Origin of the sequence: Streptomyces griseus (assembly GCF_001715295.1) — a bacterium.
GTDB lineage: Bacteria > Actinomycetota > Actinomycetes > Streptomycetales > Streptomycetaceae > Streptomyces > Streptomyces griseus_G.
In genome coordinates, this window is record NZ_MDKB01000002.1 from 59623 (window position 1) to 117293 (window position 57671).

Below are 57671 nucleotides of genomic sequence, written 5' to 3' on the forward strand. Positions count from 1 at the left end.
CCCTCTCGGGCCAGCCCAGACCGATGGCGATGGGGCCCCGCATGTCGGGCGGGGTCGCCTGGGCGAGGGTGGAGCCGTCGGTGAACTCCACCATCGAGTGGACGTACGACTGGGGGTGGACCACGACCTCGATGCGGTCGAACGGGATGTCGTAGAGGAGGTGCGCCTCGATGACCTCCAGGCCCTTGTTGACGAGCGTCGCCGAGTTGACCGTGATGACGGGGCCCATCGCCCACGTCGGGTGCGCCAGGGCCTGCTCGCGGGTCACGTCGGCCAGCTCGCTCCGGGTGCGTCCGCGGAACGGCCCGCCGGAGGCGGTCACGACGAGCTTGCGGACGTCGGCGCGGGTGCCCGCGGCCAGCGCCTGGAAGAGCGCGGCGTGTTCGGAGTCGACCGGGATGATCTGCCCCGGGGCGGCCAGGGCCTTCACCAGCGGGCCGCCGACGATCAGCGACTCCTTGTTGGCGAGGGCGAGGGTGCGGCCCGCCCTCAGCGCGGCGAGTGTCGGGGCGAGACCGATCGAGCCGGTGATGCCGTTCAGCACGGTGTGGCAGTCGCTCGCGGCGAGCTCCGCGGCGGCGTCGGGGCCGGCGAGGACGGTGGGGAGCGGCTCCCCCGCTCCGTAACGCTCGCGCAGGGCCTCGCGCAGGGCGGGTGCCTTGTCCGGGTCGGCGACCGCCACGGTCCGCACCCGCAGCCGCCGCGCCTGGTCGGCGAGGAGGCCGACCCGGCCTCCCGCGGCGGAGAGAGCGGTGACGCGGAAGCGGTCGGGGTTGCGGAGCACCAGGTCGATGGCCTGGGTGCCGATGGACCCGGTGGAGCCGAGGATCACCAGATCCCGGCGGCCTTGCGCGGCGTCGAAGACGAGATGCGGGTCGGCGAGGGGTGCGGGGCTGTCGCTCATGCGCCCCATTGTCGCCGCCCCGGCTGTGCGCGAGGACACGGCGTCCCGGACAGCGCGTACGTCAGGCCCGGCCGGCACGGAATTTCCTCCACCGGGCGGGCCGTGACCTCCCGCGCGATGCCGCCGATGTCCTCGGTGTCCGGGATCTTCCCCCGAGGTGGGCGTGGAGGGCGGCTCCGGCTCCGCTCCACGCCGGGGAGGTGACGCGGTACGCCGCCTCGCCGGCCTCGTCCGTGGAGGCGGGGCGCGGCGGACTCCCCCTCCGGGTACTCCGCCCGTGCGACGGACCGTGCGGCGGCCGGTTCCCGGCCGGGCCCCTGCCGGCCGTCGGCGGGGGACCGCAGCCCGCACCGCCCGGGAGCGCGGGCCCCTACTGCCCGGCGCTCCCGGCCGCGAACCGCCCGAACTCCCCGTGGAAGTCCGGGAACGTCTTGCGTACGCAGCCGGGGTCGTCGTAGCTCATCCCGGGCGTGCGCAGCCCCGCGACCGCGAACGACATGACGATGCGGTGGTCGCCGTGCGTGGCGATCTCGGTGGGGCGCGGGGTACCGGGGTGGATCTCGATCCAGTCGTGGCCGGTGTGCACGGTGATGCCCATGTTCCGCAGGTTCTCGGCACAGGCCTCCAGGCGGTCGCACTCCTTCACCCGGGTGTTGGCGACGTCCTCGATGCGCACCGGGGAGGAGGCGAACGGCGCGATCGCGGCGAGGGTGGGCATCGTGTCGGAGATGTCGCGCATGTTGACGGTGAGTCCCGAGAGCCTGCCGGTGGACCGCACGGTGGTGGCCGCCGCCGTGGTGCGGACCTCGGCCCCCATGCGTCCCAGCACCTCGGTGAAGCGCAGGTCGCCCTGGAGCGCGCCGGTACCGAGGCCGGGGACGGTGACCTCACGGCCGGTGAGGGCCGCGGCCGCGAAGAAGTACGAGGCGGTGGAGGCGTCGGGCTCGACGGCGTACGTGGTGGCGCGGTAGCCGGTGGGCGCGACGGTGAAGGTGTTCCCCTCCCGGACGACCTCGGCCCCGAAGCAGCGCATCATGGCGAGGGTGATCTCGATGTACGGCGCCGAGACCAGCTCGGTGACGTCGATCCGGAGCCCCTCGGCGGTGAGCGGACCGAGCATCAGCAGGGCGGTGAGGTACTGGGACGACTCCCCCGCGTCCAGGGTGAGTTCGCCGCCCTTCACACCGGACGCCTCGATGCGCAGCGGGTGGTGGCCCTCGGCTCCCTCGTGGCGCAGGTCGACGCCGAGGGTGCGCAGCGCCCCGGTGAGCGGGGCCAGGGGACGGCGGCGCATCTGCGCGGAGGCGTCGAAGCGGTAACTGCCGGTGGCCGCGGCGGCGGCGAGCGTCGGCAGGAAACGGGCGGTGGTGGCCCCGTCCCGGCAGTGGACCTCGGCCTCGGTGGCCGAGGGGCCGGAGGGGCGCCCCTCGATGTGCCAGCGGTCCGGCTCCCGTGTCACTCCGTATCCGAGGCGGGTCAGGCCTTCGGTGAACCCCTCGGTGTCGTCCGAGTGCAGGGGCCGCAGGAGGGTGGTGGTGCCGTCCGCCGCGGCGGCCAGGAACAGGGCGCGGGCGGTGACGGACTTGGAGCCGGGGATGTGGATGACGGTCACGGGCGTCCATCCTGCCGTGCCGCGGGCACGTCTGCGGGGCACGTCCAGGCAGTGGACGCGCCCCGCGGCGGCGGCGGTTCAGCGGATGGGGCGGTGGACGTTCTCCCCGGTGGCCGGTCCGGGGGTGGCGTCGGCGATCCAGGGGCCCTCGCCACTGGGGTCGAGGACGCCCTCCTCGAGCCAGGTGTAGGTGCCCGACAGGACTCCGTCGACCACACGCCGGTCGATGTCGTCGGTGTTGGACCACAGCCGGTGGAAGAGTTCCTCGACGCGGATGCGGGACTGCCGGCAGAAGACGTCGGCGAGCTGGTAGGCCTCGCGGCCGTGGTCGTCACCCGCGCGCAGGTGTTCGGCGCGGACGCAGGCCGCGCTCATGGCGAAGAGTTCGGCGCCGATGTCGACGATCCGGCCGAGGAAGCCCTGCTTGGTCTCCATGCGGCCCTGCCAGCGGGACATGGCGTAGAAGGTCGAGCGGGCCAGCTTGCGGGCCGAGCGTTCGACGTAGCGCAGATGGGTGGAGAGGTCGGGGTGCCCGGGGACGCGGAACTCGCCGTAGGAGCTGGGGATCCGTCCCGGTCCGCTGACCAGCTTCGGGAGCCACCGTGCGTAGAACCCGGCGGCGTTGGCGCCCGCCTTCGCCTTGTCGGAGAGCGGCTTGTCCGGGTCGATGATGTCCCCGGCGACCTTGAGGTGGGCGTCGACGGCCTCGCGGGCGATCAGCAGGTGCATGATCTCCGTGGAGCCCTCGAAGATCCGGTTGATCCTCATGTCGCGGAGCATCTGCTCGGCGGGGACGGCGCGTTCGCCGCGGGCGGCGAGCGAGGCGGCCGTCTCGAAGCCGCGTCCGCCGCGGATCTGGACCAGTTCGTCGGAGATCAGCCAGCCCATCTCGGAGCCGTACAGCTTGGCGAGGGCCGCCTCGATGCGGATGTCGTTGCGGTTCTCGTCGGCCATCTGCGAGGAGAGGTCGACGACCGCCTCCAGGGCGAAGGTGGTGGCGGCGATGAAGGAGATCTTCGCGCCGACCGCCTCGTGCCGGGCGACCGCCCTGCCCCACTGCTCGCGCGCCGCCGACCACTCGCGGGCGATCTTCAGTGACCACTTGCCGACGCCCACGCACATGGCGGGCAGGGAGAGGCGGCCGGTGTTGAGCGTGGTGAGGGCGATCTTGAGACCGGCGCCCTCGGGACCGATCCGGTTGGCGGCGGGCACCCGGACCCCGTGGAAGCGGGTCACGCCGTTCTCGATGCCGCGCAGGCCCATGAAGGCGTTGCGGTGCTCCACCGTGATGCCCGGCGAGTCCGCCTCGACGACGAAGGCCGTGATGCCGCCCTTGTGGCCCTCGGACTCCGGAACGCGGGCCATGACGACGAGCAGGTCGGCGACGACGCCGTTGGTGGTCCAGAGCTTCACGCCGTCCAGGACGTAGTCTCCCCCGCTGTCGGGCACGGCCGTGGTCGCCAGCCTGGCCGGGTCGGAGCCCACATCGGGTTCGGTGAGGAGGAAGGCCGAGATGTCGGTGCGGGCCAGGCGGGGCAGGAAGGCGTCCTTCTGCTCCTGGGTGCCGAACATCTTCAGCGGCTGGGGGACGCCGATGGACTGGTGGGCGGAGAGCAGCGCGCCGATCGAGGGGCTGGCGGAACCGGCCAGCGCCAGGGCCTTGTTGTAGTAGACCTGGGTCAGCCCCAGGCCCCCGTACCGGGTGTCGATCTTCATGCCGAGCGCGCCGAGCTCCTTGAGGCCGTTCACCACCTCGTCGGGGATCCTGGCCTCACGCTCGATGAGGGCGCCGTCGACCCGGGTCTCGCAGAAGTCGCGCAGCCGGGCGAGGAAGGCCTCGCCGCGCCGTACGTCGTCGGCGGCGGGCGCCGGGTGGGGGTGGATCAGGTCGAGCCGGAAGCGGCCGAGGAAGAGCTCCTTGGCGAAACTCGGCTTGCGCCAGTCCTGTTCGCGGGCGGCCTCGGCCACCTGCCGCGCTTCGCGCTCGGTGACCCTGGGGGCCTGGGGGGTGTCGGAAGGGGCGGACATGAGGCTCACCTCGCCGCGAGTCGGGGTAGGGGTCGGGCCGTACGCGTGCCGATCGGTACCACCTGTCCGTATCTACCCGATCCACGCCACCCCCACCACCCTGCGAGGGGCCCCACGGGGGGTACGGGAAGCGGCCGGAGCCCCCGCACAGCGGGCTCCGGCCGGTCCGTTCGCGGGGCGTGGCTACAGGGCCAGGCCGGTGAGGACGAGCACGCGCTCGTAGGTGTAGTCCTCCATCGCGTAGCGGACGCCCTCCCGGCCCACGCCGGACTGCTTGGCGCCGCCGTAGGGCATCTGGTCGGCGCGGTAGGAGGGGACGTCGCCGATGACCACGCCGCCGACCTCCAGGGCGCGATGGGCTCGGAACGCGGTCTGCAGGTCGTGGGTGAAGACACCGGCCTGGAGGCCGTACGGGGAGTCGTTGACGGCGGCGAACGCCTCGGCCTCGCCGTCGGTCCTCTGTACGTACATGACCGGCCCGAAGACCTCCTCGCGGGCGATCTTCGCGGTGCCGGGGAGGCCCGCGAGGACCGTCGGGGCGTAGGTGGCGCCGTCGCGCCGGCCGCCGGTGAGCAGCTCGGCGCCGCCCGCCACGGCCTCGTCGACCCAGGACTCGACGCGGCGTGCGGCGTCCTCGCTGACCAGCGGGCCGACATCGGTGGCCGCGTCGGAGGGGTCGCCCGTCACCAGGGCCTCGACCGCGGCGACGATCTTCGGGACGAGCCGGTCGTACACGGAGGCGTCGGCGATGACGCGCTGTACCGAGATGCAGGACTGGCCGCCCTGGTAGTTGGAGAAGGTCGCGATGCGGGACGCGGCCCAGTCCAGGTCCTGCTCGGAGGAGTAGTCGCCGAGGACGACGGCCGCCCCGTTGCCGCCGAGTTCCAGGGTGCAGTGCTTGCGCGGGACCGACTCCATGATCGAGTAGCCGACGGGTCCGGAACCGGTGAAGGAGATGACCGGCAGCCGCTCGTCCCGGACGAGGGCGGGCATCTTGTCGTTGGGCACGGTCAGGACGGACCAGGAGCCGGCCGGGAGGTCGGTCTCGGCCAGGAGTTCGCCGAGGACCAGGGCCGAGAGCGGGGTGGCCGGTGCGGGCTTGAGGATGATCGGCGCGCCGACGGCGATGGCCGGGGCGACCTTGTGGGCGCTCAGGTTGAGCGGGAAGTTGAAGGGCGCGATACCGAGGACGGGGCCGCGCGGGAAGCGCCGGGTCAGCCCGAGCCGGCCGGTGCCGCCGGGGTCCGTGTCCAGGCGCTGGGCGTCACCGCCGTTGAAGCGGCGGGCCTCCTCGGCGGCGAAGCGGAAGACGGAGACCGCCCGGCCGACCTCGCCGCGCGCCCACCTGATGGGCTTGCCGTTCTCGGCGGAGATCAGCTGGGCGATCTCCTCGGTGCGCTCCGAGAGCCGTCGCACGACGTGGTCGAGGGCGGCGGCGCGGACGTGCGCCGGCGTCGCGGCGAACTCCTCACGGACCGCGTACGCGGCGGCGACGGCCTCCTCGACCTGGGCGTCGGTCGGCACGGAGACGGTGCCGACGAGGCGGCCGTCCCAGGAGTTGGTGACGTCGAAGCTGTCCTCGCCGGTGGCCTGGCGGCCGGCGAGCCAGAAGGCGTGGGTGGAAGTCATGGCGGTTCCGGCCCTTCGGGTGTGAAAAAGGATCGCGGGCACCCGGCAGGTGCTCCGGGCCCCACGGTAGAGGGGCAGGGCCCGGATGACGTTTGTCCGGTGTGGAGCGGAGCCGGGGCCCCGTGCGCCGCTTTGGCGGGGCGGAGAGCGCTGCCGCCCCTCTCAGCCGCCCTCGGGGCCCGCGGAGGAGGCGGCCGTCGTCTTCAGCGCCAGCCAGAGCTCCATGCGGACGTCCGGATCGTCCAGGGAACGGCCCAGGATCTCCTCCACGCGCCGCATCCGGTACCGCAGCGTGTGGCGGTGGACGCCCAGGTCGGCGGCGGCGGCGTCCCACTGGCCGTGGCGGGAGAGCCAGGCGCGCAGGGAGGCGACCAGGTCGCCCCTGCCCTTGGCGTCGTGCTCGCTCAGCGGGCGCAGGATGCCGTCGGCGAAGGCCCGTACGGCATCGTCGGCGAGGAGAGGCAGGAGCGAGCCCGCCGCGAGTTCCTCGTGCTCGACCAGGGCCCTGCCCCGGCGGCGGGCGACCGAGAGGGCCTGTTCGGCCTGTTTGTACGCGGCGGAGACCGCGATCGGACCGGCGGGCGCGGACAGCCCGACGACCACGTCGCCGTCGTCGGCCCCGGTCTCGCGGGCCGGGCGCTCCTCCTGCGCCTGTATGTAGGCCGCGCACGCCGCGACGGCCGCGCCGCCGTCCGCGGCCAGGACCACGACACGGTCCCCCTCGGGCACCGTCAGCAGCGTCTCACCGGACCTGGCTGCGGCGGCCTCCATCGCCTCGGCGAGCGCCTGGGGCGCGGCGGGGGTGGACGGGGCGGGCGTCTCCGCGATCAGGAGCCGGAAGGGGGCGTCGAGCAGGCCGCCGTACAGGTCCCCGGCGACGGCCCTGGCGTGGTCGGACTGCCCGGCCAGCAGCATCCGCAGCACCGCGGCGCCCAGACGCTGCTCCGCGCCCTGGAGCGAGCGGGAGCGGGCCGTGGTGAGGGTCAGCAGGGCCGCCGCCGAGTGCACCGCGTAGCGCTCGGCGGTGCCGGGGGCCGACCCCGTGCCGACGGCCAGCGCGCCGCGGATCAGACGGCCGGTGCCCAGCGACTGGATCTCGACCCGGTCACTGTCGTCGGCGGTGCCGACGACGACGCTGGCCGGGGCGGGACGGTCCCGCAGGCGCTCCACGTCGGGGGTCAGGCGGGCGGCGCGGCGGGCGGCCCAGTCGGGAGCGGCGGCCACGACGGCGCCGGAGGTGTCGTACAGGGCGGCCCAGCCGTCGACGTGGGCGGCGAGCCGGGCGAGCAGTCCGGCGGGTCCGTCCCCGGCGAGCGCGGCCCGGGTCAGGTCACGCTGGGCCTCGAAGCCGGCCGTGACAGCGCGGTACTGGTCGGCGGCGATCGCCGCCGACACGGCCTTGCTGATGGCGATGAAGGGCGTGCGCCGGGGCACTTCCAGCAGCGGCAGTCCCGCCTCATCGGCGGCGTCGACCAGCGCGGCCGGGATGTCGTCGTAGGTGACGCCGACGGCGAACCCGAGCCCGGCGACCTTGGCTCCGGCCAGCCGCTGTACGTACCGGCGCATCGTCCCGGGGTCCTCGGCGTCGAGGTTGGTCGCGGTGACGAGGAGCAGCTCACCGCCGTCCATGTACGGGACGGGGTCGGCGAGCTCGCTGGCATGGGCCCAGCGCACCGGGGTGTCGAGCCGGCCCTCGCCCGCGCGAACCGTGAGCTTGAGCGCGGAGTGCTGGACGAGCGAGGCGAGGGTGAGGGGCATGGGACCGCCGGAGCTCTGGGAGTCGACTGCGCCGTCCCGTACAGACGGCCACCTCCGATTCTGCCAGGGCGGCAGGGTGCGCGAAGCCGGCGTACGCGGGTTCTCAGCCGCCCAGGTCGACCAGGAGCGGCGGTGCGTGCTCGCCGTTCACCGTCGTCAGGGACAGCACCGCGTGTCCGGCGGGCAGCTCGTAGGCGAGCGCGGAGGCGGACCAGCGCTCGCGTTCGACCCGCCGCACGGTGACGGCCTCGGTGGTCACCGCCTTGCCGGTGGCCATCCGCCGCAGCGCGTGCAGGGCGCGGGTGAGCGGCTGGTCGGCGAAGACGGTGTGCTGGGCCACCTCGCGGACGTCGACCCATTCCTTGCCCCAGGCCTCCGCGAATCGCCGGCCGTCCCAGGTGGTGATGCCGGAGAAGATCATCCCGCAGCCCACCGCGCCGAGCAGGGCGGAGTGCAGTTCCTCGGGTACGTCGTCGACGGTGCGCAGCACCAGGACGGCGCCGGCGTTGACGGACCGCAGCTGCCGCAGCCCGCGCACGGTCTGCGCGGTCAGGGTGTTCGTCGCGTCGTCCAGCACGAGGCAGGCGAAGAGCGAGCGGTCGGCGCGCGCCGCGGCCATCGCGTTGAACTGGGCGAGGACGAGTCTGGCCAGCACCCGGGACGCCCCGGCGTGGGCGCGTTCGGGAAGGTCGATGCGGACCCTGAGCGGGTGCTGTTCCAGGGAGCGCAGGGAGAAGGAGCGGGCCTGCCGGCCGGTGGCGAAGAAGCCGGCGAAGGCCGGGCGGTCCAGCAGCGCGACCCGGTCCGCGAGGACCGCGGCGACGTCGCCCGCCGTTCCCGTCTGCCGGATCCGGGCGTCCAGTTCGCGCAGCATGGCGTCGTGGCCGCCTCCCCGCAGTGCCTGCGCGAGCGAGGTGAGGGCCTCATCGCCACCGGCAAGGAGTTCGCGCAGTTCCGGTACGGCCGGGAAGTGCCCGTGGACGGCTCGGTAGGGACCGAGCACCTGGCCGAGGGCGAGCGCCGCGCGACGGCCGTCGAGGCCGGGGACGTCCCCGGCGAGCCCTTCCGCGAGGGTGGCCGCCGCCTCGTCGGGGTCCTCGGTGCCCCCGTACAGGTCGAAGTCGTGGACCGAGGAGGCGTCGCCGGGTTTCACGACGACGTCGTAGGCGTCGTCCGGGCCGAGCGGGGCCCCCGCCGCGCAGACGGCGAGGACGGCCGACCGGCCGGCCAGCGCCTGGAGTGCCAGTGTCTCGACGACGGGGCGCACCAGCCGGGTCGTCTTGCCCGCCCCGGAGGGCCCGACCGCGAGCAGGGAGGTACCGAGGACGGCCGGGTCGAGGGCGGCGCCGGAGCCCCGGCGGTCGTAGGGGTTGCGCTCGTCGTCCACGCAGCGTCCGACCCGGACCTGACCCACCAGCAGGTCGTGCCGGGCGGCCCGTACGGGGACGTCCCGGTCGCCCGAGGGGTGCAGGAAGGCGTCGTGTCCTTCCCGCACGACGGCCGCCGCGAAGGCCTCAGGGCGGCCCGGGGAGGTACGGGCGCGTGTCCAGGCGTGGTCGAGGCGGACGCAGTCGACGTCGTTCATGCGTCCGGCGCTCACGGCGGCGCCGAGGATGTCCGCCGCCTCCGTGAGCCCCGAGGCGCGGAGCTCCGGCCATTTCGCGCGGCCGGTGCCGGGGTGGGCGGGGCCCGGCGGGGAGCCCATGGGCGTCGGCGCCGTCCGGCCCGCGCGGGCCTCGCGGATCCCGGCGCGCCACCGGCCGGCCCGCGCGAAGGGCCACACGGTCCCCGCCGCGATCACGGCGTAGGCCCCGTAGGCGACCAGGGCGGCGAGGTACTTGTTGCCGCCGCCCTGCAGCCAGTCGCTCACGAGGTACATCACGGCGTCGACGAGCGGGACGTGGCCGCTCCAGACGGCCCAGAGCGCGAGGAGGGCCCCGGAGCCGGACAGGATCAGCCGCACCCGCGGCAGGTGCGGGCCGGCGTGGTGGCGGACGATTCCGGCCCAGTTGCCCAGCCGGGCGGCCCACAGCCCCACCAGGAGGACCAGCGCCTGCAGGTAGAGGATCTGCAGGGAGTTGGCGGCCGGCGGCACGTAATCGGCGCGCAGCCGGTCGAACGCCCACCAGTCCCCCGGGGTGAAGACCATGAACGGCACGTTCACGTAGGGGATCCGGAAGTCCATGAGCAGGCCCCAGAAGACCAGCCAGAGCACCAGGGTGGCCAGGGGTCCGAGCAGCGACGGATTCGGCGGCTTCCGGGGCGGCCGGGGTACGTGGGCGTACCGCCAGACGCCCGGGCCGGTGGCGGGGCGGTCGGCGTTCAGCCACTCCTCGGTGGAAGGCCCGGCGCCGGGTGCGGCGGCGGGCCTCGGCGGGACGGCCGGGCCCGAGGGAGCCGGGGGGAGGGCGGGTACCGGCGGAGCGGCGGGGGGAGGTGCCGCCGGGCGGGGCACCGCGTACCGGGGCGCATCGGGGGGACCGCCCTGCCCCGGCGGGCCGCTCGCGCCCCTCGCGTCACGCATGTCGTCGCCCTTCATGAACCGCCGCCCCCTGACCAGCCGGGTCCCGCCTTCTGCACCGGTCAATCTAGTGCCAGGAGACGGGGAGTTCAGCAAGGCGGCCGGACGGCGCGTGGCCGGTCCGCCGCCGCCCGCGCCGGACCACCTGTCCGCCGCGGACAAGGACACACGCCCACCACTCCCGATCGGAGCATGACCTCGCCCCGCACCCGCCCCTAGCCTGCACAGGAGAGAAGCGTCCGGAACACCCCCAGGAGCCCCGCATGTCCCCCATCCCGCAGGAGCGCCGCGTCGTCACCGCCATTCCCGGCCCGAAGTCGGTCGAGCTGCAGGCTCGCCGTGTCGCGGCGGTCGCCGCGGGCGTGGGATCCACCCTGCCGGTGTTCACCGCCCGGGCAGGCGGCGGAATCATCGAGGACGTGGACGGCAACCGGCTGATCGACTTCGGTTCCGGTATCGCGGTGACCTCGGTCGGCGCCTCCGCCGAGGCGGTCGTACGCCGCGCGTCCGCGCAGCTCGCCGACTTCACCCACACCTGTTTCATGGTCACGCCGTACGAGGGGTACGTCGAGGTCTGCGAGCAGCTCGCGGAGCTGACCCCGGGCGACCACGCCAAGAAGTCCGCGCTGTTCAACTCGGGCGCCGAGGCGGTCGAGAACGCCGTGAAGATCGCCCGTGCGTACACCAAGCGCACCGCTGTCGTCGTCTTCGACCACGGCTACCACGGCCGGACGAACCTCACCATGGCGCTGACCGCCAAGAACATGCCGTACAAGCAGGGGTTCGGCCCGTTCGCGCCCGAGGTCTACCGCGTCCCGGTGGCGTACGGCTACCGCTGGCCGACCGGCGCCGAGAACGCCGGCGCGGAGGCGTCCGCCCAGGCCATCGACGAGATCACCAAGCAGATCGGCGCGGAGAACGTCGCGGCGATCATCATCGAGCCGGTGCTCGGCGAGGGGGGCTTCATCGAGCCCGCCAAGGGCTTCCTGCCGGCGATCGCGCAGTTCGCGAAGGACAACGGCATCGTCTTCGTCGCGGACGAGATCCAGTCCGGCTTCTGCCGCACCGGCCAGTGGTTCGCGTGCGAGGACGAGGGCATCGTCCCGGACCTGATCACGACGGCCAAGGGCATCGCGGGCGGCCTCCCGCTCTCCGCCGTGACCGGCCGCGCCGAGATCATGGACGCCGCGCACGCCGGCGGCCTCGGCGGTACGTACGGCGGCAACCCGGTGGCCTGCGCGGGTGCGCTCGGCGCCATCGAGACGATGCGCGAGCTGGACCTGAACGCCAGGGCCCGGCGCATCGAGGAGATCATGAAGGGCCGCCTCGCCGAGATGCGGGCGAAGCTCCCGAACGGCGACATCATCGGTGACATCCGCGGCCGGGGCGCCATGATCGCGATCGAGCTGGTGAAGTCCGGCACGAAGGACCCCGACGCCGCCGCCGCCGGGACGCTCGCCAAGGCCTGCCACGCCGAGGGGCTGCTGGTGCTGACCTGCGGCACGTACGGCAACGTCCTGCGTTTCCTGCCGCCGCTGGTCATCGGCGAGGACCTGCTCGGCGAGGGCCTCGACATCCTCGAGCAGGCGTTCGCCCGGCTCTGATCCGTACGAACCGTCCGGGACGGCCCCAGGCGTTTTCGGGGGCAATGACCGGTGTCCGGGTGAGGGCCTGTGAAGAAGGTGTGCGGGGGCGATGGCGGGTTACCTTTGCCGCTGTCGGTCCACCTTCCCCTGACGTACGGTCTTCCCAGATGAGAGAAACACCCCGCCCGCAGGAGACTGCGGGCGATACCGGGCCGGAGCTCCCCCGGCACCGTCCCGGTCGTGCCCTGGCGCACACCACCGGAGCTTCGGGCTCCGGGTCTCCTCACCGATCGGACGGCCGCCCGCCCCACACCCCCCGGGGCGCGCGGCACACCGGTCCGACCGGCCACCCCGGAACACTCCCCCCTGTTCCCCGGTGGCCGGTTCTTCTCGTTTCCCAGGTCTCCGCGCTCCTCGCCGTCCTCGCCGTACTGACCTGGCAGGTGCTGGCCGACGGCCCGCTGCTCGGACCCGACGAGCGGCTGGGCCTGTCCCTGGCCGGCCACGGTCCCGCCCGGCTCGCCGACCTCTTCGCCGATCTCGGCAATCCACAGGTCGCCGGCGGGGTCCTGGCGTGCGCGGTCGCCCTCGCCTGGTTCCGTGGCGCCCGCCGCCCGGCGGCGGGCGCCGTCCTGGCCATGGCGGCCGTGCCCGCGCTGGTCGTGCCCCTCAAGTGGTGGACGGATCGCCAGGGCCCGCTGACGGAGGCGACCGGCTACTACCCCTCGGGCCACACGACCACGGCGGCGGTGGCGTACGGGGCGGCGGCACTGCTGCTGGCGCCGTACCTGGAACGGCCGTGGGTGACGCCCGTCGCCGCCGCCTCACTGACGGCGGCGACGAGCGTCGGTCTGGTGCTGCGCGGTTACCACTGGCCGCTGGACGTGGTGGCCGGCTGGTGCCTGGGCGCGGTGGTGCTGCTGGTGCTGCGGGCCGGTGCGGGGACCGGCCGCGTCCGGGGCGGTCAGCCCCCGAAGTAGGCGTCGAAGTTCCGCGAGAACTCCCAGTTGTTGTAGCGGTCCCAGTTGACGGACCAGGTCATCAGCCCGCGCAGTGCGGGCCAGGTGCCGTGCGTCCGGTAGGAGCCGCAGTCCGCGTTCCGGGTCAGGCAGTCGAGCGCCTTGGTGACCTCGGCGGGCGAGGTGTGACCGTTGCCCGCCTGGGTGGACGCCGGGAGCCCGATGGCGACCTGTTCCGGGCGCAGGGCCGGGAAGACCCTGGTCCGGTCCCCCGCGACCGGGAAGCCGGTGAGGAGCATGTCGGTCATGGCGATGTGGAAGTCGGCGCCGCCCATCGAGTGGTACTGGTCGTCCAGCCCCATGACGGGGCCCGAGTTGTAGTCCTGGACGTGCAGGAGCGTGAGGTCGTCACGCAGGGCGTGGATGACCGGGAGGTAGGCGCCCGCGCGCGGGTCCTGGCCGCCCCAGGGGCCCGAGCCGTAGTACTGGTAACCGAGTTGCACGAAGAAGGTCTCGGGCGCCATGGTGAGGACGAAGCCGGCGCCGTACCTCGCCTTGAGGGTCTTCAGCGCGGAGATCAGGTTGACCACGACGGGGGTCGTCGGGCTGCGGAAGTCGGTGTCACCGGTGTTCAGCGAGAGCGAGTGGCCCTCGAAGTCGACGTCGAGCCCGTCGAGGCCGTACGTGTCGATGATCCTGGACACCGAGGACACGAAGGCGTCGCGGGCCGCGGTGGTCGAGAGCTGCACCTGGCCGTTCTGGCCGCCGATGGAGATCAGCACCTTCTTGCCGGCGGCCTGCTTGGCCTTGATCGCGGCCTTGAACTCCGCCTCGCTCTCCACGCCCGGGCACTCCGTGACGGGGCAGAGCGAGAAGCGGATGTCCCCCGAGGTGGCGGAGGTCGGCTCCCCGAAGGCGAGGTTGACGACGTCCCAGGAGCCGGGCACGTCGGCCAGACGCGTGTAGCCGGAGCCGTTGGCGAAGCCGGCGTGCAGGTAGCCGACGAGCGCGTGGGCCGGGAGGCCGGCGTCGCCGCCTTCGCCCCCTGTGCCGCCGGCCGCCGTGGTGACGCCGACGGCGGCCGATCCGGGGGACTCCCCCGCGGCGTTCACCGCGGTGACCTGGAAGCTGTAGGTGGTCGAGGCGGCCAGCCCCGTGACGGTCGCCGAGGTGCCGGTGGTGGTGAGCACCTTCGCGCCGTCACGGTAGACCTGGTAGCCCGTGGCGCCGGACGAGGCCGTCCAGGACAGCGGGACGGAGGACGAGGTGACCGTGCCGGCCCGCAGCCCGGTGGGGGCGGCGGGGACGACGACCGGGTCACCGGCCGGGCCGGTGAGGGTGAGGTCGTCGGCGTAGTAGGCGGGGGTGCCGTACCAGCCGTGGGTGTAGACGGTCACCGAGGTGGTCGCGGGGCCGGTCGTGAAGGTGGTGCGGAGCTGGGTGTACGAAGGGGCGGAGGGGGTCCAGGTGGAGACGTCGGTGGTGCCGGTGCCGGACGCCCCGAGGTAGACGTAACTACCCTGCACCCACGCGGCGAGCGTGTACGTGGACCCGGGCCTCACCGCGACGGTCCTGGAGCACAGGGCGTTGTCGCTGCCGGCCGGGGTCGCCTTCAGAGCCGAGATGCCGCTGTGCACGGGGCTTCCGACGGCGGCGCCGCTGCCGCCCGTGCAGCTCCAGCCGTCCAGACCCGCCTCGAAGCCGCCGTTGCGCACCAGGTCGGCGTCGGCCGCGCCGGCGGACGACGCCGGGACGACCAGGCCGACGGCGGCGAGGAGAGCCGCCGGCAGGACGGCCGGAAGCCCGGCGAATCGGGCGCGTGATCCGGTGCGTTCCACAACAGCCTCCGTACGGGGGGAAGGGAGCGAGAAGTGAGCGGGTCGCGCACAACATGGTCCAGACCAATGCGCTTGTCAAGACCTCTGGCAGCACCTCATCCCTCCTCACCCCCACCGCCGTGGGCTCCCCGCACGGCCGCGGCCTCGTGCATCGCCAGCTCCAGGACGGCCGCGTCGGTGAGCGTCCCCGAGCCGTCCGGCGGGATCAGCCACCGCACCCCGCCGACTGTGCGGCGCGGGTGGGGAACCATGATCCAGGCGCCCTGACCCGCGCCGCGGACCCCGGTGCCGAGCCAGTGGGCGGCCGTACCCGGAGGTACGAAGAAGCCCATGCGGTCCTCGCCGAAGCCGGCGAGGACCGGGCCCGGCCGGTCCAGCAGGCGGGTGAGCACGTCGAGCGTCGGACGGCCCAGCTCCCCCGGAACGATCAGTACGTCCCAGCGCCTTCCCGCCGGCAGCAGTGCGATGCCCTGCGGGTCGCGCTCCCACTCCCACCGGCAGACCTCCGGATCCGGTGCCGCCGTTGCCAGCCATCGGACCGCTGCTCCCGCCTCCGCGCCGGTCATGACCGCCTCCTCTTCCCGTGGGCACCGGCGGATTCTGCCGGTGCGTGCACGGGAGAGAGGGGGCCGGACCCGGATCATGACGCGGGTCCGGCCTCCCCCCGCTGTGAGCTGGGTCACGCGGCGTAGCGGTCAGCTGTCGAAGCCCAGCCCCATCCGGTCCATGGTCCGCAGCCACAGATTGCGGTGCCCGCCGTTGCTGTCGGCCCGCGCGAGGGACCTCTTGGTGAGTTCGATGCCGGCCCAGGCGAACGGCTCGGGCGGAAAGGGCATCGGCCGGGAGCGGACCATGTCGAGCGTGGTCCGCTCGGTCTCCCGGCCCGCGAGGAGGTCGAGCATCACCTCCGCCCCGAAACGCGTGGCTCCGACGCCCAGGCCCGTGTAGCCGGCAGCATAGGCGACCCGCCCGCGGCGGGCCGTCCCGAAGAAGGCGGAGAAGCGCGAGCAGGTGTCGATCGCACCGCCCCAGGCATGGGTGAACCGCACCCCGGCGAGCTGGGGGAAACACTCGAAGAACTGCCCGGCGAGGGTGAGGAACGTTTCCGGCCGCTGGTCGAGGGAGGCGTCCAGCCGGCCGCCGTACGGGTAGACGGCGTCGTATCCGCCCCACAGGATCCGGTTGTCCGCGGAGAGCCGGAAGTAGTGGAACTGATTGGCGCTGTCGCCCAGTCCCTGACGGTTGTGCCAGCCGATCGAGGCGAGCCGGGCGGCGTCCAGCGGCTCGGTCATCAGCGCGTAGTCGTACACCGGCACGGTGTACGGGCGGACGCGCTTGACCAGGGAGGGGAACACGTTCGTGCCGAGTGCCACATCGCGGGAGAACACCCTGCCGTACGGGGTGCGCACCGCCGTCGCGGATCCGGAACCGGCGATCTCCAGACCCCGGGTGTGCTCGTAGATCCGTACGCCCGCCTCCAGACAGGCCCGCTTCAGGCCCCAGGCGAGCCTGGCCGGATGCAGCATGGCGACTCCCCGCCGGTCCCACAGACCACCCAGGAACGTCGGTGAGTCGACTTCGGCCCGCACCTCGTCCCGGTCCAGGAACTCCAGCCCGGTTAGGCCGGACTCCGTGGCCCGCCGGTGCCACGCCCGCAGCTCGTCCAGTTCGTGGGGACGGGTGGCCACATCGATCTCGCCGGTGCGCTCGAAGTCGCAGTCGATGCCGTAGCGGGCGACGGCCTCCTCGATGGCGTCGAGGTTCCGCGCGCCCAGCTCCTCCAGTCTGCCGATCTCCCGCGGCCAGCGCTCCAGCCCGTTGGCGGCGCCGTGGGTCAGCGAGGCGGCGCAGAATCCGCCGTTGCGCCCGGAGGCGGCCCATCCCACCTCGTGCCCCTCGATGAGGACGACGTCGCGGCCGGGGTCCCGCTCCTTGGCGAGCAGCGCGGTCCACAGCCCGCTGTAGCCGCCGCCGACGACCAGGAGGTCGCACTGCTCGTCCCCGGTGAGGGCGGGCAGGGGGTCGGGCTTCCCCGGATCGTCGAGCCAGTAGGAGAGGGGGCGGGCGTCGGAGAGTGCGCGGGCGGCGGTACGCATGGCGTCGGGTGCCATGGTTTCCAACTCCTTCGGGGCTTGCCTATTTTCCTGTGTTCTTCCGCCGGTGGGCGACGAGCTGTCCGACGAGCACCACGGCCACGGCGATGGCGAACATGGCCGTGCCGATCACGTTGATCTGCACGGGTGTTCCGCGCTGCGCGGACCCCCAGACGAACATGGGGAAGGTCACCGTGGAGCCGGCGTTGAAATTGGTGATGATGAAATCGTCGAAGGAGAGCGCGAAGGCGAGCAGCGCTCCCGCGGCTATCCCGGGGGCGGCGATCGGCAGGGTGACGCGCAGGAACGTCTGGACGGGGCCGGCGTAGAGGTCGCGGGCCGCTTCCTCGAGCCGGGGGTCCATCGACATGACGCGTGCCTTGACGGCCGTCACCACGAAGCTGAGGCAGAACATGATGTGCGCGATCAGGACCGTCCAGAAGCCCAGCTGAGCGCCCATGTTGAGGAACAGGGTGAGCAGCGAGGCGGCCATGACGACCTCGGGCATCGCCATCGGCAGGAAGATCAGCGAGTTGACCGCACCCCGCGCCCGGAAGCGGTACCGCACCAGCGCGAAGGCGATCATCGTGCCGAGCACGGTCGCGCCGAGGGTCGCCCACACGGCGATCCGCAGGGACAGCGAGAGCGAACCGCAGAGGTCGGCGACCCCGCAGGGGTCCTTCCAGGCGTCCAGCGAGAACCTCTGCCAGGCGTAGTTGAAGCGCCCGTTGGGCTTGTTGAAGGAGAACACCATCACGACGATGTTCGGAAGGATCATGTAGGCGAGGGTCAGCAGCCCCGCGATCACGACGGCGTTCCGGCGGAGCAGGCGCAGTACGGGCATCAGACCAGGTCCTCCGTACCGGAGCGGCGGATGTAGACGGTGACCGCGAACAGGACGACCGCCATGAGGATGAAGGAGAGGGCGGCGGCCGTCGGGTAGTCCAGGACCCGCAGGAACTGGGTCTGGATGACGCTGCCCACCATCTTGGTGTCGGTGGAGCCGAGCAGTTCCGCGTTGACGTAGTCACCGCTGGCGGGGATGAAGGTGAGCAGGGTGCCCGAGACCACGCCGGGCATGGACAGCGGGAACGTCACCTTGCGGAAGGTGGTGGCGGGGGTGGCGTACAGGTCGCCCGCCGCCTCGTGGAGCCGGCCGTCGATGCGCTCCAGCGAGGTGTAGAGCGGCAGGATCATGAACGGCAGGAAGTTGTAGGTGAGTCCGCACACGACGGCCATCGGGGTGGCCAGGACCCGGTCGCCCTCGGTCCAGCCGAGCCAGCTCGTGACGTCCAGGACGTGCAGCGTGTTCAGGACGTCGACGACCGTTCCGCCGTCCGCGAGGATCGTCTTCCACGCGAGGGTGCGGATCAGGAAGCTGGTGAAGAACGGCGCGATGACCAGGACCAGGACCAGGTTGCGCGCCCGGCCCGCCTTGAAGGCGATCAGATAGGCGAGCGGGTAGCCGAGCAGCAGGCACAGGACCGTGGCGGTGCCCGCGTACAGCAGGGACCTGACGAACTGCGGGTAGTAGTCGGCGAGGGCGTCCCAGTACGTCCGGAAGTGCCAGGTGACCTCGAAGCCCTTCTCCAGGGAGCCGGTCTGCACGGAGGTCGACGCCTGGTAGACCATCGGCAGCGCGAAGAAGACGAGCAGCCAGAGGATGCCGGGGAGCAGCAGCCAGTACGGTACGAGCCGCTTGCGCGTGGACGGCTTCCGGGTCTGGGGCCCGGTGGAGGCGGGGGGCGCCGGGGGCGCGTCGGTGACGCTCACGCCGGGTCCTCCACGCTCTCCACGCCCGCGGCGATGTCCTGGGCCGCGTCCAGGCCGAAGGTGTGGGCCGGGTTCCAGTGCAGGACGACCTCGGCTCCGGGCGTGAGTCCCGTACGGTGCTCGACGTTCTGCTCGTAGCACTGCAGGGCCTTGCCGGCCGGGCTCTCGACGACGTACTGCGTGGAGACGCCGATGAAGCTGGAGTCGACGATCCGTCCGGTGACGCGGTTGCGGCCGGCGGCTATCGTGCCGGCTTCGTCGGCGCGGGTGAGGGAGAGCTTCTCGGGGCGTACGCCGAGGAGCAGCCGGCCGCCGCGAGCCGTCGGCGCGGAGCACCGGCCGGCGGGCAGCCGCAAGGTCCCGCCGCCGGCCGAGACGGTGACGTCGGTGTCCGCGGAGACGACCTCCGCCTCGATGAGGTTGGAGGTGCCGAGGAAGTTGGCCACGAAGGTGGTCTGCGGGTTCTCGTACAGATCGGCGGGGGCGCCGAGCTGTTCGACCCGGCCGCCGTTCATCACCGCGACGGTGTCGGCCATGGTCATGGCCTCCTCCTGGTCGTGGGTGACGTGGATGAAGGTGATCCCGACCTCGGTCTGGATGCGCTTGAGTTCGAGCTGCATCTGGCGGCGCAGTTTGAGGTCGAGGGCGCCGAGCGGCTCGTCCAGCAGAAGCACCTGGGGGTGGTTGATGAGCGCGCGGGCCACGGCGACGCGCTGCTGCTGGCCGCCGGAGAGCTGGTGCGGCCGGCGGCGGGCGAAGTCACCGAGCTGGACGAGGTCGAGCATCTCGCCGACCTGCTTCTTCACCGACTTCACGCCCCGGCGGCGCAGTCCGAAGGCGATGTTCTCGGTGACGTCCAGGTGCGGGAAGAGGGCGTAGCTCTGGAAGACGGTGTTGACGGGCCGCCTGTACGGGGGGAGGTCCGTGATGTCGCTGCCGCCGAGCGAGACCGTGCCGGTGGTGGCGTCCTCCAGGCCGGCGATCATCCGCAGGGTGGTGGTCTTGCCGCAGCCGGACGCGCCGAGCAGGGCGAAGAAGGTGCCCTGCGGGACGGTGAGGTCGAGGGGGTGTACGGCGGTGAAGGAGCCGTACGTCTTGCTGATCCCGGTGAGTCGGACGTCGCCGCCCGCTGTCTGCTGCTGTGTCATGGGTCGCGGTCCCAGTGGTGTCGGGGGAGTTCGGGGAGGGGACGGGCCGGTCAGGCGCCGATGAGCTTGGCGAACTTCTCCTCGTACGCCGTCTCTTCCTCGGCACTGAGCGAGCGGAAGGCGTGCGACTTCGCGGCCATCGCCCTGTCCGGAAGGATCAGGGTGTTGGACGCCATGGACTCGTCGATCTTCGCGAGTTCGCCGGCGACCCCGTCGACCGGGCAGACGTAGTTGATGTAGGCGGCGAGCTGGGCGGCGACCGGGGGCTCGTAGTAGTAGTCGATGAGCTTCTCGGCGTTGGTCTTGTGCCGGGCCCTGGCCGGGACCAGCAGGTTGTCGCTGGAGGTGATGTAACCGGCGGCAGGGATGCTGAACTTGATGTCCGGGTTGTCGGCCTGGAGCTGGATGATGTCGCCGGCCCAGGCGACGCAGGCCGCGATGTCGCCCTTGCTGAGGTCGGCGGTGTAGTCGTTGCCGGTGAAGCGGCGGATCTGCTTCCTGTCGACGCCCTTCTGGATCCTGCCGATCGCGGCGTCGTAGTCGGCGTCGGTGAACGAGCCGGGGTCCTTGCCCATGTCGAGGAGTGTCATGCCGACCGAGTCGCGCATCTCGGAGAGGAAGGAGACCCTGCCCTTGAGCTTGGGGTCGTCGAGGAGCTGGGTGACGGAGTCGACCTTGCGGCCGCCGGTCGCCTTGGTGTTGTAGGCGATGACGGTCGGGATACCGGTCCAGGGGTAGGAGTAGGCGCGCCCGGGGTCCCAGTCGGGGGTGCGGAACTGGGCGGACAGGTTGGCGAAGGCGTGCGGCAGGTTGGCCGGGTCGAGCTTCTGCGCCCAGCCGAGCCGGATGATGCGGGCGGCCAGCCAGTCGGTGACGATGATGAGGTCGCGGCCGGTGTCCTGGCCTGCGGCGAGCTGCGGCTTGATCTTCCCGAAGAACTCGACGTTGTCGTTGATGTCCTCGGTGTACTTGACCGCTATCCCGGTGCGTTTCGTGAACGCCTCCAGGGTGGGACGGCTTCTCTCGTCCTCGCCGACGTCCATGTACTCGGTCCAGTTGGAGAAGTTGATCCGTTTCTCCGCGGCCGAGTGGTCGTCCGACGCCGCGGCGTCGCCCTCCCGCTTCGCGGGCGGGATGCCGCACGCGCTCAGCGTGCCGAGGCCGCCGAGTGCGAGCGCTCCCATGCCGGACGCGCGGAGGAGTGAGCGGCGGGTGAGTGCGCCCCTGCCGCCGGTCGTGCTTCGCCTCATGGCCGCGAGTTGCGGTGCGGAGAGGCGCTCGGGCTCGTACTGCTCCATACGCGTTGCCCTTCCGGGTGGGTGGGGCCGCCGGGCGGCGGCCGCTGCTATCGGTCCCCGAAGACGGTGCGGTGCCAGTCCTTCCTGGCCACCGCGGTGTTGTCGTACATGACGTGCTTCACCTGCGTGTACTCCTCGAAGGAGTACGCCGACATGTCCTTGCCGAACCCGCTGGCCCGGAATCCGCCGTGCGGCATCTCGCTGATGATCGGGATGTGGTCGTTGATCCACACGCAGCCGGCCGCGATCTCCCGCGTGGCGCGGTTCGCCCGGTACAGGTCGCGGCTCCAGGCGGAGGCGGCGAGTCCGTAGGGGGTGTCGTTGGCGAGGCGGATGCCCTCGTCGTCGGTGTCGAAGGGCAGCACCACCAGGACGGGACCGAAGATCTCCGCGCTCACGATCTCGCTGTCCTGGGCCGCGCCCGTGATGAGGGTCGGCCGGTAGTAGGCGCCGGCCGCGAGTGCCCCGCCCGGCGCCTCGCCGCCGGTGACGACCGTGGCGTGGGCGCGGGCCCGCTCGACGAAACCGGCGACGCGGTCACGGTGCGGGTGGCTGATCAGCGGGCCGAGGTCGGTCGACGGGTCGAGGGGGTCGCCCAGGCGGACGGTCTCCATCAGGGCGGCGACACCGGCCACGAACGCGTCGTACAGCGGGCGCTGGACGTAGGCCCGGGTGGCGGCCGTGCAGTCCTGACCGGTGTTGATGAGCGCTCCGGCGACCGCTCCGTTGACCGCGGCTTCGAGGTCGGCGTCGTCGAACACGAGGAAGGGGGCCTTGCCGCCGAGTTCCAGGTGGAGGCGCTTGACGGTGGAGGTGGCGATCTCGGCGACGCGCCTGCCCACGGCGGTGGAGCCGGTGAAGGAGGTCATCACGACGTCGGGGTGGCCGACGAGGTGTTCGCCGGCGTCCTTCCCGGCGCCGGAGACGATGTTGATCACCCCGTCCGGTATGCCCGCCAGGGTGGCGGCCCGCGCGAACATCAGCGAGGTGAGCGGGGTGATCTCCGCGGGCTTCAGCACCACGGTGTTGCCCGCCGCGACGGCGGGGAGGATCTTCCACGCGGCCATCTGCAGCGGGTAGTTCCAGGGAGCGACGGAGCCGACGACGCCGATGGCCTCGCGGCGTACGTAGGAGGTGTGGTCGCCGCTGTACTCGGCGGCCGACCTGCCTTCCAGGTGACGGGCCGCGCCCGCGAAGAACGCGGCGTTGTCGACCGTGCCCGGCACGTCGAACTCGGTGGCGAGCTTGACGGGTTTGCCGCACTGGAGCGTCTCGGCGTACGCCAGGTCGTCCGCCTGCTCGGCGAGGACGGCGGCGAAGCGGTGCAGCAGCGCCGACCGTTCGGCCGGGGTGGCGCTCGACCAGCCGGGGAACGCGTCGCGGGCGGCGAGGACGGCGGCGTCGACATCGGCCGTGCCCGCGAGTTCGTAGCGGTACACCGTCCGTCCGGTGGCCGGATTCACCACCTCCTGGTGGCGCCCCGAGGTGCCGGGGCGCAGCCGTCCGCCGATGTACTGCGCGCCCTCGGCGAAGCGGTCCTGCACGTCGAAACCGTTGCCCATCACGCTCTCCTCCGCCGCCCCCTGACCAGGGGTGGCGTAGCTCTGTCTCGAATTGATTGCCGATCCTGACAGAGAGGCCTGTCCGCAACAAGTGATTCCGTTGTTGCCTTTTGGTTACGCGACGGAATCTGTCGACCATGTGTCGTGTGGCTACGGAAAACCCGGTACGGACTGTCCGTGGCGGATGCCAGACTCGGCTGTCATGGGGACGGAACTCAGGGATGCTCTCGTGGCGCGGACGGCACGCGGCGAGAAGGTGAAGTACCTGCCGTTCTGGGGGCACCGCCCCCGGGCGGACGGCAGGATCTCGGAGAGCTGCCTCAGCCAGTGGTGGCCCTCGCCGTTCACGGTCGGCGAGATCACCTACGCCTCCGCCGAGCACTGGATGATGGCCGGCAAGGCACGGCTCTTCGGCGACGCGGAGGCCGCGGAGCGGGCCGTTGCGGCGAGCAGTCCGGCGGCGGCCAAGAAGGTGGGACGGCTCGTCCGGGGCTTCGACGAGGACGTGTGGGTGCGGGAGCGGTACGCCCTGGTGGTGGCGGGCAGCGTCCACAAGTTCGGCCAGGACCCGGCGCTGCGCGCCTACCTGGCCGGCACGGGGGAGCGGGTGCTCGTCGAGGCGAGCCCGCTGGACCGGATCTGGGGCATCGGGCTCGGCAGGGACGATCCACGGACGGCGGACCCGGCCGCCTGGCGGGGGCTGAACCTGCTGGGCTTCGCGCTCATGGAGGCGCGGGCACGGCTGCGCGCAGTCTGAGGCGGCCCGGGGCGGGGGCGGGTCCCCCGCCCCGGGCGGTGTCCTCGGAGCGGGTCAGCGCGTGGCGCCGACGACCAGGGACGTGGCGTACGGGTCCTCGTAGTCGTACTCGTAGTCGCTGCCGCTCTCGTCGTTGGCGATCGCCCAGATGAGGAAGCCGAGGAAGATCGCGCTGATCACGATCGACACCGAGCCGAGGATGATGCCGGCGAGCGCCATGCCCCCGTTGGTCGCCTCGCCCCGCTTGGCGCGGCCGCGGCCGATGATGCCGAAGATCAGCGCGAGGATGCCGAGGATGATCCCGAAGCCCCACATGCAGAAGCCGACGACCGCGATGATGCCGAGCACCATGGCGGCGACGCCGAGGCCGTTGGCGGGCGCGGGCCCCCAGGCCGGCTGGCCGCCGTAGCCGGGGTAGCCCGGGTAGCCGCTGTAGGGGGCCGCGGCCGGTACGGGCGCGGCCGGGTAACCGTACTGGCCCCCGGGCACCCCGGGTCCGTTCGGGGCGACGGGCGGCGCGGGGACGGGCGGCGCGGAAGCGGTCGGCTGCGGCGGGCCGAAGCCTCCGGCCGCCCCGGGTATCGGCCCGGTGCCCGGGTCCGCGCCCGGCATGGACGTGACCGTCGGCTGGTCGTGCACGGCCGGCGGACGGGCGTCGGACGGCGACTTGCCGAGGTCCACCCTGCTGTCCGGTGGCGCCCACGGATCGCGCGGCGCGGCCCCGCCTCCTGGCTGCTCTGTGCTGTCTGACATGGGCCTCCCCCATCGTGGTTCCGCCATGCTACGGCCCGGCGTCGGGCGGCGGAGTCACCCCTACGATGATCGGTGCAGCCGGGCCGCCCGGCCGAGATACGAGATGCGGGAGAATCCGATGAACGCTCTGCACCCCTTCGTCGCGGGGCTGCCCAAGGCCGAGCTCCATGTCCACCACGTCGGTTCCGCCTCCCCACGCATCGTCGCCGAACTGGCGGCCCACCACCCCGACTCCAAGGTCCCCACGGACCCGGAGGCCCTGACGGACTTCTTCACCTTCACCGACTTCGGGCACTTCATCGACGTCTACCTCTCGGTGGTGGACCTGATCCGCACCCCCGAGGACGTCCGGCTGCTGACCTTCGAGATCGCCCGGGACATGGCCCGGCAGAACATCCGGTACGCGGAGCTGACGGTCACCCCGTTCAGCTCGACCCGCAGGGGGATCCCGGAGCAGGGCTTCATGGAGGCCATCGAGGACGCCCGCACGTCCGCCGAGGCCGAACTCGGCGTCGTCCTGCGCTGGTGCTTCGACATCCCGGGCGAGGCCGGTCTGGAGGCCGCCGAGGAGACCACCCGCCTCGCGGTGGACCTGCGGCCCGAGGGACTCGTCTCCTTCGGTCTCGGCGGGCCCGAGATCGGGGTGGACCGGCCGCAGTTCAAGCCGTACTTCGACCGGGCCATCGCCGAGGGCCTGCACTCCGTCCCGCACGCCGGTGAGACCACCGGCCCGCAGACCGTCTGGGACGCGCTGACCGCGCTGCGCGCCGAGCGCATCGGCCACGGCACCAGCTCGGCCCAGGACCCCAGGCTGCTGGCACACCTCGCCGAGCACCGCATCGCGCTGGAGGTCTGTCCCACGTCGAACATCGCGACCCGGGCCGTCACCGACCTGGATCTGCACCCGGTGAAGGAGATGGCCGAGGCCGGCGTCCTCGTCACGATCAACAGCGACGACCCGCCTATGTTCGGGACCGACCTGAACAACGAGTACGTGGTCGCGGCGCGGCTCCTCGGCCTCGACGAGCGCGGCGTCGCCGGCCTCGCGAAGAACGCCGTGGAGGCGTCGTTCCTCGACCCCGCCGGAAAGCGGGCCCTGGCAGCCGAGATCGACACGTACACGACGAACTGGCTGGAGGGACCCGGCCGATGACCCCGGCTGGCCACAATGGCCCCATGGACAACACCGTGACCGTCGTGGCCCACCGCGGCGACCCCTACCGCGCCCGCGAGAACACACTCCCCTCGATCCGGTCCGCCGTCCGGCAGGGTGCGGACGCGGTGGAGATCGACGTCCGCGTGACCCGCGACGGGATCCCCGTACTCCTCCACGACTCGACCCTGGAGCGCCTGTGGGGGCACGAGGTCCGTCTGGACCGGCTCGGCCACCGTGAACTGACCGAGATGACCCGGGGCGGCGTGCCCACACTGCGCGACGCGCTGATGGCGACGGAGGGCCATCGGATCATGGTCGACCTGCCCGGCTCCACGGACGCGTCGGTACGCCGGATCGTCGGCGTGGTGCAGGAGTGCGGGGCGGCCGGGAGGGTGTACTACTGCGCCGACACCCAGGCCATGCTCCGGGTGCGTGCCGCCGACCCGGCCGCCGAGATCGCCCTGACCTGGACGACCCTCGCCCCTCCGCGCCCGGTGCTCCTCGCGGCCGTGCGGCCGCGCTGGCTGAACTACCGGTTCGGGCTGGTGGGCCGTGAACTGACGGACCGGGTCCACCGCGACGGGCTGCTGGTCTCCGCCTGGACCGCCGACACCAAGCGCACGATGCGCCGGCTGCTGGCGTACGGGGTCGACTCGATCACCACCAACCGCGTCGACGCCCTGCGTTCGGTGCTCGACCGGGGCTCGCGGACCCGCGGTTCCCGGCCGGCGAAGCCCGGTCCGTCCGCGATGCCTCTCCCGGCGTACGGAGAGCAGACGTGACCGAGCCCGGCCGCCCCCGCGTGCGGTCGGACATCGCCCACGACGTGCGGGTGGGGCACCGCTGACCGCGCGGCGATGACGAGTAGGCCGTGGACCGAGCGGCCGGGGCGGGCGTCGTGCCCCGCCCCGCCGCCGTCGCGCGCAGCTACCGGCAGCCCGGTGGCCGCGCCGCTCCGGCGCGGTGGGACGCACCCCCTGACGCCGGCACCCGGGATTGCGGAGGGGTGCCCGGGGGCGCCCGGACCTCAGGCCGCGGGGACGGGTTCCGGCGGGCCGGCCGGCACCCCCTCCAGCGACTCCAGGCGCTTGCTCATGCGCCGCACGACGAGCAGCGGGATGACGCCGAAGACGCCGAACGACATGTCGATGACGGACCACCAGACGGGGATACCCCGGATCGGCCCGCAGATCAGGGCCAGCGGGATGATGCCGGCGCAGGCGATCATGCCGAACTCGACGACCCAGATGTTGCGGACCGGGTCGCGGTAGGGCCCGTAGAAGGCGACCGCGATGACCAGGTGGGCGAAGGCCAGCCAGTCGGTGCCGTACAGCAGGAAGGGGTACCGGGCGTCGGCCTCGTCGAGGCCGGTGCGGACCCGGGTGATCCACTCCGCGAGGGCGGGGAGGTGCTCGGGCACGGGAGAGGCGGAGGAGTTCAGCAGGTCCTCGGCCCAGTGGAGTTCGTGGACCAGCGGGAAGGCGGTCAGCCCGCTCAGGACCAGGCAGACGATGAAGACGGCCAGCCACACGCGTATGCGCCTCAGAAGGGCGCGTCGCTCGCTCATGCCCGCAGCGTACGCCTCACCTGAACGCGTTCAACTACGGGGGGCGCGGCGGGCGTTCGGCCTTCGTCCCGGACCGGGCGAACGGCGGCACCCGCGGCACCGCCACTCCCCCGGTCCGGAGACCCGGAGAACCGCGCCGCCGGCACCCGGACACCCGAGATCCCCGCAACTCCCTTGCAAGCAGGGCGCTGCGGGGATCGCCGGGAACCGCCAGGAGCCCGGGTCCGTCGTGCGCGGCGCGGCCCGTCAGCCGTCCAGCGACGTCATGACGTGCTTGATGCGCGTGTAGTCCTCGAAGCCGTACGCGGAAAGGTCCTTGCCGTAGCCGGACTTCTTGAAACCGCCGTGCGGCATCTCGGCGACGAGCATGATGTGGGTGTTGATCCACACACAGCCGAAGTCGAGGTTCTTGGACATCCGCATCGCGCGGGCGTGGTCCTTCGTCCACACCGACGAGGCCAGCGCGTACTCGACGCCGTTGGCGTAGGCGAGCGCCTGGGCCTCGTCCGTGAAGGACTGCACGGTGATCACGGGGCCGAAGACCTCGTGCTGGATGATCTCGTCGTCCTGCCGGAGGCCGGAGACGACCGTCGGGGCGTAGAAGTACCCCTTGTCACCGACCCGGTGGCCGCCCGCCTCGACCTTGGCGTGCGCCGGGAGCCGCTCGATGAACCCGCTGACCTGGGCCAGCTGGTTGGCGTTGTTGAGCGGCCCGTAGAGCACGCCCTCCTCGTCCGGCGCACCGGTCTTCGTGTCGGCCGCCGCCTTGGCCAGGGCGGTGACGAACTCGTCGTGGATCGATTCGTGCACGAGGACGCGGGTGGCGGCCGTGCAGTCCTGACCGGCGTTGAAGTAGCCGGCGCCGGAGATACCCTCGACCGCCTTGGGGATGTCGGCGTCCTCGAAGACGACGACCGGGGCCTTGCCGCCGAGTTCCAGGTGGACGCGCTTGAGGTCCTTGGCCGCGGACCCGGCCACCTCCATGCCGGCCCGTACGGACCCGGTGATGGAGGCCATCGCCGGGATCGGGTGCTCGACCATGGCGCGGCCCGTGTCGCGGTCGCCGCAGATGACGTTGAAGACGCCCTTGGGCAGGATCTGCCCGATGATCTCCGCGATCAGCACGGTCGACGCCGGAGTGGTGTCTGACGGCTTGATGACGACGGTGTTGCCCGCGGCGAGCGCCGGGGCGAACTTCCAGACGGCCATCATCATCGGGTAGTTCCACGGGGCGACCTGGGCGCAGACGCCCACCGGCTCGCGGCGCACGATGGAGGTCAGGCCCTCCATGTACTCGCCGGCCGAGCGGCCCTCCAGCAGCCGGGCGGCCCCCGCGAAGAAGCGGATCTGGTCCACCATCGGCGGGATCTCTTCGGTGCGGGTGAGCTCCAGCGGCTTGCCGGTGTTCTCCGACTCCGCCGCGATGAGGTCCTCCGCCCGCTCCTCGAACGCGTCCGCGATCTTCAGCAGCGCCTTCTGGCGGTCGGCGGGCGTCAGGTCACGCCAGGCGGGGAACGCGGCCGCGGCGGCGTCCATGGCGGCGTCGACGTCGGCCTGCCCGGAGAGCGGCGAGGTCGCGTAGACCTCTTCCGTCACCGGGTTGACCACGTCGATGGTCCGCCCGTCCGCGGCGTCCCGGAACTCTCCGTTGATGTAGTTGCGCAGACGGCGCACCTCGGTGGTCACAACCACCCCTCCTGTCGGCTGTCCGATGGGTGAGACACCCAGCCTAGACGGTCCGGTGACGCTTTCGACATACCCGCCGCTCAGCAACTTCGGATTCAGTGAGAAAAAGACCCCTGAACAACGAATTTCATTGAATCAGGGTTGCCAGACAGACGAGTCCCGAGGCAGAGTGGGGATGTGGCCAGTCGTAGCGCAGACTCCAGGACCGGGAACGGATCGTCACCAGCGGTCGATGCCGTCTCCCTCGCGATCATCGAGCAGCTCCAGGAGGACGGACGCCGTCCGTACGCCGCGATCGGCAAGGCCGTCGGCCTCTCCGAAGCGGCTGTACGCCAGCGTGTGCAGAAGCTGCTCGACCAGGGCGTGATGCAGATCGTCGCCGTCACCGACCCGCTCACCGTGGGCCTGCGGCGCCAGGCGATGGTCGGCATCAACGTCGAGGGTGACCTCGACCCCGTGGCCGAGGCCCTGGCGGCCATGGCCGAGTGCGAGTACGTGGTGATGACCGCGGGCTCGTTCGACCTGATGGTGGAGATCGTCTGCGAGGACGACGACCACCTGCTGGAGACGATCAACAAACGCATCCGGGCCATCCCCGGAGTGCGCTCCACCGAGAGCTTCGTCTACCTCAAGCTCAAGAAGCAGACCTACATGTGGGGAACCCGATAGCCGTGAGCAAGGACCTCAGCCGAACCGCGTACGACCACCTGTGGATGCACTTCACCCGCATGTCGGACTACGAGAACGCGCCCGTTCCCACCATCGTGCGTGGCGAGGGCACCTACATCTACGACGACCAGGGCAAGCGCTACCTCGACGGCCTCTCCGGCCTGTTCGTGGTCAACGCGGGCCACGGCCGTCACGAGCTCGCCGAGACGGCGTACAAGCAGGCGCAGGAGCTGGCCTTCTTCCCGGTGTGGTCCTACGCCCACCCGAAGGCCGTCGAGCTCGCCGAGCGGCTCGCCGACTACGCCCCGGGTGACCTGAACAAGGTCTTCTTCACCACCGGCGGCGGCGAGGCCGTCGAGACGGCGTGGAAGCTGGCGAAGCAGTACTTCAAGCTCAAGGGCAAGCCGACCAAGTACAAGGTCATCTCGCGCGCGGTCGCCTACCACGGCACCCCGCAGGGCGCGCTGTCCATCACCGGTCTGCCGGGCCTCAAGGCGCCGTTCGAACCGCTGGTCCCCGGTGCGCACAAGGTGCCGAACACCAACATCTACCGCGCCCCGCTCTTCGGTGACGACCCGGAGGCCTTCGGCCGCTGGGCCGCCGACCAGATCGAGCAGGAGATCCTCTTCGAGGGCGCCGACACCGTCGCCGCGGTCTTCCTCGAGCCCGTACAGAACGCCGGCGGCTGCTTCCCGCCGCCGCCGGGGTACTTCCAGCGCGTGCGCGAGATATGCGACAGGCACGACGTACTGCTCGTCTCCGACGAGGTCATCTGCGCCTTCGGCCGTCTCGGCACGATGTTCGCCTGCGACAAGTTCGGCTACGTGCCGGACATGATCACCTGCGCCAAGGGCATGACCTCGGGCTACTCCCCCATCGGCGCCTGCATCATCTCCGACCGGCTGGCCGAGCCGTTCTACGAGGGCGGCAACACCTTCCTGCACGGTTACACCTTCGGCGGCCACCCGGTCTCCGCGGCGGTCGGCCTCGCCAACCTCGACATCTTCGAGCGCGAGGGCCTCAACCAGCACGTCCTCGACAACGAGAACGCCTTCCTCACCACGCTGCAGAAGCTGCACGACCTGCCGATCGTCGGCGACGTGCGCGGCAACGGCTTCTTCTACGGCATCGAACTGGTCAAGGACAAGGCCACCAAGGAGACGTTCACCGACGAGGAGACCGAGCGCGTCCTGTACGGCTTCCTCTCCAAGGCGCTGTACGACAACGGCCTCTACTGCCGGGCCGACGACCGCGGCGACCCGGTCGTCCAGCTCGCGCCGCCGCTGATCTCCGACCGGTCGACCTTCGACGAGATCGAGGGCATCCTGCGGACCGTCCTGACGGAGGCCTGGACGAAGCTCTGACCGGCGCTCCGGGAGACCGCCCGCACGGCTCCCGGAAGTCATTTCATACGGTCCGTCGCGGCCCGAATGCACCCGTTCGAGTGAGAAGGGGAGCGTCCGGGCCGCGTGCTGTACCGACACCCCGGTCCTACTACCTAGCGTGCCCTGTGACCCATCGGCCTTGTCTTCGTTCCCCCGTACGGGGGATGTGAGATCTGATCCGAACCGAGGTGTACGCCATGGTTGCCCCGCCGGACAACGACGTGCTCTGGGCACGTTCCCTGCAGCACTCCCACAACGGATCGCCGGGGCTCGGCGGTGTGTCCCTCGGTGTCCGCGACGGCGAGATCCTCGCCGTGACGGGACCCCGCGGGAGCGGGAAGACGACGCTCCTGCACTGCCTCTCCGGCCAGCTCGTGCCCCAGGAGGGCGAAGTCTGGTTCAACAGCGTCCCCGTGCACACCATGGGCCCGCGGATGCGCGAACAGCTGCGCCGCGACCGCTTCGGCTGGATCGCCGCCGATCCTCAGCTCGTACCGGAGCTGACCACCTGGGAGAACGCCGCCCTGCCGCTGCTGCTGCGGGGCGTATCCCACCGGGCGGCGAAGAAGGCGGCCACCGAGTGGCTGGAGCGCCTCGACATCGGGCCGCTCGCCAAGAAGCGTCCGCACGCCCTGCTGCAGGCCCAGCGCCAGCGGATCTCCGTGGCCCGCGCCCTGACCGCCTCACCGACGGTGATCTTCGCCGACGAGCCGACCGCCTCCCTGCACGTGACGGAGCGCGCGCTGCTGCTGCGCACCCTGACCACCGCGGCCCGGTCCCACGGCATCACCGTCGTACTCGCCACCCACGACGCGGAGATCGCCAAGCTCGCCGACCGCACGGTGGCCCTGCTGGACGGCCGCCGCGTCACCACCGTCGCCCTGCCCGCCGCGTCCGATACGGAAGGCCGCTCGGCGTGCTCGCTCTCCGTCTGACCCGTGGTTCCCACCCCCTGGTCCTGGTGCGGCGGCTGCTCCTCGCCTCGGCGTCGGCAGGGGTCGGCTTCCTGCTCCTGTGCACCCTCGGGTACGCGTCCGGGCATCCGGCGCACGCCTCGGACTCGGTGATGCGGCTCCTGTGGTGCGCGGTGCCGCTGGCGGCGACCGTCCAGCTCGCGGTCGCCGTCGCCCGCACGGATCCGAGCACCCGCCCGCGTCCCGGACTCTTCGCCGCCGGGCTCGGGCCGGTGCGGCTGTCCGTCCTCGCGGCCGCCTCGACCGCGGTGTCCACCACGCTCGGCTCGGTGGTGGCGCTGCTCCTCTTCCTGCACCTGCGCGGGGACCTGACCGGGCTGCCGTTCGACGGCGGCGCGGCCGAGTTCCTGGGTGCGGGGACGCCGCTGCCGCTCGCGGCGGCACTCACGCTACTGGCCCTGGTGCCGCTCGCCTCGGCCGTGGCCGGTGGACTCGCGCTGCGCTCACGGCCGGCCGCCCCGTCCGAGGCCCAGGCGGCCGAGGAGGAACTCGCCCCCGCCCCGGTGCCCAAGGGCCTGCCGTGGGGCGTCGCGCTGACGGCGGCAGGCCTGGCCGTCGAGGCGTACGCCGGCCGTGGGACGCCGGGCAGTGCCTTCCCGCTGCCCGGGCGGCTGGACTCCACCCCGGCGAGCGTGCTGGCGGGCTGGGTCCTCACCGCGATCGGCCTGGCCATGGCGGGGCCCGGCCTCACCTACCTGTGCGGACGGCTGCTGCAGGTGGTGCGCCCCGGGGCGGTACGCCTCCTGGCGGGCCGGGTGCTGATGGACGAGGCGTGCCGGATCGGGCGCCCGCTCGGCGTCGTCTGCGCGGTGGTGTCGGGCGCGATCGCGGCCACGGCCCTGTACTCGGACGGGCCGCGCCCCTTCGGTCCGCTCACCACGCTCGGCGCCGTACTCGTTCTCGGCTGCTCGACCGCGACGCTGCTGACCACGGCGCTGGAGGCGAAGCAGGCCCGGGCCCGGACGGCCGAGTCCCTGCTGCGGCTCGGCGCCCCGGCCGCCGTGCTCCGCTCCGCCGCCGCCCTGCGCGCGCTGGTACTGCTGGCCGTCTTCGCCCCGTTGACCTGGGTGATCGCGGAGCTGGCGGCACTTCCGCTGACGGGGTGACAACCCGCCGGCGGCCGGTCCGTAGCATGACGGCGTGGAGATACCGGACGAGAACACCTACGCACCCGGCGTCGAGATAGAGACGCTCGCCGCATTCGACCTGGCCGTCACCGCCGGGAGTCTCGCCGGCCACCGGCTCCAGTCCCTCGACCTGACGGACCGTGGCACCGCCCTGCTCGCGACCGACACCCGGGGCGCCGTCTTCCTCGGCTGCCGGATGGACGCCGGGGCGGAGGCCAAGGTGCGGGCGGACGGAGCCTTCGTCTTCCCGCCGGTGCCCGGTCTGCCCTTCGACCCCTACCGCGGCCTGCTGTACACCCCCGAAGCCCTGTACGAGGGACTGGACGAGGGCGGTTACGAGGCGACGCCGGACGCTCTCGCCTACCGCTGGTTCCGGCGGACCGGTACGGACGGCGACGTCTTCTCCTCGATGCTGCGGGCCCTGCACGACGACGCCGTCTCCGACGCGCTGGACGAACACCTCACCGGGGCCCGGGTGGTGGGCGTGATGGGCGGCCATGCCATGGCACGCGGTACGGAGGCCTACCGGGGCGCGGCCGTACTCGGCAGGGAACTGACCCGCCGCGGTCTGACGGTCGCGACGGGCGGGGGTCCCGGCGCGATGGAGGCCGCCAACCTCGGCGCCCACTCCGCCCCGCACTCCGACGCGATGCTGGTCAAGGCCTGCGAGATCCTGGCCGGCGTACCGTCGTTCAGCCCCTCGGTCACCGACTGGGCGCGGGCCGCCTTCGCCGTGCGGGAACGCTGGCCGGAGGGCGGTCCGTCCGTCGCGATCCCCACGTGGTTCTACGGGCACGAGCCGCCGAACGCGTTCGCCGGCCACATCGCCAAGTACTTCGCGAACGCGGTGCGCGAGGACGGGCTGCTGGCCCGCTCGACGGCGGGTGTGATCTTCCTGCCCGGTGCGGCCGGGACCGTGCAGGAGATATTCGACAACGCCACGCCGAACTACTACGAGTCGCGGTCCGCGCCCACGCCGATGGTGCTGGTGGGCCGCTCGCACTGGACGGAGAAGCTGCCGGCCTGGCCGCTGCTGAGCTCCCTGGCCGCGGGCCGTGCGATGGAGTCGCGTATCGCCCTCGTCGACACGGTGGAGGAGGCCCCGGCGGCACTCGCCCGGCTGACCGGGGGCGGGTGACCGGCTGAACGGGTGGGGCGGGGCGGCATGTCCGCGGTGCCCTCCCGAAGTGCCCGCACCACCACCGGCCCGGGGCGACGGGATGGGGGCGGGTGAACGAAGACGGGGCTGCGGGACCGCGCCCGGGCGGTGACCTGGGGTACGTACCGGGTCCGGTGGTCGCGGGCGGGGAGAACCGCCGTCACCGACCGGCCGGGGGCAGCACCACGGTCTCCGCCACGTCGAAGGTGACGCCCACCGTGGCCCCCTCGTCCGGGGTGTCCCGCAGACCGCACTCGGCCTCCAGGGCGGGTCCGTCGCCGGGGTGCAGCGCGACGGTCACGTGGTGGCCGCGGAAGGTGCGTACGCCTACGGTGCAGCGCAGTCCGTCCTCCGGGCCGCCCATCCGCACCCCGCCCGGCCGGACGAGCAGCTCGCCCGGGCCCTGGGGGGAGCCGCCGGGTACCGGTATCTTGCCCCAGGCCGTGTCGGCGGTCCGGCCGGTGACGGTCGCGTCCACCACGTTGTCGAAGCCGAGGAACCGGGCGACGAAGGCGGACGCGGGCCGCTGCCAGACCTCCAGCGGGCTCCCCGCCTGGGCGATCCGGCCGTCCCGCATGACCACCACCCGGTCGGCGAGCGCGAAGGCCTCCCCCTGGTCGTGGGTCACGGCGAGCACCGTCGTGCCCAGCCGGCCGAAGAGGGTGCGCAGTTCGACCACCAGCCGTTCGCGCAGGCTCCGGTCCAGTTGGCCCAGCGGCTCGTCCAGCATCAGCAGCTTCGGGCGGGGCGCCAGCGCCCTGGCCAGGGCGACCCGCTGCTGTTCGCCACCGGACAGGGCGGCGACGGCCCGCCGCCCTGCTCCGGGGAGGCCGACCAGGTCGAGGAGTTCGTCGGCCCTGCGGTCCCGTTCGGCGCGGGGGACTCCGTGCATCCGCAGACCGAAGGCGACGTTCGCGCCGACGTCCCGGTGCGGGAACAGCTGGTGGTCCTGGAACATCAGCCCGAGACCACGCCGGTGCACGGGCACCGGAGCCTGGTCCGCGCCGTCCAGCAGCACCCGCCCGCCGTCCAGCCCCTGCAGCCCGGCGACGGCCCGCAGCAGCGTCGACTTTCCGCTGCCGCTGGGCCCCAGCACACAGACGATCTCGTGGTCGGCGACCTCCAGGTCCACGGCGTCCAGCGCGGTACGCCCGCCGAACCTGACCGTGGCCGACTCCACTGCCAGCATCTCTAGAACTCCCCGGATCGGTCGGTGCGGATACGTTCGAGCAGGAGCAGCGACACCGCGCAGACGAGCATCAGAATGGTGCTGAGGGCCATCGCCTGCCCGTAGTTGAGCTCCCCGGACCGTCCCAGCAGCCTGGCCACCGCCACCGGGAGGGTGGGGTTGTCCGGACGCGCGATGAAGACGGTCGCCCCGAACTCGCCCAGCGAAACGGCGAACGCGAATCCCGCGGCCACCAGAAGTGCCCGGCGCACCAGCGGCAGGTCCACCTCGCGCCAGGCCCGCCACGGTGAGGCGCCGAGCACCGCTGCCGCCTCACGCAGCCGTTCGTCCACCGCGCGCAGCACGGGCAGCATGGTCCGTACGACGAACGGGACGCCGACCAGCGCCTGGGCCAGCGGTACGAGGATCCAGGACGTGCGCAGGTCGAGGGGCGGCTTGTCGAGGGTGATCAGGAAGCCGAAGCCGACGGTGACCGCCGACACCCCCAGCGGCAGCATGAGCAGCGCGTCGAAACCACGCACCAGCCGCCCTGCCCGCCGGGTGAGGGCCGCGGCGGCGAGGCCGCCGATCAGGAGGGCGACGAGGGTCGCGACCACGGCGTAGCGCAGGGAGTTGCCGAGGGCGTCGAGCGGTGGGACGAGGAAGGAGGAGCCGCCGGCGTCGGCGGACTGCAGCGCACGGTAGAAGCCGAGACCGTAACCGCCGGACGTGTCCAGCGAGCGTTCCACCAGCACACCGAGCGGCAGCAGGACGAGCAGGAGCACGGTCAGCAGGACACCGCCGAGCAGAGCCCGCTGGCCTGCCCCCCGCGGGGGCCGGGCGGTGGTCGCCGGGTCGACCAGCTTCAGGGCCGTCTCCCTGCGCCGTACGGTCCACGCGTGCAGGGCGAGGACGGAGCCGACCGCCGCGAACTGCACGAGGGTGAGCACGGCGGCCGTCGGCAGGTCGAGCAGATAGGCGGTCTGCCGGTAGATCTCCACCTCCAGCGTGGAGAAGGCAGGGCCGCCGAGGATCTGGACGACTCCGAAGGAGGTGAACGTGAAGAGGAAGACCATCAGGGCGGCGGCGGCCACGGCCGGGGCCAGCGCGGGCAGGGTCACCCGCCGCCAGGCGGCCGGACGTCCGGCGCCGAGCACCCGTGCGGCCTCCTCCTGGCGGGGGTCGAGCTGGGACCAGAGCCCGCCCACGGTCCGGACGACGACCGCGTAGTTGAAGAACACGTGGGCGAGCAGGATCGCCCAGACGGTGGTGTCGAGCCGGATGCCCCACAGCTCGTCGAGGAACCCGCCGCGCCCCAGCAGTGCCAGGAAGGCCGTGCCCACGACGACGGTCGGCAGGACGAAGGGCACGGTCACCACGGCCCGCAGCAGCTGTTTGCCGGGGAAGTCGAACCGGGCGAAGACGTAGGCCCCGGGCAGCGCGATCAGGAGGGTGAGCGCCGTCGAGGCGAGGGCCTGCCAGGTGGTGAACCGGAGGACGTCGAGGATGTCCGGCCGGGTCAGCACCTCACCGACCCGGCCGAACTGCCAGACGCCGTCCGCCTTCAGCCCCCGGCCGACGATCGCGGCGACCGGGTAGGCGAAGAACAGCGCGAAGAACGCGACGGGCAGGGCCATGAGGCCGAGCCGCACCGCGTTCCCCCTCCAGGAGGGACGCGGGACTACTTCACGACGAGCGAGGACCACGACCGGACCCACTGCTCACGGTTCTTGGCGATCTTCTGCGGGGGGACCGTCGCCGGCTTACCCACCTGCGCGCCGAACTTCGTGAAGAGTTCGGGCAGTTTCGCGTCCGCGGCGACCGGGTTGACGAACATGGTGAGCGGCATGTCCTCCTGGAACCGCTTGCTGATCAGGAAGTCCAGCAGCGCCTTGCCACCGGCCTCGTTCTTCGCGCCGTCCAGCAGACCGGCGAACTCGATCTGGCGGAAGCAGGTGCCGGTGGCGACACCGGTCGGGGCCTCGGTGGGCCGCGGTTCGGCGTACAGCACCTCGACGGGCGGGCTGGAGGCGTAGGAGACGACGAGCGGCCGGTCCGCCTTGGCCTTCCTGCCGCCCGCGGAGCCGGAGAACTCCTCGTTGTAGGCCTGCTCCCAGCCGTCGACGACCTTGACGCCGTTGTTCTTCAGCTTCTTCCAGTAGTCCTGGTAGCCGGTCTCGCCGTGGGCGGCGACGGTACCGAGGAGGAAGCCGAGGCCGGGCGAGGAGGTCGCGGCGTTCTCCGTGACGAGAAGGTTCTTGTACGCGGGCTTCAGCAGGTCGTCGAAGGTGTTCGGCGGGTCGAGCTTCCTGTCGGCGAAGTACTTCTTGTCGTAGTTCACGCAGATGTCGCCGGTGTCGACGGGCGTGACCCGGTGCTTGTCCCCGTCGAGCCGGGTGTCGGCGGCGACACGGTCGAGGCCCTTGGCCTCGTACGGTGTGAACAGGCCGTTGTCCAGGGCGCGGGAGAGCAGCGTGTTGTCGACGCCGAAGAAGACGTCGCCGCGGGGGGAACCCTTGGTCAGGATCTCCTGGTTGAGCGCGGCTCCGGCATCGCCGCTCTTCAGCACCTTGACCTTGTAACCGGTCTCCTCGGTGAACGCCTTCAGGACGGCGTCCGAGGCGTTGAACGAGTCATGGCTGACCAGGGTGACGGTCGTGGAGCCGGCCCCGGTACCACCGGAGGCCTTGCCGTCGGTGTCACCGCAGCCCGCGAGCGCCGTGACCCCCAGAGCAGCGGCGAGCACCGTCGCCGCGTACTGCGTGGTGGTGTTCATATGATTCCTCCTGGAGATGACCAGGAAGAGACGCGGCCCCGCCCGCTCCGTGAGCGGGCAGGGCGCAACAGCTTGAGTAAGGTCCGAACTTCCTACCCGGAATGACCCGGGCGAGGTTCAGAGGGTCTGCGGCCGACCTGTTCTCGGTGCCGCACTCTCAGCGCTGTGGCGCTCCCCTGTCGGAATATGAAGTTGATGTCCGGAACAGGCTACACCGGCCGGATCACGCTCCCCCGGCCGGATCACGGCCTGCGGAGCGGTTCCCGGCCTGCCGAGCGGGCCGTGCCCTGCGGACCGCCGGGTCCGGCGCGTTCCGATCGCCGGGTCCGGCGCGTTCCGGGCCTGCGGATCCCGTGCGTCCGCCCGGGCGGATCGATCCTGCGCCCCGCGACCCGCCGGCCCGTCACCGCGACCACCCGTCCGCCCGTCGGTGCAGGCCCGCGGCAGGCTCCGGCGGGCTGCTCCGCTCCGCGTCTCAGCGCTCGGCGGCCGCCAGCTGCCCGCAGGCCCCGTCGATCTCCTGGCCCCGGGTGTCGCGCACCGTGACCGGTACGCCATGAGCCGCGATGGCCTCGACGAACGCCTTCTCGTCCTCGGGCCGCGAGGCGGTCCACTTGGAGCCGGGCGTCGGGTTCAGCGGGATCAGGTTGACGTGCACCCGCTTGCCCTTGAGCAGCCGGCCGAGCCGGTCGCCCCGCCAGGCCTGGTCGTTGATGTCACGGATCAGCGCGTACTCGATGGAGATACGGCGGCCCGACTTCTCCGCGTACTCCCAGGCGGCGTCCAGGACCTCCCGGACCTTCCACCGCGTGTTCACGGGGACGAGCGTGTCGCGCAGCTCGTCGTCCGGGGCGTGCAGGGAGACGGCGAGGCGGCACTTGAAGCCCTCGTCGGCGAAGCGCAGCATGGCCGGCACCAGGCCCACCGTGGAGACGGTGATCCCCCGCTGGGAGAGTCCGAGCCCGTCCGGCTCCGGGTCGGTCAGCCGGCGGATCGCCCCGACCACCCGCTTGTAGTTCGCCAGGGGCTCACCCATGCCCATGAAGACGATGTTGGACAGCCGCGCAGGTCCGCCCGGAACCTCGCCGTCACGCAGCGCCCGCATCCCGTCGACGATCTGGTGGACGATCTCTGCGGTCGACAGATTACGGTCGAGACCCGCCTGCCCGGTCGCGCAGAACGGACAGTTCATCCCGCACCCCGCCTGGGACGAGATGCACATGGTCACCCGGTCCGGATACCGCATGAGGACGGACTCGACGAGCGTCCCGTCGTGCAGCTTCCAGAGCGTCTTGCGGGTGGTGTCGTCGTCACAGCTGATGTGGCGCACCACGGACATCAGGTCGGGGAACATCGCCTCGGCGAGCTTGTCCCGCGATCCGGCCGGGATGTTGGTCCACTCGGCGGGGTCGTGCGCGTACCGCGAGAAGTAGTGCTGCGACAGCTGCTTGGCGCGGAAGGGCTTCTCGCCGGTCGCGGCGACTGCTTCCTTGCGCTCGTCGGGCGTGAGGTCGGCGAGGTGCCGCGGCGGCCTCTTGGCTCCGCGGGGCGCGACGAAAGTGAGTTCTCCGGGCTTAGGCATGGTTCCTCCAGTGTTACAGACACGCCGTGGTGGCAGAGACCGTCACCTGCCCGGAACGCGACGGGACGTGAGCGCCCGGTCCTCACCGACCGTCCGGGGGCCGTCGCTCGGGCGCCCGCGCGACGGCCCCCGGACGGCCCCGGAGGGTTCGGCGCACCACCGGAGGACAGTGAGCGATCGCACTCATGGAATTCCGCCGCGGTCGCGGTGCCCTCGCGGGCCGTGCCCGCCGGGGCCGGAACCCTGCGCGGGGGGCTCATCTCAGCCCCGGACTGCCCGCCCGCCCCGCGAGGAGGTCAGTCGAAGCGGGCCGCGAGCAGCGCGATGTCGTCCGTCTTGCCCTTGCCGAACGTGTCGAGCAGTACGTCGCACAGGGCCTCGTTCTCGACGGGCGCCTCGGACACGGTGCCGGCCAGGGCGACCAGGCTGTCACTGAGGTCTTCGCGCGGCACCTCGATGAGGCCGTCGGTCAGCAGCAGGAGGGTGGATCCTCCGCTCACGTCGTGGCCCACCGCGGGTGGATGCGGCAGGTTGAGGCCCAGAAGCGGGCCGTGCTCCGTCAGATAGCGGGTGGAACCGTCCGGATGCCGCAGCAGGGGCGGGATGTGTCCGGCGTTCGCGACCTCGATCCGCCGCCCGCCCGGCCGCACCAGCACGAGGCATACGGTGACGGTGATCGTCGGCCGCAGGCGTACCAGCAGAGCGTCCAGCCGGTCCAGCAGGGTCCGCGGGTCGTGCCCCTCGATCGCGTAGGCGCGGAGCGCGTGCCGGACCTCTCCCATGATCATCGCGGCTTTCAGGGAGTGCCCCGCCACGTCCCCGATGGCGAGCAGGAGGCCCGCGGGTGTCTCGATGGCCTCATAGAAGTCCCCCCCGATCTCCGAGTCGTCGGCGGCGGGCTCGTAGCGCACGGCCAGATCCACCCCGGGCACCTCGGGAAGCCGGTCCGGGAGGAAGCTGCGCTGGAGGGTGAGGACGAGCGCATGCTCCTCGCTGCGCGAGCGCATTGCCTCCAGGGCCAGCGCGCAGGCCTGTGCCAGCTGTGACAGCAGCTCGCGGTCGTCGACTCCCGCCAGGGCCTCGGCGTCCACCGCGAACGCGACGGGCGGCCGTCCCTTCTTCGTCCGCGCCAGGGTCAGGGCGGCCCGGCCGGGGAACACGTCGGCCGGGCCGCCGTCCTCGTCCCCGACCATTGCCCACCAGTCAGCACCGGGCAGCAGCACCGTCCCTGTTCCCGTGCCGTCCCCGAGCACCCTGTCGGTCAGGACGTCGAGCAGCCGGGGCTCCCGCTGCAGGACGACGACCGCGGGAGCGGCCGACGCCGGAAGGCGGCCGGTCTGCGCCCGCCCCTGTACCGCCGCGAGGTGCAGGGTGCGGTTGTCCGGGCTGAGTACGACGGCGACGGCGGGTGACTGCATCAGTGTGGCCATCCCGCTCGCGGCGGCCTCGACGAACGTGCGCCCGTCCCTGGCCGCGTAGACGGCAAGGGTGCTGCTGTTCAGTGCGGACACACGGGCGGCGAGCCGCTCGGCGCGGCGGCGGGCCCGGGCGTAACGCAACGCCGCGGTGACGGTGGCCAGCAGCTCGTCCGGGGCGATCGGCTCGGTGAGGTAGGCGTCGGCACCCCTGTGGAGGCCCTGGGTACGGTCGCTCAGCTCGACGGCGGAGGCGGAGACGTGGATGACCGGGATCGAGGCGGTCCGCGGGTCGCCCTTGATCCGCTCGCACACCTCGAAGCCGCTCATGTCGGGCAACTTCACGTCGACGACCGCCAGCTCCGGCAGCTCGCCCTCCGCAGCGCCGGCGAGCAGGGCCAGGCCCTCCGCGCCGTCCGCGGCCTCCATCACCGTGTGACCCGCCCGGCGCAGCCAGCTGCCGATGATGTAGCGCTTGGTGTCGTTGTCGTCGAGCAGCAGCACCGTCGCGACGGCGCTGTCCTGACGCAGGTACGAACTCACGGATTGCCGCCTTTCCTGCCCGCCCCCGGTGTTGCGCGCTGGGTGTGCTCGGAGAATGCCGCCGTGAGCTGCGGGAGGGTCAGCGTGGACTTGCCCAGCACCGCCCGGGCGTGGGTGAGCCGGTCGTGCTCCAGGCTCTCCCGATCCGCCGAGGTGACCACGATAACGGGGACGGCGCTCAGCTCGGGGTCCCTCGCCAGTTCCGCCAGCACAGAGTAACCGTCGAGGTCGGGCATGTGCAGATCGAGGAGGACGGCGTCGGGGCGCACCTCACGTACGACGGAACTCGCCCGCCCGGCCTCGCCGACCTCGACCACCCGGTGCGCCAGCTGGTCCAGGACCGGCCGGATCGTCGCACGGAAGGCGGCGTCGTCGTCCACCGTCACCAGGACCGCGACGACCGGGGGCGCGGGCCGGTCCTCGGCGGGCCCGGCGGCGAGGACCGGTGGGCCCGCCGGCAGCCGTACGGTGACCCGCGTGCCGTTCCCGGGGGCGCTGGTCAGGGTGAGGCTGCCGCCCAGCAGCTCCGCCAGCCGACGCGCGTAGGGCAGGCCGAGGCCGGTACCGGAACGGCCACGCTGGTGGGGGCCGCGCACCTGATAGAACTCCTCGAAGATCTGCTGCTGCTCCTCCTGGGGGATGCCGATGCCCGTGTCCGACACCGTGAACACGACACCGTCCTCTTCCCCGCTGCCGGTGGTCACGTCGAGGCGCACCGTCCCGGTCTCGGTGAACTTCAGGGCGTTGGACAGCAGGTTGCGCAGGATCCGGGTGAGCATCACCTCGTCGCTGACGATCCGCAGGTCCGATTCGGCCACGACCAGTTCGGCGTCGCCGTGCAGCTCGTAGCCCCGCAGGGTGCCCCGCAGCTGGCCGAGGAGCGCGCGAAGGTCGACGGGTGCCCAGTTGGGCTCCAGTCGGCCCGATTCCGCCTTGGCGACGTCCAGGAGCTCGTCCACGAGTGACAGCAGGGTGGCGCCGGAGGCGGAGATGAGGGAGATCTGCCGGCGCTGCTCCTCGTCGAGACGGTCCGCGTCGAACTCGAGGAGCAGCCGCGCGAGGCCCACGACGGAGTTGACCGGTGTGCGCAGCTCGTGGCTGACATTGGCCCAGAACCTGGTCTTGGTCTCACTCGCCTCGCGCAACTGGCGGGATTTCTCCTCGAGCTCGGCGTAGAGGGCCACGACCCCCCGGTTGGTCTCCTCCAGTTCCTCGGAGAGTTCGGAGTAGAGCGCTACGACTCCCCGGTTGGTCTCCTCCAGTTCCTTGTTCAGCCGGCGCAGCTCCTCCCGCTGCGCCCGGGACTCCTCCAGCGCGGCGATCAGGTCGCTGGTCTGCGCCCGGGAGTCCTCGAGCACACTGGTCCCCTTGTGTGCCATCAGGACCTCACGCGTGTGCCGGAGGGCCGCGGGTGCCGGTACGTCCACGCCGAGTGGCTGCTCGATAACCAGGGTCCGCTCCGAGACAGCGTGCTGGACCGGGACGAGCCGGGCTGCCGCCTGCAACGATTCCTTACCGGGTCCCCGGCCCTGCTCCCAGCGCATGGCAACCCGAAGGAGCGGCCGTGGACCGCTGACGAGGCCGAAGGAGACCGTGGGCCCGGAGCACCCCAGGAGGTCCCGTCCGAGCTCGCTCAGCGCGGTGGCCAGACGGATCTGGTCCTGTTTCTCGACCCCGAGCGCCTCGGCCGCGGACTTCCCGCTGCGCCGCAGCACGAAGATGTCGTGTTCCGTGGCGAGCGAGAGGGACATGAGGGGGACGGCCCTGTCGGCCGCGGAATCGTTCACCAGGGGCCTTTCGCCACGACGACCCCGGCGTCGTCCCTGCGCACGCCGGCCTCGCGCAGGAGCTGGGCGGCGGCCACGAGCGGGGAGTGCGCGAGGAAACCCGGCAGCTCAGCCGCCTGCCAGCGTTCGGTGAGACCGTCCGAGTGCATGATCACCGCCCCGTGCAGGGGCAGGTCCTGGCGTACCGTCCGCAGATGCGGCATCTGGTGCCCGACGATGCCGGGCGCCGACATCAGGGAACGGCGGGTGCCGGTGCGGGGATCGACGACGAAGGTGCTGACGTTGCCCACCCCGCAGAAGTACACGCTTTCGGTCCGCGGCTCGATGCGCACCACGGCGACCGCTCCGCCGCGACCGCCGCGCAGCGCGTTGTGGACGGCGGTGAGCACCTCGGCGGGCTGCTCCGCCCTGGAGTCCCGGAATGCGGCGGCCGCGGCCTGGGCGGCGCGGCCGGCCAGCGGTCCGTGTCCCAGACCGTCGCAGAACATGACCAGGAGCGCCGGCTCGCCCGCGCCCTCCCGCTCTGCCGGACGGCTTTCCTTCACGGGACGGGGACTCCCCGCCGCCGGCCGGAAGCCGGTCAGTTCGGCCCAACCAAGAGCAGGGACGGCCTGCCGGCCGGAGGCGGCCCCGTCCTGTTGCCCGGACGGCTGCCCAGAGTCCTCCGGGCGCGTGCGGACACCGGCCGGACGGGCGGCCCAGGTGTCGCCGCACACGCTCTCCCCGGTGATCGGCCGCGTCAGGCCCTCCACGGCAGGGGCTCCGAGAGCGGCGACCCTTCGTGCCGCCTCCGCCATCCAGAAGCGCGCGGTCAGCACGGTCCCCCGGCCGGGCAGCGAGTGCAGGCCGAAGGTGTCGGCAAGGCGGGCGATGGCGCCGAGGCCGATGCCCAGCGTTCCGGCGGTGGACGTGCCGTCGGTGAGGGACGCCGCCACGTCCGTCATGCCGGGCCCCTCGTCCGTCGTGACGAACTCGAGGCCGGCGTCCTGCGGTGTCCGTACGACGCGCAGCAGGAGGGCGCCGTCCACGGCGTGCCTGCGCAGGTTGGCCGTGGCCTCGCTCACGGCCAGAGCGACCTCGGCACTCCGCTGCTCGTCGAAGCCGATGCGCCTGGCCAGCCCCACCGCGGCGACGCGGGCCGCGGCGGGGAACGATTCCTGGTCCCGCAGCCAGGCGACGTCCTCCACGTCCACGACCGGAAAGGTCAGCGAGCCCATTTCGTCACCGCTATCTGGGTACCGCTGCCGGGCTCCGTCTCCAGGACGAAGTCGTCCACCAGCCGGCGGGCACCGCTCAGACCGAGTCCCAGTCCCCCGCCGGAGGTCCATCCGTCGGTCATCGCCTGATCGATGTCGGGTATGCCGGGGCCGGAGTCCTCGAAGACGGCGGTCACACCGGTCCGGCCGTCCCGGCGTACCAGACCGACGCGCATGACTCCCCCACCGCCGTAGACCAGGGTGTTCCGGGCCAGCTCACTCGCCGCGGTGACCAGCTTGGTCTGGTCGACGAGGGAGAGCCTGCAGCGCTGGGCGAGCGCGCGCACCAGCTGACGAGCCCGGACCACGTCATCGGTCGACTCGATCGAAATGGTCTGGTGGTCGGCGTCAGGGACGGGCGGCAGCCCGCTCATCGCCGGGCCGGCCGGTCGTTGTCCGGCCGGGCCAGGATGTCCAGCCCCTTCTCCAGCGTGAGGGCTGTACGCACGCCTCCGAGCGAGAGGCCGAGCTCCACGAGGGTGATGGCGACCGCGGGCCTCATCCCGACGACGACGGTCTCGGCGTCGAGCATGCGCGAGATGGCCGCCGTGGTGGCCAGCATGCGGCCCACGAACGAGTCGACGATCTCGACGGCGGTGATGTCGATGACCACACCCCTCGCCCCGGATCCGACGATCCGGGCCGCCAGGTCCTCCTGGAGATCGAGGACGATCTGGTCCTCCAGGTCGACCTGGATGGAGACCAGGAGGACGTCACCGATCTTGAGTACGGGTACGCGTTCGGTCACGCCCGGCCGCCGGTGTCCGGGAGGTCCGCGTCGCCGCGGCGCAGCGCGTGCTTGAGCGCGTCGGCGAGCGACGCCTTGGTGACGATGTCACCGAACTGGATGCCGAGCGCGACGATGGTCTGGGCGATCTGGGGACGGATGCCGGAGATGATGCACTCGGCACCCATCAGCCTGGCGGCCACCACGGTCTTGAGCAGATGCTGGGCAACCTCCGTGTCCACTGCGGGCACCCCGGTGATGTCGATGATCGCCTGGTCCGCGTTGATGTCGACGAGGGCCTGGAGAAGCTTCTCCATCACCACCTGCGTGCGGGCCGAGTCGAGGGTGCCGACCAGGGGGACGGCGACCACGCCCTCCCACAGCTTCACCACGGGGGTGGAGAGCTCCATCAGCTGCTCGGACTGGGCGCTGATGATCTCTTCCCGCGTCCTGGCATACACCTCCAGGGTGAACAGGGCCAGGGCGTCGATGAGCTTGCCCAGCTCGAGGTAGGCGTGGATGTCCTCACCCGAGGTGTCGGCGGTCGGCGCGAGGACGTCCTTGCACGCCAGCACGCTGGTCGCGGTCTCCGTGGGGGTGAAACCCTGGCGGGCGCGACTCCGCGAAAGTTCGGCGAGAAGGGCTCGCACCTCTGCGAATTCGTCTCCCTGCCAGTCCAGCCCGCCTTCCCGGAGCCCGTCCACCAGAGCGGTGTACACCTCGTGGAGCTCACGGTCGAGTTCGGCCAACGAGACGCGCCCGCGCAGCGTGCGGGACACGGCCTCCACCCAGGCCGAGGCGAGGAGTTCCCCGCGCGCCGTCAGAAGCTCGACGAGCCTGGCCGATATGTCTTGCTCTGCCACTGCGGGCAACTCCTTCTTCCCAAGCCTGATTATGGTCTTTTCGCAGCGTATGTCATCGCCCGACGCTCAGGACGGCGCGCGAGTGCGACGCCCGTCACCACCCGTTTCGACACAAGGCAGGGACGCGACCATCACGAAAAGGCAAAGGGCGGGAGCAGAGCCGGTTGTCACGGAAAGCATGTGTACCCGATGCCCCTTCACGCGGCCTTCACACATGCTCCTCGAAGGCAGTGGGGCAGCCGCGGGACGTCAGGCCGTACGCCCCCTCGTTTCCGGAACTGGGACTGCCGGTCTCCCGCTCCGGCACCGGGTCGGCGCCCGGAAACGGCGCCGCATCGCGGCCGTACTGCCACTCACAGGCTCGTGGACCGCGCGCTCCGTCCGGCCCGACGGGGAGGCCGCAGGGCGGCGCACACCGAAGACGCCCCGCACAGCAGCAAAGCGCCCAGCGAGCACAGTGCGGAGGCATCACCCTGTATATGACTCATCCAGCCCATGTCGGCCGGATGCCCCGGCGGCGCCGTTTCATCCGTCACGCGGCCACGGGCGCACTCCGCGGGCTCTTACTCGCGTGCGGGCCCCTCACTCCCGGGAGTGAGGGGCCCGCACGCGAGTAAGCCCGTCTCAGCCGGAACCGACGAAGAGCACGAGCAGCAGCCAGACCACCGGCGCGGTCGGCAGGAGCGAGTCGAGGCGGTCCATGATGCCGCCGTGGCCGGGCAGCAGTGTGCCCATGTCCTTGATCCCGAGATCCCGCTTGATCATGGACTCGCCGAGGTCACCGAGGGTGGCGCTGGCGGCGACGGCCAGGCCCAGCAGCAGCCCCTGCCACCAGCTGCCGTCGTCGATCAGGAACTCCATGCACAGAGCACCGGCGGCCATGGCGAAGGCCACCGCGCCGAGCAGGCCCTCGCGGGTCTTGCCCGGGCTGATGCGCGGGGCGAGCTTGTGCGTCCCGAAGCGCCAGCCGACGGCGTACGCGCCGGTGTCGCTGACCACGGTGAGCAGGAGGAAGGTCAGTACCCGCCACGGGCCGTCGTCCGGGGTGAGCATCATGGCGACGAACGTCGCCAGGAACGGCACGTAGAACACGGCGAAGACACCGGCCGTGACGTCCTTGAGGTAGCCGTCGGGCGGCTCGGTCATCCGCCAGACGAGCACCGCGAGGGTCGTGAGCGCCATGGCGACCCAGGCGCCCTCCGCCTCCCGCACGTACCCGGCGACGACCATGGCGGCACCGCCGACGGCGAGCGGGACGAGGGGGACGTTGATCCCCTTGCGCTCCTTGAGACGCGAGGTGAGCTCCCAGAGGCCGACCACCACCGCCAGCGCGACCACGCCGACGAAGACGGCCTTCACGACGAACAGCGAGCCGGCGACGACCGCGCCGAGACCGACACCCACCCCTATCGCGGCACGCAGATCACGTCCCGCACGCTTCTTCGGCGGCGTGGGCGGCAGCGAGGGGCTGGACATGGGTACCTGCGGCTTCTCGTCACGGAACGGGGGGCCGCTGACGCGCGCGGCGTCCCCGTTCCGGTCGTCGCGGTCGTGAGCGTCTCTACCTGCGTCGGGAACGTCCGGCACGATGGGCATGGGCCGAGTCTGCTGGGCGCCGTGCACATCGTATGCAGGACCCGCCGGGGCGGCCCCCATCTCGGGAGCGCGCCAGGAACCGGCTCCCTGCGGGGCGCCCCAGGAAGAGTCGTTCATCAGACTTCGAGCAGCTCGGCTTCCTTGTGCTTGAGCAGCTCGTCCACCTGCGCGACGTACTTCGCGGTGGTGTCGTCGAGCTCCTTCTCCGCGCGACGGACCTCGTCCTCGCCGGACTCCTTGTCCTTGACTAGCTTGTCGAGCGACTCCTTGGCCTTGCGGCGGATGGAGCGGATCGAGATCTTGGAGTCCTCGGCCTTGGTCTTGGCGACCTTGATGTACTCCTTGCGACGGTCCTGCGTGAGCTCGGGGAACGTCACCCGGATGATATTGCCGTCGTTGCTCGGGTTGACGCCCAGGTCGGAGTCCCGGATCGCCTGCTCGATGTTGCGCAGTGCGGTCTTGTCGAACGGGGTCACCACGGCCATCCGCGGCTCGGGGACCGAGAACGAGGCGAGCTGGTTGATCGGGGTCAACGCGCCGTAGTAGTCGGCGACGATCTTGTTGAACATCGCCGGGTGCGCACGGCCCGTACGGATCGCGGCAAAGTCCTCTTTGGCGACGACGACGGCCTTCTCCATCTTCTCCTCGGCCTCGAGGAGGATTTCTTCGATCACCACGTGCTCCTGCGTGTCTTGGGTGGACCCGGCATCGTCGGGCCCTGCGGATCCTGCGTCGCGTCCTCACCTGCACGGTGTCCGACCGGCAGGCCGTTGTCCATCCTGTGGGCCGTCAGGCCCGGGTGCTCTCGTCGCTCACGAGCGTGCCGATCTTCTCACCCTTGACGGCGCGCGCGATATTGCCCTCCGCCGTCAGCTCGAATACGAGGATCGGCAGCTGGTTGTCACGGCAGAGGGTGATGGCCGTCGCGTCGGCGACCTTGAGGTCGCGGGCGATCACCTCGCCGTACTCCAGGGCGTCGAACTTCACCGCCGCGGGGTTGGTCCGGGGGTCGGAGTCGTAGACCCCGTCCACCCCGTTCTTGCCCATCAGCAGTGCCTCCGCGTCGATCTCCAGGGCGCGCTGGGCAGCGGTCGTGTCGGTGGAGAAGTACGGCATGCCCATACCGGCGCCGAAGATCACGACGCGGCCCTTCTCCAGGTGCCTGACAGCCCGGAGCGGGATGTACGGCTCCGCGACCTGGCCCATCGTGATGGCGGTCTGGACGCGGGAGTCGATGCCTTCCTTCTCCAGGAAGTCCTGCAGCGCGAGGCAGTTCATGACCGTGCCGAGCATGCCCATGTAGTCGGACCGCGCCCGGTCCATGCCCCGCTGCTGGAGCTCGGCGCCACGGAAGAAGTTACCGCCGCCGATGACGACCGCGATCTCCGCGCCGTCGCGTACGACCGCGGCGATCTCGCGGGCGATGGCGTGCACGACGTCGGGGTCGACACCGAGACCCCCGCCGCCGGCGAACGCCTCACCGGACAGCTTCAGCATGAAGCGCCCGAAAATCTTGCCGTCGTCGCGCTTGTGGTCACCCTGTGTGGCGTCCGCGCCCTTGTTCATGGAGATTCTCCTCGTGCACATACGAAGAAGGCCATTGCCGGTGGGTCTGTCGTCCCTACAGCGGCAATGGCCTCCTCGTCAGATCTGCGGTCGTACGGCGTGAGTGCGGCCGACGACTGCACCGGACCCTGTCCGGGTCCACCGTTGTTCGCGGACGGACTCAGATGCCGACCTTGATGCGCGAGAAGCGCGTCAGGCTGACACCGGCCTCGTCCAGAACCTTCTGGACCGACTTCTTGTTGTCCTTGGCGAAGGCCTGCTCGAGGACGACGACGTCCTTGAAGAAGCCGTTGACGCGACCCTCGACGATCTTGGGCAGCGCGGCCTCGGGCTTTCCCTCCTCGCGCGAGGTGGCCTCGGCGACACGACGCTCGTTCTCGACCGTCTCGGCCGGGACCTCGTCGCGGTTGAGGTACTTCGGGGCGAAGGCGGCGATGTGCTGCGCGACGTCCTTGGCGACCTCGGCGTTCTCCTTGTCCAGCTGGACGAGAACGCCGACCTGCGGCGGGAGGTCGGGCATGGTGCGGTGCATGTACGCAGCCACGTAACCGCCGGTGAACTGCGCGAAGCGGTCCAGGACGATCTTCTCACCGAGGTTGGCGTTGGCCTCGTCCACGTACGCCTGGACGGTCTTGCCGGCCTCGATCTCGGACGCGAGGAGCGTCTCGAGGTCGGCCGGGGAGGTGGCGGCGACGTGGGCGGCGAGCGTGTTGGCGACGTTCTGGAACTTCTCGCCCTTGGCGACGAAGTCCGTCTCGCACTTCAGCTCGAGCAGGACGCCGGACGTCTTGTCCTCGGAGATGAGGGAGACGACCGCACCGTTCTCGGCGGAACGGCCCTCGCGCTTGGCGACGCCCTTCTGGCCCTTGATGCGCAGCGCCTCGACGGCGCCGTCGACGTTGCCGTCGGCCTCGTCGAGCGCCTTCTTGCAGTCCATCATGCCGGCGCCGGTGAGCTCGCGGAGCTTCTTGACGTCAGCGGCGGTGTAGTTCGCCATGAGTCTGTGTTCTCTCTCGAAGTCTGAAAGATCTACGGGTGGACGGCGGGGGCGGTGCGTGCGCACCGGCCCCCGCCGTCTTAAGCCGTGACTGACGGGTGTCAGGCCTGCTCGGCGTCCGCGGCCGGAGCCTCGGCCGCGGGGGTCTCCTCGGCGGCGGGGGCCTCGGCCTGCTCGGCAGCGGCGACGGCCGGCTCGGCGTCGGCGGCCTTCTCGGTCTCGGCGGAGGACTGGGCCTCGGCGTCGTCCTTCTTCTCGCCCTCGAGCAGGTCGCGCTCCCACTCGGCGAGGGGCTCGCCGGCGGCCTTCTCGCCCGGCTTCGAGTCACCGGTGGCGGCACCGGAGCGGGCGATGAGGCCCTCGGCGACGGCGTCGGCGATCACGCGGGTGAGCAGGGTGACGGAGCGGATCGCGTCGTCGTTGCCCGGAATCTTGTAGTCGACCTCGTCGGGGTCGCAGTTGGTGTCGAGGATCGCGACGACCGGGATGTGGAGCTTGCGCGCCTCACCGACGGCGATGTGCTCCTTCTTGGTGTCGACGATCCAGACGGCGCTGGGCACCTTCTGCATCTCGCGGATACCACCGAGGGTCTTCTCCAGCTTGGCCTTCTCGCGGGAGAGGACCAGGAGCTCCTTCTTGGTGAGGCCGGAGGCGGCCACGTCCTCGAAGTCGATGAGCTCGAGCTCCTTCAGACGCTGAAGGCGCTTGTAGACGGTGGAGAAGTTGGTGAGCATGCCACCGAGCCAGCGCTGGTTGACGTACGGCATGCCGACGCGCGTCGCCTGCTCGGCGATGGCCTCCTGGGCCTGCTTCTTCGTACCCACGAACATGATGGAGCCGCCGTGGGCGACGGTCTCCTTGACGAACTCGTAGGCGCGGTCGATGTACGACAGCGACTGGAGCAGGTCGATGATGTAGATGCCGTTGCGCTCGGTGAAGATGAACCGCTTCATCTTCGGGTTCCAGCGACGGGTCTGGTGACCGAAGTGGACGCCGCTTTCCAGCAGCTCCCGCATCGTGACGACGGCCATGGCCGTACTCCTTGAGGTACTCGGTTGTCGCGACCGCAGGATTGCTGTCGCGCCTGACGCCCCGACGCGCCGTGCCACAAGGGACCGAGGAGCGCGGCCACCGTCCGCTGAGAGGGAGGTGGAGGGGCGTGCGAAGTCGACCCGGTGACCCGGATCGCCAGAAGAAGTGTACGGGACCCGCCGGGTCCCGGGTGACGACGATGTCCACAAGCTCTCGGTTGTCCACAGATCCGGGCCATGATCCCCGCGCCGACGGCCGCGGGGGCATCGTTCGGTCATGCGCCGCACATCCGGGACGCCCCGCCGCCGGCCCCGGTCCGCCGGGCCGGCCCCGCAGCCCTCACCGACGTCACTGATCCTGCTCCCGGTCCTGCTCCTGGCACTGGTGGTGGCGCTGATGCTGGCGCCAGTGGTGGCACTTGTGCCGGCCGCGTCGGCGCTGCTGCCGCCTGGGCAGTCGGCAGCCGACCGGCCCCCCGCACCACCGGCGCCTGAGTCCGTAGCCGTGCCCGTGCCCGTGCCTTTGTCCGTGCGCGTGCCCGTGCCTTTGTCCGTGCCCGTGCCCGTACGGGCACCTGTGCCTGTGCCTGGGCCTGGACCTGAACCTGGGCCGGGGCCGGGGCCTGGACCTGGACCTGGATATGCGTCCGCGTCCACGCCCGGGCCGTCTGTACCCGGCCCCCTGCCGGCCGGCGACCGGTCATGGCCGCTGGCGGGCCGGCCTCTCGTCGTACGGGGCTGGGAACCGCCCGCCGGTCCGTACGGGCCCGGCCACCGGGGGGTCGACCTCGCGGCGCCTCCGGGCACCGCCGTACTGGCCGCCGGCCCGGGCCGGGTCCTGTTCGCGGGGCAGGTCGCGGGACGCGGGGTGGTCTCGGTCGAGGTGTCCGGGAGCGGAGAGCCACCACTGCGCTTCACTTACGAGCCGGTCAGAGCCGGGGTCGCGAAGGGCGACACCGTGGCCGCAGGTCAGGTGGTGGGTGCGGTCGGCCCCGGTCCCTCCCACTGCGCCACAGGCTGTCTGCACTGGGGGCTGCGGCGTGGTGAGGTCTACCTGGACCCGCTGTCGATGCTCCCGCCGTCGATGCTGCGGCGGGGCCCTTCCCGGCTGCTGCCGGTGTTCGGCGTACCGCTGCCCGGACCCGGGCCACCCACGGCCACGCCTGCGGTCACGCCGCCCGAAGCCGGGCAGGTACGCGGGAGTCCACCGCCACCCGCACGACTCACGCGGCGGACGCCGCACTCCTACCGACCGGGCAGGCGGGCGGGCAGACGGACGGGCGAGCAGACGGACGGGCCGGCAGGACGGCCGGCCCCAGCAGCTGTACGGCGGACTCCACGGCCCGGTGGGGCACGGCCGGTCTCACCGGCCGGGTGGATCACGACGGGCGTGCAAGCCCGGCAGGTACCACTACGGCGGCTACGTACCCCGGGCGATCCGCCAGGTCGCGCCGGGACCGTCTGGTCCGCACCACGGTGCGCGGACGCTTCCCGATGGCGGGGCGACGTGGCAGCCGGACCGTACGGCAGGAGTGCCGGGCGAACCGGCTCAGCCTCGGACGCCGCGCAGGATCATCGCCACAGCCGTATCCGCGACCACATCCGGTTCCTCCGCAGCGCCCAGCTCGATCCGGCGCACCGCGGCGTCCACCGAGCCCTGCAGCAGCATGGCCGCCAGCCTGGGCTCGGCGTGGCCGAGATCGGCCAGCGCCTCGACGATCATGGCGATCAGCCCGCCGTGCGCGGCGCGGATCTTCTCCCGCGCTCCGGCGTCCAGCTCGCTCGCGGAGATGGCGACGACAGCCCGGTGCCGACGGTCACCGACGAGCTCCAGCTGCTTGCGGACGTACGCCTCGACCTTCCGCTCGGGCGCAGCCGCCCGCGCCATCGCGGCCTCGACCTCGGCGGCCCACACGGGAAAGTCGACGGCGCAGAGCTCCTCGACCACGGCCGCACGGGAGCGGAAGTATTCGTAGACGGAGGACCTGGCGAGGCCTGTGCGCTCCGCGAGGGCGGGGAAGGTCAGCGCCTCCGTGCCACCCTCGGACAGCAGGGAGCGTGCGGCGTCCAGGAGGGCGCCGCGCTGCATGGTCCGGTGCTCGGCCACGGAGGCCGCTCGAATCCTGGGCACCCCACCACTCTACGGCGGCAGGTGTTCGAAGGGGGGTGCTCGTCCGCCACCGGATGGCCGAACGCGCCCCGGGTCAGCGTCCGGCGTCGGCCAGTTTCGCCCGGAGCTGGAGCACCGACTTGGTGTGGATCTGGCTGACCCGGCTCTCGGTGACTCCGAGGACGTTGCCGATCTCGGCGAGGGTGAGCCCTTCGTAGTAGTAGAGGGTGACGACGGTCTTCTCCCGTTCGGGCAGCGTGTTGATGGCGCGGGCCAGCAGCCGTCTGAGTTCCCGTCCCTCGGCGACCTCGACGGGATCGTCGGCGGCGGTGTCCTCCAGGGTGTCCATGAGGCTCAGCCGGTCGCCGCCCTCGCCGCCGACGTGCAGCAGTTCCTCCAGCGCCACCACATTGGCGAGGGACAACTGGCTGAAAACAGCGTGCAGATCCTCCAGGGCGATACCCATCTCCGCGGCGACCTCACTCTCCGAGGGCGTGCGCCGCAGCCGTGCCTCCAGCGTGGCGTAGGCACGCTCCACGTTGCGCGCCTTCTGCCGGACGGACCGCGGGATCCAGTCCAGCGCGCGCAGTTCGTCGATCATCGCGCCGCGGATCCTCGTGATCGCGTACGTCTCGAACTTGATGGCGCGCTCGATGTCGAACTTCTCGATGGCGTCGATCAGGCCGAAGACACCCGAGGAGACGAAGTCGGCCTGCTCCACGTTGGACGGCAGCCCCACACTCACCCGGCCGGCGACGTACTTCACCAGCGGCGAGTAGTGAAGGATCAGCTGCTCCCGCAGCCGCTCGTCCCCGGTGGCCTTGTACGAACGCCATAACTCGTCGAGCGAGGAAGGGGCAGGAGGGCGCACAGTGCCACGCGCAGCCGGTGGAACTGCCGCGCGGTCAGACCCGGAGGTGTGCTGGGGCATGTGGTGCCTGAGCCGTTCTGCTGTGAAGTGCTGGGACGTGTCTCTGGGGTCGAATTCCTTGTGAGCGTAGCGTGACTGAGTTGTTGCGGTGAGCGCGGGACAAGGGATCCGTGCGGTGCGTTTCCCTCACATTTCCCGCGCTGTCGGACACGGCTGACGGCACAGGACGTGACCGCGCGCACCGGTACCGGAGGCCCGAGCGGGTACCGCCCGGGTCAAGGCATCACCTTTTCACCCGAATGCCCGAGGTCAAGTACCGCCTCGCCGCACGTCCTCCGCCCGAAGGGGTACCTGCGTCAACCGCCATCCGTCGCCCTCGCGTTCGACGAACCCCAGTGAGTGCAGTTCGTACAACCGGCCGAGGGCTTCGTCCGTCGATGTGCCGGCCGTCCGGGCGATGTCGCGACCGTTTCGGGAACCCTTCGGCGGCAGCGCATCCAGAACCTGCGCGGAGAGATCGTCCAGCAGGTCGCGGGGCAGGACGGGGCCGCGCTTCTCCGGTGCGAGATCACCGATCTCCCCCACCAGTTCGGCGATCTCGGCGGCATCGGTGACCAGAACACCTTCCCCGCGGAGCAGTTCGTGGACCCCTGAGGAGAGGCCGCTGGTCGCCGGGCCGGGTACTCCCATGGTGAAGCGGCCCAGTCGCTGGGCGTTCCTCGCGGTGACCAGCGAACCGCTGCGGTACTCCGCCTCCACCACGACGGTGCCTCGCGTCAGTGCGGCGATCACCCGGTTGCGGAGGATGAACCTGCTGCGCGTCGGGTGGTCCGCAGGCGGCAACTCACCCAGGACGATGCCTTGTTCCGCGATACGCCCGATCAGCTCGGCATGGCCTCTGGGGTAGGCGACGTCCACGCCGCAGGCGAGTACTGCCATGGTCGCCCCGCCGGCGGCCAGCGCTCCCCGATGGGCGGCGCCGTCCACTCCGAACGCCGCCCCCGAGACCACCACCCAGCCGCGCTCGGCCAGACCGGCACCGAGTGTGGCCGCCATGTGCGCCCCGTACGGAGTGCAGGCCCGTGCTCCGACGACCGCGACCGACCGCAGCGCCCAGAGGCGCAGGTCGGCCCCGCCGCGCACCCAGAGACCGATCGGCCGCGCGTCGCCCAGGTCGTCGAGCTGGCTCGGCCACTCGGCGTCGCCGGGGCAGACGAAGCGCCCGCCCACCGCGGCCACGTCCGCCAGGTCCCGCACCGGATCGGCCGTCGCCGCCCGCAGCCGGTAACCGGCCAGCCGCGGCTCGGTCATGCCCTTCAGCGTCCGCGCCGATCCGTCACCGCCCGCGAGCCGCCGTAACAGCTCCACCGGCCCGATCTCCCGGAGCCAGCGGCCCCCGCGCTCGTCCCCCGGCTCGAACACGCGGGTCAGAGCGGCACGCGCCCGCCGGTCCTCCTCGGTCCCGGCCGACGGGCCGTTCACGAGGCGCCCGCCCGCATCGGGACGCCCCGGTGCAGTCCCGTCCGCAACTCCAGGGCGACCGCGATGTCGGAGGCGTCCGGGCGGTCGGCGGCTCTCAGGTCCGCGACCGTCCACGCCACCCGAAGGACCCGGTCCAGGCCGCGGGCCGTGAGGATCCCCCGCTCCATGTCCCGTTCGGCCGCCATCAGCGCCCCGGGCGCCGCGAGCAGCCGGGTCCGCAGCTCATGGCCGGGAACCTCGCTGTTCGTGGTCCACGGGGTGCCGGCGAGCCGGTCCGCGGCCCGCGCCCTGGCCTCCAGCACCCGGGCGGCGACCACGGCCGAGGACTCGCCCCGGCCGCCTTGCCCCATCAGGTCGGCCCGGCTGACCGGCTCCACCTCGACCCGCAGATCCACCCGGTCGAGCAACGGCCCGGAGAGCCGCGCCTGGTAGCGGCGGATCGCGGACGGCGGGCACTCGCACCCCGCACCGGCCAGGGTGTGCCTGCCGCACGGGCAGGGGTTCGCGGCCAGGACCATCAGGAAGCTCGCGGGCAGCCGCACCACCCCTGCGGCCCGTGCGACCACCACGTGCCCGGATTCCAGGGGCTGGCGCAGTGCGTCCAGCGCCCTCCCCGAGAATTCGGGAGCCTCGTCCAGGAACAGCACACCTCGGTGCGCCAGCGAGACCGCGCCCGGCCGCGGCAGCCCGTTGCCCCCGCCGATGAGCGACTGCATCGTCGCCGAGTGGTGAGGTGCGCAGTAGGGCGCTCTGCCGACCAGAGGTTCACCCGGCGGAAGGATGCCCGCCACCGAGTGCACCGCCGTCACTTCGAGGGACTCCCGCTGCGTCAACGGCGGCAGGATCGCCGTGATGCGCTCGGCCAGCATCGTCTTGCCCGCCCCGGGCGGTCCGGAGAGCAACAGATGGTGCCCGCCAGCCGCCGCGACCTCCAGAGCCGTGCGGGCCCTCGCCTGGCCCGCGACATCGGCCAGGTCCGGGCGGTGCCCCGCCACCTGCCCGCCGGGCGGCGTGAGCCCCGTGCCGATACCCGCACCCGGCACCAGGAGCCCGGCGACCATGGCGTGCGACCGGCCCCGCTCCGTGGCCGGCTCGTCGGGCACCGGCTCGTCGCCGAGAACGGCGATCAGCTGACGGAGGCTGCGCACACCGAGGACCGATACACCCGGGACGAGGGCGGCCTCACCCGCGGTCTGCTCGGGGACGACGACGTGTTCGTATCCCGCCTCCGCGGCCGCGAGCACCGCAGGCAGCACCCCGCGCACCGGCCGCACCCGCCCGTCCAGGCCCAGCTCCCCGATCATCACCACGTCGGCGATGGCCGCGGGATCGATCCGCTCCGCCGCGCCGAGCACGGCGCACGCCACGGCGAGATCGAAGCCCGAACCGGCCTTGGGTACGGAGGCCGGGGACAGGCCGACGGTGAGCTTCTTCTGCGGCCACTCGGCCCCGGAATTGACGACGGCCGCCCTGACCCTGTCCCTGCTCTCCACCAGGCTCTTGTCCGGCAGGCCGACCAGCGTGAAAGCCGCCACGCCCGGCTCCAGATCGGCCTGGACCTCCACCACCACGCCCTCGACGCCCACGAGCGCCACCGAACAGGCCCGCGCGAATCCCATCAGGCCACGCCCCGCACATGCTCCGCGACAGGGCCCCCGCGCCTGGGCAGGACCACGCCGACCAGGTCGATCCGGACGCCGCCGGGCGGCGGACCGCCGTGCCGGTCGAGCCAGATCTCGGCAAGCCGGCGCAGCCGGTCCGCCTTGGCCGGGGTGACGGCTTCCATGGGCTGTTCGAAGGAAGCCGCCCTGCGGGTCTTCACCTCGCAGACGACCACCGCGTCGCCGTCCCGGGCGACGATGTCGATCTCTCCGGCGCGACAGCGCCAGTTGCGGTCCAGAACGGCCATTCCGGCATCGGTCAGCAGCCGCGCCGCCAAATCCTCGCCGTACCGCCCGA

The 57671-nt window shown here is 71.9% G+C and carries 46 protein-coding genes and 2 pseudogenes (2 of these 48 only partly in view); 11 read left to right on the forward strand and 37 right to left on the reverse strand.

The annotated features are described in order from the left end of the window. The 6 genes from dxr to BA175_RS06920 form a co-directional block, all read right to left on the reverse strand. A protein-coding gene (gene dxr, locus BA175_RS06895) for a 1-deoxy-D-xylulose-5-phosphate reductoisomerase (RefSeq protein WP_069170414.1) crosses the window boundary here: on the reverse strand, positions 1-913 show its 5' portion. Its footprint begins 350 nt before the window's first position; the window shows 913 of its 1263 coding nt (coding positions 1-913); its start codon is at positions 911-913; its stop codon lies off the left edge, out of view. A gap of 361 nt (positions 914-1274) precedes the next feature. After that, complete coding sequence (gene aroA, locus BA175_RS06900; protein WP_069170415.1) at positions 1275-2516, reverse strand: 3-phosphoshikimate 1-carboxyvinyltransferase; 1242 nt, start codon at positions 2514-2516, stop codon at positions 1275-1277. Between the two features lie 78 nt (positions 2517-2594). Then, positions 2595-4544 (reverse strand): acyl-CoA dehydrogenase family protein, encoded by a 1950-nt coding sequence (locus BA175_RS06905; RefSeq protein WP_069170416.1) that lies wholly within the window; start codon positions 4542-4544, stop codon positions 2595-2597. A 183-nt stretch (positions 4545-4727) separates the two neighbouring features. Then, positions 4728-6173 carry an aldehyde dehydrogenase family protein gene (locus BA175_RS06910; protein ID WP_069170417.1) on the reverse strand — a complete coding sequence of 482 codons (1446 nt, stop codon included), beginning with the start codon at positions 6171-6173 and terminating at the stop codon, positions 4728-4730. Between the two features lie 162 nt (positions 6174-6335). Then, positions 6336-7931: a PucR family transcriptional regulator gene (locus BA175_RS06915; protein ID WP_069170418.1), complete on the reverse strand. Its 1596-nt coding sequence runs from the start codon at positions 7929-7931 to the stop codon at positions 6336-6338. Positions 7932-8034: 103 nt separating this feature from the next. Then, positions 8035-10455 carry an ATP/GTP-binding protein gene (locus BA175_RS06920; RefSeq protein WP_079159602.1) on the reverse strand — a complete coding sequence of 807 codons (2421 nt, stop codon included), beginning with the start codon at positions 10453-10455 and terminating at the stop codon, positions 8035-8037. Between the two features lie 260 nt (positions 10456-10715). Here BA175_RS06920 and gabT point away from each other — a divergent pair, with 260 nt between their 5' ends. After that, positions 10716-12056, forward strand: coding sequence for a 4-aminobutyrate--2-oxoglutarate transaminase (gene gabT / locus BA175_RS06925; protein WP_069170419.1), 1341 nt, complete (start codon positions 10716-10718; stop codon positions 12054-12056). A gap of 425 nt (positions 12057-12481) precedes the next feature. Next, positions 12482-13018 (forward strand): phosphatase PAP2 family protein, encoded by a 537-nt coding sequence (locus BA175_RS32290; RefSeq protein ID WP_438947319.1) that lies wholly within the window; start codon positions 12482-12484, stop codon positions 13016-13018. On the opposite strand, the gene BA175_RS06935 is transcribed toward BA175_RS32290, so the two are convergent. The 8 genes from BA175_RS06935 to BA175_RS06970 form a co-directional block, all read right to left on the reverse strand. Further along, complete coding sequence (locus BA175_RS06935) at positions 13003-14835, reverse strand: chitinase (protein WP_069170420.1); 1833 nt, start codon at positions 14833-14835, stop codon at positions 13003-13005. The genes BA175_RS32290 and BA175_RS06935 overlap by 16 nt on opposite strands. 95 nt (positions 14836-14930) lie before the next feature. Beyond that, entirely contained in the window at positions 14931-15401 is a 471-nt protein-coding gene (locus tag BA175_RS06940; RefSeq protein WP_069170421.1) for a hypothetical protein, read from the reverse strand. A 129-nt stretch (positions 15402-15530) separates the two neighbouring features. After that, positions 15531-16946 carry an NAD(P)/FAD-dependent oxidoreductase gene (locus BA175_RS06945; RefSeq protein ID WP_069170422.1) on the reverse strand — a complete coding sequence of 472 codons (1416 nt, stop codon included), beginning with the start codon at positions 16944-16946 and terminating at the stop codon, positions 15531-15533. 25 nt (positions 16947-16971) lie between these two features. Then, on the reverse strand, positions 16972-17772 hold the full coding sequence (locus BA175_RS06950; protein WP_069170423.1) for an ABC transporter permease: 801 nt from the start codon (positions 17770-17772) through the stop codon (positions 16972-16974). Beyond that, positions 17772-18701 (reverse strand): ABC transporter permease, encoded by a 930-nt coding sequence (locus tag BA175_RS06955; protein WP_069170424.1) that lies wholly within the window; start codon positions 18699-18701, stop codon positions 17772-17774. The genes BA175_RS06950 and BA175_RS06955 overlap by 1 nt, the downstream gene beginning before the upstream one ends. Then, positions 18698-19849: an ABC transporter ATP-binding protein gene (locus BA175_RS06960; RefSeq protein WP_069170425.1), complete on the reverse strand. Its 1152-nt coding sequence runs from the start codon at positions 19847-19849 to the stop codon at positions 18698-18700. Before BA175_RS06960 ends, BA175_RS06955 begins: the two co-directional genes overlap by 4 nt. A 50-nt stretch (positions 19850-19899) precedes the next feature. Then, on the reverse strand, positions 19900-21147 hold the full coding sequence (locus BA175_RS06965) for a polyamine ABC transporter substrate-binding protein (RefSeq protein ID WP_069170426.1): 1248 nt from the start codon (positions 21145-21147) through the stop codon (positions 19900-19902). Positions 21148-21194: 47 nt separating this feature from the next. Then, a complete protein-coding gene (locus BA175_RS06970) occupies positions 21195-22709 on the reverse strand; it encodes a gamma-aminobutyraldehyde dehydrogenase (protein WP_069170427.1) in 1515 nt (504 codons plus the stop codon). A 202-nt stretch (positions 22710-22911) separates the two neighbouring features. Here BA175_RS06970 and BA175_RS06975 point away from each other — a divergent pair, with 202 nt between their 5' ends. Continuing rightward, positions 22912-23466, forward strand: a complete 555-nt coding sequence (locus BA175_RS06975) for an NADAR family protein (RefSeq protein ID WP_069170428.1) — start codon at positions 22912-22914, stop codon at positions 23464-23466. A 54-nt stretch (positions 23467-23520) separates the two neighbouring features. Here BA175_RS06975 and BA175_RS06980 read toward each other — a convergent pair whose 3' ends face one another. After that, positions 23521-24219, reverse strand: coding sequence for a DUF4190 domain-containing protein (locus BA175_RS06980; RefSeq protein WP_069170429.1), 699 nt, complete (start codon positions 24217-24219; stop codon positions 23521-23523). A gap of 118 nt (positions 24220-24337) precedes the next feature. Here BA175_RS06980 and BA175_RS06985 point away from each other — a divergent pair, with 118 nt between their 5' ends. Continuing rightward, on the forward strand, positions 24338-25372 hold the full coding sequence (locus tag BA175_RS06985) for an adenosine deaminase (protein WP_069170430.1): 1035 nt from the start codon (positions 24338-24340) through the stop codon (positions 25370-25372). A 23-nt stretch (positions 25373-25395) separates the two neighbouring features. Beyond that, positions 25396-26157: a glycerophosphodiester phosphodiesterase gene (locus tag BA175_RS06990; protein ID WP_079159432.1), complete on the forward strand. Its 762-nt coding sequence runs from the start codon at positions 25396-25398 to the stop codon at positions 26155-26157. A gap of 245 nt (positions 26158-26402) precedes the next feature. Here BA175_RS06990 and BA175_RS06995 read toward each other — a convergent pair whose 3' ends face one another. Both BA175_RS06995 and BA175_RS07000 read right to left on the reverse strand, forming a co-directional pair. Further along, positions 26403-26942, reverse strand: a complete 540-nt coding sequence (locus BA175_RS06995; RefSeq protein WP_175420774.1) for a hypothetical protein — start codon at positions 26940-26942, stop codon at positions 26403-26405. Positions 26943-27188: 246 nt separating this feature from the next. After that, complete coding sequence (locus BA175_RS07000) at positions 27189-28628, reverse strand: gamma-aminobutyraldehyde dehydrogenase (protein WP_069170432.1); 1440 nt, start codon at positions 28626-28628, stop codon at positions 27189-27191. A 177-nt stretch (positions 28629-28805) separates the two neighbouring features. Here BA175_RS07000 and BA175_RS07005 point away from each other — a divergent pair, with 177 nt between their 5' ends. The 5 genes and pseudogenes from BA175_RS07005 to BA175_RS07025 all read left to right on the forward strand — a co-directional run bounded on the left by BA175_RS07005 (position 28806) and on the right by BA175_RS07025 (position 33921). Further along, complete coding sequence (locus BA175_RS07005) at positions 28806-29297, forward strand: Lrp/AsnC family transcriptional regulator (RefSeq protein ID WP_069170433.1); 492 nt, start codon at positions 28806-28808, stop codon at positions 29295-29297. Further along, positions 29282-30661, forward strand: coding sequence for an aspartate aminotransferase family protein (locus BA175_RS07010; RefSeq protein WP_069170434.1), 1380 nt, complete (start codon positions 29282-29284; stop codon positions 30659-30661). Before BA175_RS07005 ends, BA175_RS07010 begins: the two co-directional genes overlap by 16 nt. Positions 30662-30963: 302 nt before the next feature. Next, a pseudogene (locus BA175_RS07015) lies at positions 30964-31617 on the forward strand (ABC transporter ATP-binding protein); the annotation flags it as partial. Beyond that, positions 31599-32762 (forward strand): hypothetical protein, encoded by a 1164-nt coding sequence (locus tag BA175_RS07020; protein ID WP_069170436.1) that lies wholly within the window; start codon positions 31599-31601, stop codon positions 32760-32762. The pseudogene BA175_RS07015 and the gene BA175_RS07020, both read left to right, overlap by 19 nt. Positions 32763-32796: 34 nt before the next feature. Then, the gene (locus BA175_RS07025) at positions 32797-33921 is read left to right on the forward strand and encodes an LOG family protein (RefSeq protein ID WP_069170437.1); all 1125 of its coding nucleotides are present in this window, start codon (positions 32797-32799) and stop codon (positions 33919-33921) included. 181 nt (positions 33922-34102) lie between these two features. On the opposite strand, the gene BA175_RS07030 is transcribed toward BA175_RS07025, so the two are convergent. The 15 genes from BA175_RS07030 to rpsB all read right to left on the reverse strand — a co-directional run bounded on the left by BA175_RS07030 (position 34103) and on the right by rpsB (position 51249). Beyond that, entirely contained in the window at positions 34103-35131 is a 1029-nt protein-coding gene (locus BA175_RS07030; RefSeq protein WP_069170438.1) for an ABC transporter ATP-binding protein, read from the reverse strand. Between the two features lie 2 nt (positions 35132-35133). Beyond that, entirely contained in the window at positions 35134-36747 is a 1614-nt protein-coding gene (locus BA175_RS07035; RefSeq protein WP_069171990.1) for an ABC transporter permease, read from the reverse strand. Positions 36748-36791: 44 nt separating this feature from the next. Further along, complete coding sequence (locus BA175_RS07040) at positions 36792-37886, reverse strand: thiamine ABC transporter substrate-binding protein (protein WP_069170439.1); 1095 nt, start codon at positions 37884-37886, stop codon at positions 36792-36794. A gap of 475 nt (positions 37887-38361) precedes the next feature. Further along, positions 38362-39468: a 23S rRNA (adenine(2503)-C(2))-methyltransferase RlmN gene (gene rlmN / locus BA175_RS07045; protein ID WP_069170440.1), complete on the reverse strand. Its 1107-nt coding sequence runs from the start codon at positions 39466-39468 to the stop codon at positions 38362-38364. A 296-nt stretch (positions 39469-39764) separates the two neighbouring features. After that, the gene (locus tag BA175_RS07050; RefSeq protein ID WP_069170441.1) at positions 39765-41426 is read right to left on the reverse strand and encodes a fused response regulator/phosphatase; all 1662 of its coding nucleotides are present in this window, start codon (positions 41424-41426) and stop codon (positions 39765-39767) included. Beyond that, complete coding sequence (locus BA175_RS07055; protein WP_069170442.1) at positions 41423-43213, reverse strand: ATP-binding response regulator; 1791 nt, start codon at positions 43211-43213, stop codon at positions 41423-41425. Before BA175_RS07055 ends, BA175_RS07050 begins: the two co-directional genes overlap by 4 nt. After that, entirely contained in the window at positions 43210-44430 is a 1221-nt protein-coding gene (locus BA175_RS07060; RefSeq protein ID WP_069170443.1) for an ATP-binding SpoIIE family protein phosphatase, read from the reverse strand. Before BA175_RS07060 ends, BA175_RS07055 begins: the two co-directional genes overlap by 4 nt. After that, a complete protein-coding gene (locus tag BA175_RS07065; RefSeq protein WP_069170444.1) occupies positions 44418-44843 on the reverse strand; it encodes an anti-sigma regulatory factor in 426 nt (141 codons plus the stop codon). Before BA175_RS07065 ends, BA175_RS07060 begins: the two co-directional genes overlap by 13 nt. After that, the gene (locus BA175_RS07070) at positions 44840-45217 is read right to left on the reverse strand and encodes an STAS domain-containing protein (protein WP_069170445.1); all 378 of its coding nucleotides are present in this window, start codon (positions 45215-45217) and stop codon (positions 44840-44842) included. Before BA175_RS07070 ends, BA175_RS07065 begins: the two co-directional genes overlap by 4 nt. Then, positions 45214-46059: an STAS domain-containing protein gene (locus BA175_RS07075; RefSeq protein WP_069170446.1), complete on the reverse strand. Its 846-nt coding sequence runs from the start codon at positions 46057-46059 to the stop codon at positions 45214-45216. The genes BA175_RS07070 and BA175_RS07075 overlap by 4 nt, the downstream gene beginning before the upstream one ends. 624 nt (positions 46060-46683) lie before the next feature. Then, complete coding sequence (locus BA175_RS07080; protein WP_069170447.1) at positions 46684-47772, reverse strand: phosphatidate cytidylyltransferase; 1089 nt, start codon at positions 47770-47772, stop codon at positions 46684-46686. Beyond that, positions 47772-48329 carry a ribosome recycling factor gene (gene frr / locus BA175_RS07085; RefSeq protein ID WP_031100531.1) on the reverse strand — a complete coding sequence of 186 codons (558 nt, stop codon included), beginning with the start codon at positions 48327-48329 and terminating at the stop codon, positions 47772-47774. Before frr ends, BA175_RS07080 begins: the two co-directional genes overlap by 1 nt. Before the next feature lie 115 nt (positions 48330-48444). After that, positions 48445-49221, reverse strand: a complete 777-nt coding sequence (gene pyrH / locus BA175_RS07090; RefSeq protein ID WP_069170448.1) for a UMP kinase — start codon at positions 49219-49221, stop codon at positions 48445-48447. A 160-nt stretch (positions 49222-49381) separates the two neighbouring features. Continuing rightward, positions 49382-50218 (reverse strand): translation elongation factor Ts, encoded by an 837-nt coding sequence (gene tsf / locus BA175_RS07095; RefSeq protein ID WP_069170449.1) that lies wholly within the window; start codon positions 50216-50218, stop codon positions 49382-49384. A 101-nt stretch (positions 50219-50319) separates the two neighbouring features. Further along, positions 50320-51249 carry a 30S ribosomal protein S2 gene (gene rpsB, locus BA175_RS07100; protein WP_069170450.1) on the reverse strand — a complete coding sequence of 310 codons (930 nt, stop codon included), beginning with the start codon at positions 51247-51249 and terminating at the stop codon, positions 50320-50322. Between the two features lie 397 nt (positions 51250-51646). Between rpsB and BA175_RS29315 the strand changes: the two are divergent. Continuing rightward, positions 51647-52387 (forward strand): annotated as a pseudogene (locus tag BA175_RS29315) (murein hydrolase activator EnvC family protein); the annotation flags it as partial. A gap of 411 nt (positions 52388-52798) precedes the next feature. Here BA175_RS29315 and BA175_RS07105 read toward each other — a convergent pair. The 5 genes from BA175_RS07105 to BA175_RS07125 all read right to left on the reverse strand — a co-directional run. After that, positions 52799-53356, reverse strand: a complete 558-nt coding sequence (locus BA175_RS07105; protein WP_069170451.1) for a TetR/AcrR family transcriptional regulator — start codon at positions 53354-53356, stop codon at positions 52799-52801. Positions 53357-53453: 97 nt separating this feature from the next. After that, a complete protein-coding gene (gene whiG, locus BA175_RS07110; RefSeq protein ID WP_069170452.1) occupies positions 53454-54290 on the reverse strand; it encodes an RNA polymerase sigma factor WhiG in 837 nt (278 codons plus the stop codon). Positions 54291-54539: 249 nt separating this feature from the next. Next, positions 54540-55712: a DNA-processing protein DprA gene (gene dprA / locus BA175_RS07115; protein ID WP_069170453.1), complete on the reverse strand. Its 1173-nt coding sequence runs from the start codon at positions 55710-55712 to the stop codon at positions 54540-54542. Further along, the gene (locus tag BA175_RS07120) at positions 55709-57331 is read right to left on the reverse strand and encodes a YifB family Mg chelatase-like AAA ATPase (protein WP_069170454.1); all 1623 of its coding nucleotides are present in this window, start codon (positions 57329-57331) and stop codon (positions 55709-55711) included. The genes dprA and BA175_RS07120 overlap by 4 nt, the downstream gene beginning before the upstream one ends. Then, positions 57331-57671, reverse strand: partial view of a YraN family protein gene (locus BA175_RS07125; RefSeq protein WP_069170455.1) — the 3' portion only. Its footprint extends 19 nt past the window's final position; 341 of the gene's 360 nt are visible here — the last part of the coding sequence; its start codon lies off the right edge, out of view; it ends in the stop codon at positions 57331-57333. The genes BA175_RS07120 and BA175_RS07125 overlap by 1 nt, the downstream gene beginning before the upstream one ends.

Coding starts and splice junctions, on each gene's coding strand:
- BA175_RS06905 (WP_069170416.1), bottom strand. CDS start 4,544: ATGTCCGCCCCTTCCGACACCCCCCAGGCCCCCAGGGTCACCGAGCGC.
- BA175_RS06910 (WP_069170417.1), bottom strand. CDS start 6,173: ATGACTTCCACCCACGCCTTCTGGCTCGCCGGCCGCCAGGCCACCGGC.
- BA175_RS06915 (WP_069170418.1), bottom strand. CDS start 7,931: ATGCCCCTCACCCTCGCCTCGCTCGTCCAGCACTCCGCGCTCAAGCTC.
- BA175_RS06920 (WP_079159602.1), bottom strand. CDS start 10,455: ATGCGTGACGCGAGGGGCGCGAGCGGCCCGCCGGGGCAGGGCGGTCCC.
- gabT (WP_069170419.1), top strand. CDS start 10,716: ATGTCCCCCATCCCGCAGGAGCGCCGCGTCGTCACCGCCATTCCCGGC.
- BA175_RS06940 (WP_069170421.1), bottom strand. CDS start 15,401: ATGACCGGCGCGGAGGCGGGAGCAGCGGTCCGATGGCTGGCAACGGCG.
- BA175_RS06945 (WP_069170422.1), bottom strand. CDS start 16,946: ATGGCACCCGACGCCATGCGTACCGCCGCCCGCGCACTCTCCGACGCC.
- BA175_RS06950 (WP_069170423.1), bottom strand. CDS start 17,772: ATGCCCGTACTGCGCCTGCTCCGCCGGAACGCCGTCGTGATCGCGGGG.
- BA175_RS06960 (WP_069170425.1), bottom strand. CDS start 19,849: ATGACACAGCAGCAGACAGCGGGCGGCGACGTCCGACTCACCGGGATC.
- BA175_RS06965 (WP_069170426.1), bottom strand. CDS start 21,147: ATGGAGCAGTACGAGCCCGAGCGCCTCTCCGCACCGCAACTCGCGGCC.
- BA175_RS06970 (WP_069170427.1), bottom strand. CDS start 22,709: ATGGGCAACGGTTTCGACGTGCAGGACCGCTTCGCCGAGGGCGCGCAG.
- BA175_RS06975 (WP_069170428.1), top strand. CDS start 22,912: ATGGGGACGGAACTCAGGGATGCTCTCGTGGCGCGGACGGCACGCGGC.
- BA175_RS06980 (WP_069170429.1), bottom strand. CDS start 24,219: ATGTCAGACAGCACAGAGCAGCCAGGAGGCGGGGCCGCGCCGCGCGAT.
- BA175_RS06985 (WP_069170430.1), top strand. CDS start 24,338: ATGAACGCTCTGCACCCCTTCGTCGCGGGGCTGCCCAAGGCCGAGCTC.
- BA175_RS06990 (WP_079159432.1), top strand. CDS start 25,396: ATGGACAACACCGTGACCGTCGTGGCCCACCGCGGCGACCCCTACCGC.
- BA175_RS06995 (WP_175420774.1), bottom strand. CDS start 26,942: ATGAGCGAGCGACGCGCCCTTCTGAGGCGCATACGCGTGTGGCTGGCC.
- BA175_RS07030 (WP_069170438.1), bottom strand. CDS start 35,131: ATGCTGGCAGTGGAGTCGGCCACGGTCAGGTTCGGCGGGCGTACCGCG.
- BA175_RS07035 (WP_069171990.1), bottom strand. CDS start 36,747: ATGGCCCTGCCCGTCGCGTTCTTCGCGCTGTTCTTCGCCTACCCGGTC.
- BA175_RS07040 (WP_069170439.1), bottom strand. CDS start 37,886: ATGAACACCACCACGCAGTACGCGGCGACGGTGCTCGCCGCTGCTCTG.
- rlmN (WP_069170440.1), bottom strand. CDS start 39,468: ATGCCTAAGCCCGGAGAACTCACTTTCGTCGCGCCCCGCGGAGCCAAG.
- BA175_RS07060 (WP_069170443.1), bottom strand. CDS start 44,430: ATGGGCTCGCTGACCTTTCCGGTCGTGGACGTGGAGGACGTCGCCTGG.
- BA175_RS07065 (WP_069170444.1), bottom strand. CDS start 44,843: ATGAGCGGGCTGCCGCCCGTCCCTGACGCCGACCACCAGACCATTTCG.
- BA175_RS07080 (WP_069170447.1), bottom strand. CDS start 47,772: ATGAACGACTCTTCCTGGGGCGCCCCGCAGGGAGCCGGTTCCTGGCGC.
- pyrH (WP_069170448.1), bottom strand. CDS start 49,221: ATGAACAAGGGCGCGGACGCCACACAGGGTGACCACAAGCGCGACGAC.
- tsf (WP_069170449.1), bottom strand. CDS start 50,218: ATGGCGAACTACACCGCCGCTGACGTCAAGAAGCTCCGCGAGCTCACC.
- rpsB (WP_069170450.1), bottom strand. CDS start 51,249: ATGGCCGTCGTCACGATGCGGGAGCTGCTGGAAAGCGGCGTCCACTTC.
- whiG (WP_069170452.1), bottom strand. CDS start 54,290: ATGCCCCAGCACACCTCCGGGTCTGACCGCGCGGCAGTTCCACCGGCT.
- BA175_RS07120 (WP_069170454.1), bottom strand. CDS start 57,331: ATGGGATTCGCGCGGGCCTGTTCGGTGGCGCTCGTGGGCGTCGAGGGC.